This window comes from Pseudomonas sp. NY15435 (assembly GCF_048068295.1).
In the GTDB taxonomy this organism is placed as follows: domain Bacteria; phylum Pseudomonadota; class Gammaproteobacteria; order Pseudomonadales; family Pseudomonadaceae; genus Pseudomonas.
Map to the genome: position 1 here is coordinate 397203 of NZ_JBLUQA010000005.1, position 54534 is coordinate 451736.

The 54534-nt window shown below is 65.3% G+C and carries 54 protein-coding genes (2 of these 54 running past the window's edge); 29 read left to right on the forward strand and 25 right to left on the reverse strand.

Features of this window, described 5'->3' with window-relative positions; translation table 11 throughout:
• On the forward strand, window positions 1–210 hold the 3' portion of the coding sequence (locus tag ACNFH5_RS14695) for a DUF599 domain-containing protein (protein ID WP_416747031.1). Its footprint begins 552 nt before the window's first position; only the last 210 of its 762 coding nucleotides appear in the window; its start codon lies off the left edge, out of view; its stop codon occupies window positions 208–210.
• A gap of 62 nt (window positions 211–272) precedes the next feature.
• Here the strand turns inward: ACNFH5_RS14695 and ACNFH5_RS14700 are convergent, their stop codons facing one another.
• Window positions 273–494 (reverse strand): hypothetical protein, encoded by a 222-nt coding sequence (locus ACNFH5_RS14700; protein ID WP_259754410.1) that lies wholly within the window; start codon window positions 492–494, stop codon window positions 273–275.
• Window positions 495–654: 160 nt separating this feature from the next.
• Between ACNFH5_RS14700 and ACNFH5_RS14705 the strand changes: the two genes are divergently transcribed.
• The 5 genes from ACNFH5_RS14705 (at window position 655) to ACNFH5_RS14725 (ending at window position 5669) form a co-directional block, all read left to right on the forward strand.
• On the forward strand, window positions 655–1128 hold the full coding sequence (locus tag ACNFH5_RS14705; protein WP_236174652.1) for a PaaI family thioesterase: 474 nt from the start codon (window positions 655–657) through the stop codon (window positions 1126–1128).
• Entirely contained in the window at window positions 1125–1571 is a 447-nt protein-coding gene (locus ACNFH5_RS14710; protein WP_138216605.1) for a PaaI family thioesterase, read from the forward strand. The genes ACNFH5_RS14705 and ACNFH5_RS14710 overlap by 4 nt, the downstream gene beginning before the upstream one ends.
• Entirely contained in the window at window positions 1572–2816 is a 1245-nt protein-coding gene (locus tag ACNFH5_RS14715; RefSeq protein WP_416747034.1) for an MFS transporter, read from the forward strand. It begins immediately after the preceding gene.
• Between the two features lie 131 nt (window positions 2817–2947).
• On the forward strand, window positions 2948–4846 hold the full coding sequence (gene htpG, locus ACNFH5_RS14720; RefSeq protein ID WP_416747036.1) for a molecular chaperone HtpG: 1899 nt from the start codon (window positions 2948–2950) through the stop codon (window positions 4844–4846).
• 91 nt (window positions 4847–4937) lie between these two features.
• A complete protein-coding gene (locus ACNFH5_RS14725) occupies window positions 4938–5669 on the forward strand; it encodes a dienelactone hydrolase family protein (RefSeq protein ID WP_416747038.1) in 732 nt (243 codons plus the stop codon).
• Between the two features lie 162 nt (window positions 5670–5831).
• Here the strand turns inward: ACNFH5_RS14725 and ACNFH5_RS14730 are convergent, their stop codons facing one another.
• Together ACNFH5_RS14730 and ACNFH5_RS14735 are read right to left on the reverse strand one after the other, a co-directional pair.
• A complete protein-coding gene (locus ACNFH5_RS14730; protein WP_416747040.1) occupies window positions 5832–7088 on the reverse strand; it encodes a sugar MFS transporter in 1257 nt (418 codons plus the stop codon).
• A gap of 151 nt (window positions 7089–7239) precedes the next feature.
• Window positions 7240–8106, reverse strand: coding sequence for a pirin family protein (locus ACNFH5_RS14735; protein WP_416747042.1), 867 nt, complete (start codon window positions 8104–8106; stop codon window positions 7240–7242).
• A 130-nt stretch (window positions 8107–8236) separates the two neighbouring features.
• Here ACNFH5_RS14735 and ACNFH5_RS14740 point away from each other — a divergent pair, with 130 nt between their 5' ends.
• The 3 genes from ACNFH5_RS14740 (at window position 8237) to ACNFH5_RS14750 (ending at window position 12361) form a co-directional block, all read left to right on the forward strand.
• A complete protein-coding gene (locus tag ACNFH5_RS14740; protein WP_416747044.1) occupies window positions 8237–8710 on the forward strand; it encodes a DUF3859 domain-containing protein in 474 nt (157 codons plus the stop codon).
• Window positions 8711–9015: 305 nt separating this feature from the next.
• Entirely contained in the window at window positions 9016–10977 is a 1962-nt protein-coding gene (locus ACNFH5_RS14745; protein ID WP_416747046.1) for a DUF1302 domain-containing protein, read from the forward strand.
• 13 nt (window positions 10978–10990) lie between these two features.
• Window positions 10991–12361: a DUF1329 domain-containing protein gene (locus ACNFH5_RS14750; protein WP_416747047.1), complete on the forward strand. Its 1371-nt coding sequence runs from the start codon at window positions 10991–10993 to the stop codon at window positions 12359–12361.
• A gap of 161 nt (window positions 12362–12522) precedes the next feature.
• On the opposite strand, the gene ACNFH5_RS14755 is transcribed toward ACNFH5_RS14750, so the two are convergent.
• Entirely contained in the window at window positions 12523–12960 is a 438-nt protein-coding gene (locus ACNFH5_RS14755; protein ID WP_416747049.1) for an Lrp/AsnC family transcriptional regulator, read from the reverse strand.
• Window positions 12961–13090: 130 nt separating this feature from the next.
• Between ACNFH5_RS14755 and ACNFH5_RS14760 the strand changes: the two genes are divergently transcribed.
• Both ACNFH5_RS14760 and ACNFH5_RS14765 read left to right on the forward strand, forming a co-directional pair.
• Window positions 13091–13984: a DMT family transporter gene (locus ACNFH5_RS14760; protein ID WP_416747051.1), complete on the forward strand. Its 894-nt coding sequence runs from the start codon at window positions 13091–13093 to the stop codon at window positions 13982–13984.
• Window positions 13985–14137: 153 nt separating this feature from the next.
• Window positions 14138–15211, forward strand: coding sequence for a DUF1615 domain-containing protein (locus ACNFH5_RS14765; RefSeq protein WP_416747330.1), 1074 nt, complete (start codon window positions 14138–14140; stop codon window positions 15209–15211).
• Window position 15212: 1 nt separating this feature from the next.
• Here the strand turns inward: ACNFH5_RS14765 and ACNFH5_RS14770 are convergent, their stop codons facing one another.
• Together ACNFH5_RS14770 and ACNFH5_RS14775 are read right to left on the reverse strand one after the other, a co-directional pair.
• Window positions 15213–15506 carry a hypothetical protein gene (locus ACNFH5_RS14770; RefSeq protein WP_416747053.1) on the reverse strand — a complete coding sequence of 98 codons (294 nt, stop codon included), beginning with the start codon at window positions 15504–15506 and terminating at the stop codon, window positions 15213–15215.
• A 76-nt stretch (window positions 15507–15582) separates the two neighbouring features.
• Window positions 15583–16263, reverse strand: a complete 681-nt coding sequence (locus ACNFH5_RS14775; protein ID WP_416747055.1) for a TetR/AcrR family transcriptional regulator — start codon at window positions 16261–16263, stop codon at window positions 15583–15585.
• 164 nt (window positions 16264–16427) lie between these two features.
• Here ACNFH5_RS14775 and ACNFH5_RS14780 point away from each other — a divergent pair, with 164 nt between their 5' ends.
• A complete protein-coding gene (locus ACNFH5_RS14780) occupies window positions 16428–16919 on the forward strand; it encodes a DUF1543 domain-containing protein (protein WP_416747057.1) in 492 nt (163 codons plus the stop codon).
• A gap of 81 nt (window positions 16920–17000) precedes the next feature.
• Window positions 17001–17414, forward strand: a complete 414-nt coding sequence (locus ACNFH5_RS14785) for an arsenate reductase ArsC (RefSeq protein ID WP_416747059.1) — start codon at window positions 17001–17003, stop codon at window positions 17412–17414.
• Window positions 17415–17584: 170 nt separating this feature from the next.
• Here ACNFH5_RS14785 and ACNFH5_RS14790 read toward each other — a convergent pair whose 3' ends face one another.
• The gene (locus ACNFH5_RS14790) at window positions 17585–17935 is read right to left on the reverse strand and encodes a hypothetical protein (RefSeq protein WP_416747061.1); all 351 of its coding nucleotides are present in this window, start codon (window positions 17933–17935) and stop codon (window positions 17585–17587) included.
• A 157-nt stretch (window positions 17936–18092) separates the two neighbouring features.
• Between ACNFH5_RS14790 and ACNFH5_RS14795 the strand changes: the two genes are divergently transcribed.
• The gene (locus ACNFH5_RS14795; RefSeq protein WP_416747063.1) at window positions 18093–19088 is read left to right on the forward strand and encodes an LLM class flavin-dependent oxidoreductase; all 996 of its coding nucleotides are present in this window, start codon (window positions 18093–18095) and stop codon (window positions 19086–19088) included.
• 113 nt (window positions 19089–19201) lie between these two features.
• On the opposite strand, the gene ACNFH5_RS14800 is transcribed toward ACNFH5_RS14795, so the two are convergent.
• The 9 genes from ACNFH5_RS14800 to ACNFH5_RS14840 all read right to left on the reverse strand — a co-directional run bounded on the left by ACNFH5_RS14800 (window position 19202) and on the right by ACNFH5_RS14840 (window position 28558).
• Complete coding sequence (locus tag ACNFH5_RS14800) at window positions 19202–19570, reverse strand: YajD family HNH nuclease (RefSeq protein WP_416747065.1); 369 nt, start codon at window positions 19568–19570, stop codon at window positions 19202–19204.
• 58 nt (window positions 19571–19628) lie between these two features.
• Window positions 19629–19994, reverse strand: coding sequence for a YbaN family protein (locus tag ACNFH5_RS14805; protein WP_277921881.1), 366 nt, complete (start codon window positions 19992–19994; stop codon window positions 19629–19631).
• Between the two features lie 64 nt (window positions 19995–20058).
• On the reverse strand, window positions 20059–20658 hold the full coding sequence (locus ACNFH5_RS14810; RefSeq protein ID WP_416747067.1) for a biliverdin-producing heme oxygenase: 600 nt from the start codon (window positions 20656–20658) through the stop codon (window positions 20059–20061).
• A gap of 291 nt (window positions 20659–20949) precedes the next feature.
• Window positions 20950–23553: a TonB-dependent receptor gene (locus ACNFH5_RS14815; protein ID WP_416747069.1), complete on the reverse strand. Its 2604-nt coding sequence runs from the start codon at window positions 23551–23553 to the stop codon at window positions 20950–20952.
• Window positions 23554–23674: 121 nt separating this feature from the next.
• Window positions 23675–24598 (reverse strand): FecR family protein, encoded by a 924-nt coding sequence (locus ACNFH5_RS14820; RefSeq protein WP_416747332.1) that lies wholly within the window; start codon window positions 24596–24598, stop codon window positions 23675–23677.
• Between the two features lie 107 nt (window positions 24599–24705).
• Window positions 24706–25227 carry an RNA polymerase sigma factor gene (locus tag ACNFH5_RS14825; protein WP_416747071.1) on the reverse strand — a complete coding sequence of 174 codons (522 nt, stop codon included), beginning with the start codon at window positions 25225–25227 and terminating at the stop codon, window positions 24706–24708.
• Between the two features lie 165 nt (window positions 25228–25392).
• Complete coding sequence (locus tag ACNFH5_RS14830; protein ID WP_416747073.1) at window positions 25393–26781, reverse strand: FAD-dependent oxidoreductase; 1389 nt, start codon at window positions 26779–26781, stop codon at window positions 25393–25395.
• Between the two features lie 14 nt (window positions 26782–26795).
• A complete protein-coding gene (locus ACNFH5_RS14835; protein WP_416747074.1) occupies window positions 26796–27152 on the reverse strand; it encodes a RidA family protein in 357 nt (118 codons plus the stop codon).
• A gap of 47 nt (window positions 27153–27199) precedes the next feature.
• Window positions 27200–28558 carry an MFS transporter gene (locus tag ACNFH5_RS14840; RefSeq protein WP_416747076.1) on the reverse strand — a complete coding sequence of 453 codons (1359 nt, stop codon included), beginning with the start codon at window positions 28556–28558 and terminating at the stop codon, window positions 27200–27202.
• 347 nt (window positions 28559–28905) lie between these two features.
• Between ACNFH5_RS14840 and ACNFH5_RS14845 the strand changes: the two genes are divergently transcribed.
• Entirely contained in the window at window positions 28906–29781 is an 876-nt protein-coding gene (locus tag ACNFH5_RS14845) for a LysR substrate-binding domain-containing protein (protein WP_416747078.1), read from the forward strand.
• 117 nt (window positions 29782–29898) lie between these two features.
• On the opposite strand, the gene ACNFH5_RS14850 is transcribed toward ACNFH5_RS14845, so the two are convergent.
• Window positions 29899–30759, reverse strand: a complete 861-nt coding sequence (locus ACNFH5_RS14850; protein WP_416747080.1) for a LysR substrate-binding domain-containing protein — start codon at window positions 30757–30759, stop codon at window positions 29899–29901.
• Between the two features lie 148 nt (window positions 30760–30907).
• On the opposite strand from ACNFH5_RS14850, the gene ACNFH5_RS14855 reads away from it, so the two are divergent.
• Both ACNFH5_RS14855 and phnX read left to right on the forward strand, forming a co-directional pair.
• Window positions 30908–32023: a 2-aminoethylphosphonate--pyruvate transaminase gene (locus ACNFH5_RS14855; protein WP_416747082.1), complete on the forward strand. Its 1116-nt coding sequence runs from the start codon at window positions 30908–30910 to the stop codon at window positions 32021–32023.
• A 32-nt stretch (window positions 32024–32055) separates the two neighbouring features.
• Window positions 32056–32883: a phosphonoacetaldehyde hydrolase gene (gene phnX, locus ACNFH5_RS14860; RefSeq protein ID WP_416747084.1), complete on the forward strand. Its 828-nt coding sequence runs from the start codon at window positions 32056–32058 to the stop codon at window positions 32881–32883.
• 436 nt (window positions 32884–33319) lie between these two features.
• Here phnX and ACNFH5_RS14865 read toward each other — a convergent pair whose 3' ends face one another.
• On the reverse strand, window positions 33320–33922 hold the full coding sequence (locus ACNFH5_RS14865) for a helix-turn-helix domain-containing protein (protein WP_416747086.1): 603 nt from the start codon (window positions 33920–33922) through the stop codon (window positions 33320–33322).
• 52 nt (window positions 33923–33974) lie between these two features.
• Here ACNFH5_RS14865 and rhtA point away from each other — a divergent pair, with 52 nt between their 5' ends.
• Window positions 33975–34850: a threonine/homoserine exporter RhtA gene (gene rhtA, locus ACNFH5_RS14870; RefSeq protein WP_416747088.1), complete on the forward strand. Its 876-nt coding sequence runs from the start codon at window positions 33975–33977 to the stop codon at window positions 34848–34850.
• A gap of 151 nt (window positions 34851–35001) precedes the next feature.
• Here rhtA and ACNFH5_RS14875 read toward each other — a convergent pair whose 3' ends face one another.
• Window positions 35002–36405 carry an MATE family efflux transporter gene (locus ACNFH5_RS14875; RefSeq protein ID WP_416747090.1) on the reverse strand — a complete coding sequence of 468 codons (1404 nt, stop codon included), beginning with the start codon at window positions 36403–36405 and terminating at the stop codon, window positions 35002–35004.
• Window positions 36406–36825: 420 nt separating this feature from the next.
• Here ACNFH5_RS14875 and pdxB point away from each other — a divergent pair, with 420 nt between their 5' ends.
• Window positions 36826–37974, forward strand: a complete 1149-nt coding sequence (gene pdxB, locus ACNFH5_RS14880; protein WP_416747092.1) for a 4-phosphoerythronate dehydrogenase PdxB — start codon at window positions 36826–36828, stop codon at window positions 37972–37974.
• A 34-nt stretch (window positions 37975–38008) separates the two neighbouring features.
• Here pdxB and ACNFH5_RS14885 read toward each other — a convergent pair whose 3' ends face one another.
• The gene (locus ACNFH5_RS14885; RefSeq protein ID WP_416747094.1) at window positions 38009–38182 is read right to left on the reverse strand and encodes a PA1571 family protein; all 174 of its coding nucleotides are present in this window, start codon (window positions 38180–38182) and stop codon (window positions 38009–38011) included.
• Window positions 38183–38431: 249 nt separating this feature from the next.
• Between ACNFH5_RS14885 and ACNFH5_RS14890 the strand changes: the two genes are divergently transcribed.
• The 8 genes from ACNFH5_RS14890 (at window position 38432) to ubiM (ending at window position 46786) form a co-directional block, all read left to right on the forward strand.
• On the forward strand, window positions 38432–39559 hold the full coding sequence (locus tag ACNFH5_RS14890) for an ATP-NAD kinase family protein (RefSeq protein ID WP_416747096.1): 1128 nt from the start codon (window positions 38432–38434) through the stop codon (window positions 39557–39559).
• A gap of 84 nt (window positions 39560–39643) precedes the next feature.
• Window positions 39644–40045, forward strand: coding sequence for a GFA family protein (locus ACNFH5_RS14895; protein WP_416747097.1), 402 nt, complete (start codon window positions 39644–39646; stop codon window positions 40043–40045).
• 49 nt (window positions 40046–40094) lie between these two features.
• The gene (locus ACNFH5_RS14900) at window positions 40095–41210 is read left to right on the forward strand and encodes a saccharopine dehydrogenase family protein (RefSeq protein WP_416747099.1); all 1116 of its coding nucleotides are present in this window, start codon (window positions 40095–40097) and stop codon (window positions 41208–41210) included.
• A gap of 186 nt (window positions 41211–41396) precedes the next feature.
• Complete coding sequence (gene msuE / locus ACNFH5_RS14905; protein WP_138216567.1) at window positions 41397–41954, forward strand: FMN reductase; 558 nt, start codon at window positions 41397–41399, stop codon at window positions 41952–41954.
• A 10-nt stretch (window positions 41955–41964) separates the two neighbouring features.
• The gene (ssuD, locus tag ACNFH5_RS14910; protein WP_416747102.1) at window positions 41965–43110 is read left to right on the forward strand and encodes an FMNH2-dependent alkanesulfonate monooxygenase; all 1146 of its coding nucleotides are present in this window, start codon (window positions 41965–41967) and stop codon (window positions 43108–43110) included.
• Between the two features lie 83 nt (window positions 43111–43193).
• The gene (locus tag ACNFH5_RS14915) at window positions 43194–44378 is read left to right on the forward strand and encodes an acyl-CoA dehydrogenase family protein (RefSeq protein ID WP_416747104.1); all 1185 of its coding nucleotides are present in this window, start codon (window positions 43194–43196) and stop codon (window positions 44376–44378) included.
• The gene (locus tag ACNFH5_RS14920) at window positions 44375–45493 is read left to right on the forward strand and encodes a sigma-54 interaction domain-containing protein (RefSeq protein ID WP_416747106.1); all 1119 of its coding nucleotides are present in this window, start codon (window positions 44375–44377) and stop codon (window positions 45491–45493) included. Before ACNFH5_RS14915 ends, ACNFH5_RS14920 begins: the two co-directional genes overlap by 4 nt.
• Before the next feature lie 120 nt (window positions 45494–45613).
• The gene (gene ubiM / locus ACNFH5_RS14925; protein WP_416747108.1) at window positions 45614–46786 is read left to right on the forward strand and encodes a 5-demethoxyubiquinol-8 5-hydroxylase UbiM; all 1173 of its coding nucleotides are present in this window, start codon (window positions 45614–45616) and stop codon (window positions 46784–46786) included.
• 205 nt (window positions 46787–46991) lie between these two features.
• On the opposite strand, the gene sfnG is transcribed toward ubiM, so the two are convergent.
• Window positions 46992–48086, reverse strand: coding sequence for a dimethylsulfone monooxygenase SfnG (sfnG, locus tag ACNFH5_RS14930; protein ID WP_416747110.1), 1095 nt, complete (start codon window positions 48084–48086; stop codon window positions 46992–46994).
• 300 nt (window positions 48087–48386) lie between these two features.
• On the opposite strand from sfnG, the gene ACNFH5_RS14935 reads away from it, so the two are divergent.
• Complete coding sequence (locus tag ACNFH5_RS14935; protein ID WP_416747111.1) at window positions 48387–48707, forward strand: DUF2025 family protein; 321 nt, start codon at window positions 48387–48389, stop codon at window positions 48705–48707.
• A gap of 150 nt (window positions 48708–48857) precedes the next feature.
• On the opposite strand, the gene ACNFH5_RS14940 is transcribed toward ACNFH5_RS14935, so the two are convergent.
• The 4 genes from ACNFH5_RS14940 to ACNFH5_RS14955 form a co-directional block, all read right to left on the reverse strand.
• Window positions 48858–50084 carry a c-type cytochrome gene (locus ACNFH5_RS14940; protein ID WP_416747113.1) on the reverse strand — a complete coding sequence of 409 codons (1227 nt, stop codon included), beginning with the start codon at window positions 50082–50084 and terminating at the stop codon, window positions 48858–48860.
• Window positions 50081–51844, reverse strand: coding sequence for a GMC family oxidoreductase (locus tag ACNFH5_RS14945; RefSeq protein ID WP_416747115.1), 1764 nt, complete (start codon window positions 51842–51844; stop codon window positions 50081–50083). Before ACNFH5_RS14945 ends, ACNFH5_RS14940 begins: the two co-directional genes overlap by 4 nt.
• 7 nt (window positions 51845–51851) lie before the next feature.
• Entirely contained in the window at window positions 51852–52598 is a 747-nt protein-coding gene (locus ACNFH5_RS14950; protein WP_416747117.1) for a gluconate 2-dehydrogenase subunit 3 family protein, read from the reverse strand.
• Window positions 52599–53007: 409 nt separating this feature from the next.
• Window positions 53008–53766: an SDR family NAD(P)-dependent oxidoreductase gene (locus ACNFH5_RS14955; protein ID WP_416747119.1), complete on the reverse strand. Its 759-nt coding sequence runs from the start codon at window positions 53764–53766 to the stop codon at window positions 53008–53010.
• Between the two features lie 141 nt (window positions 53767–53907).
• Here ACNFH5_RS14955 and ACNFH5_RS14960 point away from each other — a divergent pair, with 141 nt between their 5' ends.
• Window positions 53908–54534, forward strand: the 5' portion of a protein-coding gene (locus tag ACNFH5_RS14960) for a LysR family transcriptional regulator (protein WP_416747121.1). It continues 297 nt past the right edge of the window; 627 of the gene's 924 nt are visible here — the first part of the coding sequence; it begins with the start codon at window positions 53908–53910; its stop codon lies beyond the right edge, outside the window.

Here is a 54534-nt window from a genome sequence, read left to right on the forward strand (position 1 = left end):
CAGTTCAACCAGGGCCTGCGCACCTACTATTTCGGTCTGGCCATGCTGGCCTGGTTCATCAACCCGTGGATATTCATGCTGGTGACGGCGGGAGTCGTGGGCGTGCTGTACCAGCGCGAATTCCATTCCAGCGTGCTCCACGTGATGGTCTACACGCCGACGCCCCAGGGCGACGCGCCGCGGGACAACGATATTCCCCCCAGCGGCTGATATGAACGGCAGAAACGACAAGGCCCGCGAATGCGGGCCTTGTACTGTGCGGCGGAAGCGCGTTACTGCTTCTGCTCGCCGCCGGCGGGCTCCTGGGGCGCGGTGGCCGGAGCAGCCGGAGTAGCCGGGGAGGCTTCAGGTGCCGGCGGGGTGGTCGGCGCCGGAGTAGCCGGCTGCTCGGTCGCAGCGGGCGCAGCCGGTGCTTTCGGCTCTTCTTTCTTGTCGCAGGCGGCAAGGCCGAGACCGGCAACGATCAGCAGAGCGAAGGGAAGGGTTTTTTTCATGCGGAGCCTCCATGTGCGGCTTTCCTGGTGTTAGCCCTTTGAGCAAAGGTTGTGTGAATTAGTTCAATGAATATTCCTGCGCCCCCGTATTCCATCACTGCAGCGCTGGCAACGGCCGGGTATGATGCGGTCCCGTGCAGTCAATCGGTCGACCCCTTCCATGTCCGAAAACCCACTCCTGGAGCGCGCCCAACGCTTCCTTTCAGCGCTGCGCCACTGCCAGTTGCTGGGCATCAGCGCGCACGCGGCCGACGCTTCCGGCCTGACCCTGCGGCTTCCCTACAGCGAAGCCATTGTCGGCAACCCGGAAACCGGCGTGATCCATGGCGGCGCCATCACCACCCTGATGGACACCACCTGCGGCATCTCTACCGTCTGCGTTTTGCCGCAATTCGAGATATGCCCGACCCTGGACCTGCGCATCGACTACATGCACCCGGCGCAGCCGCACAAGGACGTCTACGGGTTCGCCGAGTGCTACCGGGTCACCCCGAACATCATTTTCACTCGTGGCTACGCCTATCAGGACGACCCTTCGGAGCCCATCGCCCACGTGGTCGGCACCTTCATGCGCATGGGCAAGGCGGTTTCCGCCGGCACTGTTAAGCGTGATGTTGATGGAGGCCAGGGATGAGCACGGTGAATATCGAGGCCATGGTGCGCGCCGCGCACGAGAGCAAGAACTACGATCCGCTGCTGGACATGATCCCCTACGCCCGCCTGCTCGGCATCCGCTGCCTGCGCCTGGGCGACGACGCGATCTTCCACTTGCCGGCAAACCCCGACAACATCGGCAACCCCACGCTGCCGGCGCTGCATGGCGGTGTGATCGCCGGCTTCATGGAGCAATCGGCGCTGCTGCACCTGCTGATGTTCATGGGCATACCGCACATGCCCAAGATCATCGACTTCTCCATCGACTACCTGCGTGCCGGACACTTCCGCGATACCTACGCGCAGTGCCAGGTCTGGCGCCAGGGCCGGCGCGTGGCGAACGTCGCCATCACCGCCTGGCAGACTACCCGTACCGAACCCATCGCCACTGCCCGTGCGCACTTCAAGGTCGACGGCGCCTGAATGGACACGCTGCTGATCCTGCTCGGCCTGCTGCTGATCCTCGCCGGGTACGTCTGGCTGGTCGCCCGCGCCTTCGAGCGCAGCCTGTTCTGGGGGCTCGCCAGCCTGTTGCCGCCACTGGCGCTGCTGTTCGTGCTGGTCCACTGGCGGCCCGCCCGCAGCGCGGTCGCGCTCGGTGGCCTGGGATGCATTCCGCTGGTGGTGGGCCTGACGATGCTGGCCAGCCAGGACAGCGCGCGTCTGGAGGCCATTCTGCGCCTGGAATGGCTCACACCCGAGCCGGTTGCCAAGCCCGAACTGGCCATTGCCCTGCGCGGTGAACTGAACGGCAAGCCGTTCGTCCCGGAGCAGGCTGAATTCATCGACGGCGTGCTCAGCCTGCGTGAAGGCCAGGATTTCTACGCTCACCGTGAAGTTCAGGTACGCCTGGCGACGCCTGTCAGCGGCCCGATCAGGCTCGACGTGCTGCCTGACGACAAGGGTCGCCTGCCGGAAATCGAAGTCAGTTGGCTCGCGCCGGGGCAGGAACTGCCCGAAGCGGTGCGGCTGCAGCGCGGCTACAGCCTGCACCTGGACTTGACGCCCAAGGCGCCCAACCGCATGGAGGGCGCTTTCCACCTGGTGCTGCCGGCAGAGATGCAGACCACGCTGTCGGGCACCATTGAGGTTTTCACTGATCGTTTGCGCTATCGCGACGGGGAGGTCGATACCCGTTTCGACTCGCGCGATACCCTGCGCTACGTGTTGCAGGATTACCTGCAGCGCCGCTTCGCCCGCCGCGATGTCGCCATCGCCAGCATGCCGGTCCTGGATGCCCAGCGTGCTTCCCAGGAAGTGCCGTTGACCATCGAGGCTGGCGGCGAGAGGCAGGATCTTCAGGTGACCCTGGAGAAGAGCCCGACCCGCGGCTGGGGCGTGCGCGACGACCGCTACCCGAGGCTGAAGGCAGTCAGCGCCGCACCGGCACCGGTCACGGCACCCGTTGTCGCGAAAGCGAGCGCTCCGCTACAGCAGGCGCCGGAAAGCGGCAGACTCTCTCTGGAGCGCCTGCTGGCCGCTCCCCACCGTTACGTCAACCGCAGCATGCGCGTTACCACTGAGCGCGGACGCATCGCCGAAGGTGTGTTCGTCGGGCTGAACCCCGATGGTCGCATCGTGATTCGACAGGTCATCGAGGGGCCGGGGGAGGCCAGCTACACCCTGCGCCCCAGTGAAATCACCGACATCGAGCTGCCCGCGCTCTAGCCCACAGCCTGCGTACGTCCGCTCAGCGCGCCGGCAAATTTTCCCCAACCCCTTGAATTGGCTCGGGAAGCCCCCATCTCGCTGACATCGGCCGCACAACGCGGCATTTGTCATCCTCGGAGCGAGAAACAATGAGCGCGGAGACTCAAAAAGAAACACTGGGCTTCCAGACCGAAGTGAAGCAGCTGCTTCACCTGATGATTCATTCCCTGTATTCGAACAAGGAAATCTTCCTTCGCGAACTGATTTCCAACGCCTCCGACGCCGCCGATAAGCTGCGTTTCGAAGCCCTGGCCAAGCCGGAGCTGCTTGAAGGCGGCGCCGAGCTGAAAATCCGTGTGAGCTTCGACAAGGACGCCAAGACCGTCACCCTCGAAGACAACGGCATCGGCATGAGCCGCGAAGAGGTCATCGCGCACCTGGGCACCATCGCCAAGTCCGGCACCGCCGACTTCCTGAAGAACCTCTCGGGTGACCAGAAGAAGGATTCCCACCTGATCGGCCAGTTCGGCGTGGGCTTCTACAGCGCCTTCATCGTCGCCGACAAGGTGGACGTGTTCACCCGCCGCGCCGGTGCTCCGGCCAGCGAGGGCGTGCATTGGTCGTCGAAAGGCGAGGGCGAGTTCGATGTGTCGAGCATCGACAAGGCTGAACGCGGCACCCGCATCGTCCTGCACCTGAAGGACGGCGAGGACGAGTTCGCCGACGGCTGGCGCCTGCGCAACATCGTCAAGAAGTACTCCGACCACATCGCGCTGCCCATCGAGCTGCCGAAGGAGTCGGCAGGCGAAGAAGCTCCGGCCGAAACCGAGTGGGAAGTGGTCAACCGAGCCAGCGCCCTGTGGACTCGTCCGCGCACCGAGGTGAAGGACGAGGAATACCAGGAGTTCTACAAGCACATCGCCCATGACTTCGAGAACCCGCTGACCTGGAGCCACAACAAGGTCGAGGGCAAGCTCGAGTACACCTCGCTGCTCTACGTGCCGGCCCGCGCGCCGTTCGACCTGTACCACCGCGAGGCCCCGCGCGGCCTGAAGCTCTACGTGCAGCGCGTGTTCATCATGGACCAGGCCGACCAGTTCCTGCCGCTGTACCTGCGCTTCATCAAGGGCGTGGTGGACTCCAACGACCTGTCGCTGAACGTCTCCCGCGAGATCCTGCAGTCCGGCCCCATCGTCGACTCGATGAAGTCCGCGCTGACCAAGCGCTCCCTGGACATGCTGGAGAAGCTGGCGAGCAACGACGCCGAGGCCTACAAGGGCTTCTGGAAGAATTTCGGCCAGGTGCTGAAGGAAGGCCCGGCCGAAGACTTCGCCAACAAGGACAAGATCGCCGGCCTGCTGCGTTTCTCCTCCACCAGCGACGAAAGCGGCGAGCAGAGCGTTTCCCTGGCGGACTACATCGGTCGCCTGAAGGAAGGCCAGGACAAGATCTACTACCTCACCGGCGAAAGCTTCGCCCAGGTGAAGAACAGCCCGCACCTGGAAGTCTTCCGCAAGAAAGGCATCGAAGTGCTGCTGCTCACCGACCGTATCGACGAGTGGCTGATGAGCTACCTGCCGGAGTTCGACGGCAAGCAGCTGGTCGACGTCGCCCGCGGCGACCTGGACCTGGGCAGCCTGGATTCCGAAGAGGACAAGAAGGCCCAGGAAGAGATCGCCAAGGCGAAGGAAGGCCTGGCCGAGCGCCTGAAAGCCGCGCTGGGCGATGAAGTCGCCGAGGTGCGCGTGTCCCACCGCCTGACCGACTCGCCGGCGATCCTCGCCATCGGCGAGCAGGACCTGGGCCTGCAGATGCGCCAGATCCTCGAGGCCAGCGGGCAGAAGGTGCCCGAAGCCAAGCCGATCTTCGAGTTCAACCCGGCCCACCCGCTGATCGAGAAGCTCGATGCGGAAGCCGACGAAGACCGCTTCGGTGAGCTGACCCATATCCTCTTCGACCAGGCCGCCCTGGCTGCGGGGGACAGCCTGAAGGACCCGGCTGCCTATGTGCGCCGCCTGAACAAGCTGCTGGTGGAACTTTCCGCCTAAGCTCGAAGCAGAAGCAAAGCCCGCCTCGGCGGGCTTTGTGTTTTTCCACTACCCGATGCAGTAAACCGACAAGCGAAAGGGGAATACCCGAATGAGCCAGATCAGCGTGCAACCTGTCGCCTACAGCCTCGATGGCGTGTCCTTCGAAGGGCAACTGGTATTCGATGCCGCCAGCAATGCGCCCCGTCCGGGCCTGCTGATGGCGCCGAACTGGATGGGTGTAAGCCCGGGCGCCGTGGACATTGCCCGCAAGGTCGCCGAGCGCGGCTATGTGGTACTGGTGGCCGATCTCTATGGCAGGGACGTGCGGCCCAATGGCCCGGAACAGGCCGGCGCCGCCATGATGCCGCTGAAGAACGACCGCGCGGTGCTGCGCAAGCGCATGCAGCTCTCGCTCAAGACCCTGCTGGAGCAGGCCGACAAAGCGCCCCTGGATACGACGAAACTGGCCACCTTCGGCTTCTGTTTTGGTGGTTGCTGTTCCCTGGAGCTGGCCCGTGACGGCGCTCCGCTGGCGGCCGCCGTGTCGTTCCACGGCACCCTGGATACGCCGAACCCGGCAGATGCAAGGAACATCAAGGGATCGGTACTGGTCCTCGACGGCGCCATCGACCCCTTCGTGCCGCGCGAGCAACTGACGGAGTTCGCCAAGGAAATGATCGACGCCAAGGTGGATTGGGCGCTCACCAGCTACGGCGGCGCCGCGCATTCCTTCACCGATCCGCACGCGCAGATCCCCGGCAAGATGCAGTACGACGCCAAGGTGGCGCGTCGCGCCTTCGCGGCGATGTTCGACTTGCTGGACGAGCGCTTCGGCGCCTGAAATCCCCCGGTGAACGAAAACGCCGCGCCTCCATTGGAGGCGCGGCGTTTTTATTGGCTCTTTGTAGGAGCGAGCTTGCTCGCGAACCTTGCCTCGCAGCGGAGATTGTTCGCGAGCAAGCTCGCTCCTACAACAATCCTGTTGTTCCGCAGCGGTCCCTGATCAGGGAGCGTTGGCTGGTCGCTGCGTGGCGCGCTCGTCGGCGCGGTAACCCTTGGCGCCAAACCAGACGATGTACAGGTAGCACACCAGCGGGATGGCGAAGGACGGCAGCAGGCCGATGCGGTCGGCGAAGAAGGCCTGCACCAGTGGCATCACGGCGCCGCCGACGATGGCCATGCAGAGCAGGCCCGAGCCCTTGCTGGTGAGGTTGCCCAGGCCTTCCAGCGCGAGGGAGAAGATGGTTGGGAACATGATCGAGTTGAACAGGCCGATCAGGATCAGCGCCCACATCGCGACGTGCCCGCCTGCGGTCAGCGCGATGCCGATCAGCGCCGCGATGGCAACCGCATTGAAGGCCAACAGGCGATTCGGTGCGATGGCGCGCATCAGTGCGCTGCCAATGAAGCGCCCAACCATGGCCCCGCCCCAGTAGAACGACAGGTACTTGCCGGCCTGGTCCGCCGGTAGCCCGGCGATGTCCGGCTGGCCCATCAGGCTCACCAGGTAACTGCCGATGGAGACCTCGGCGCCGACATAGCAGAAGATCGCGATGACCCCGAACACCAGGTGGCGATGGGCGAAGATCGACTTCTGCCCGGCAGCGCCGTCCGTGGGCTCGCCGTGGTGGATCTTCGGCAGGCGGAACAGGGCGATCAGCACGGCGATGGCGAACAGCAGCCCGGCCAGCACCAGGTACGGCGTCTTCACCGAATCCGCTTCGCTGGCGGCGGAGCTGCCGATTTGCGAGGCGGCGCCGGCGCCAATGGCGAGGATGGTCACCGAGCCCACCAGCGGCCCGACGGTGGTGCCCAGGGCGTTGAAGGCCTGGGTGAGGTTCAGCCGGCTGGCAGCGGTGCTGGCTGGGCCGAGGATGTTCACATAGGGGTTGGCCGCGACCTGCAGCAGGGTAATGCCCGAGGCGAGGATGAACAGCGCGGCGAGGAAGAACGGGTAGGACTGCGCGCCGGCCGCCGGGTAGAACAGCAGGCAGCCGATCCCTGCGGTGGCCAGGCCGACGATGATGCCGCTCTTGTAGCCGAGCTTTTCTACCAGCCGCCCGGAGGGGAAGGACATGATGAAGTAGGCGCCGAAGAAGCAGAACTGGACCAGCGAGGCCTGCACGTAGGACAGGGTGAAGACCGCCTTGAGGTGCGGCACGAGGATGTCGTTCAGCGAGGTGATCAGGCCCCACATGAAGAACAGCAGGGTCAGCACGGTCAGGGCGCTGGTGTGGCGGTTGGCGTTGGACTGGTCCATCACGGACTCCTTGGGCCAGGAACGGGGAGCCCTGCCGACGGCAGGCGTTAGAGGGCGGCGATGCTGCCGTAAAACGGCGTCGGAATCTTTATTCGACGCGTCATTTCCTTCCTTGCACGGGCAGTTCTTGATTGATTATTCAATTCGACGGCTAGCGCGGCAGTTCGATGCGTTCCTGCTCACCCGGTACTGTCGGCCAGTCGCGCGCGGCCCAGCGGGCGCGGGCGCTGTCGATCAGGGCGGGGTCGCTGGCGACGAAGTTCCAGTTCATCCGCCGCGGCCCGTCCAGCGGGTCTCCACCGATGATCACCGCGAGGCAGTCGCCGCAGGCGGAGAGGGTGAACGTCTCGCCTTCGGGCAGTACCACCAGTGCGTGCAGCGGCAGCGGTTCATCGTCCAGCAGCGCTTCGCCTTCGATCAGGTATAGCGCGCGCTCGGGATGTTCGTCGGGGATCGCCAGGGTCGCGCCAGCGGCCAATTGCAGGTGCGCATAGAGTGTCTTCGATTGCACCGGTACCGGCGACTCCAGGCAGAAGCCGGCACCGGCGATCATGCGGATGCGCACGCCCAGGCTGTCGCTTTCCGGCAGGCTGGCGCTGGCGTGGTGGCTGTAGCTGGGTTCGCAGCCTTCCAACTCCCGCGGCAGGGCCAGCCAGACCTGCAGGCCATGCAGGCGCGAGCCGCTGTGCAGCAGGTCGGCCGGGGTGCGCTCCACATGGGCGACGCCGCGCCCTGCGGTCATCCAGCTGACATCGCCGGGTAGCACTCGCTGGTCCGAGCCGAGGCTGTCCTTGTGCTGCACCTGGCCCTCGAACAGGTAGGTGAGGGTGGACAGGCCGATGTGCGGGTGCTGGCGGATGTCCATTCCGTGTTCCGGGGCAAAGCTGCTTTCGAGCATGTGGTCGAAGAACACGAAGGGGCCGATGCTGCGGCGCTGGGCCGAAGGCAGGGGGCGGAGAATGGGCACGCCCTCGACGTCTTCGGCGCGGGGGCGGATGGTCAGCAGGCTGTCGCTCATGATGGTGTCCAGTGATCCGATCCACGCATGATAGACGCTTGGCACGGCGCCGACCCGCACGGCGTCAAGCTGTCATCAGGCTGTCACGGCGATGTCATAGCCTCGCGCGGACCCCAACAAGGAGCGCGACATGTCCATTTCCCGCCTGCCAGCAGTCCTGGCTCTCTCCCTGGCTTCCGCTTTCGCTTCTTCGGCTTTTGCCGAGGTGCGCGTCAACGGCCCGGTCGAGTACGGCGTTTTCGTCAGCAGCTACAAGGATTATCAGCCGGGCGAGCGCGTGCTCACCCGTAGCGAGCAAGAGATCGAATCCACCACCCGCGTGCCGGCCAAGCTGGGTACCAAGTTCGGCATGCGCTACCAGCTCAGTGGCAAGCAGGAGGGCGACACGCCCTTGACCCTGCTGTATTTCACCCCCGGCGTGGTGACCCCGGATGGTCAGCGCCATGACAAGTTCGAGGTGGTACAGAAGCGGGTGGTGGGTGCCCCCACCGACGTGATGGCTTACCAGTTCACCGAAAACCACGAAGTGGTGCAGGGCCAGTGGCGCTTCATGGTGTTCCAGGGTGATCGCCTGCTGGCGGAAAAGACCTTCACTGTCGAGTAAGTCACGCACTATGAAAAAGCCCGGCCTTGTGTCGGGCTTTTCATTTCAGGAAGAAAGACACGGATTACATCCTTTCCATTGGCAGGCGGGAAACAGTTTGTTACTTTGCCTGCACGATAGTCCCAACTTCCGGCGTGCAAGCAAAAGAGGAGAGGGGGCCAAAGCGCCCGCAAGCGCTCTGGCAGGAGTGTTACTGCACGGTGGCCCGGCTTGTCCGAGGCGGCCGGCAGCCGAGAGACGAATAAGAACAGCGCCGGCCGCAATGACCGGGGCGATAAATCTTGGCCATGGAGGTAATGCTGTCTATGAACAGTCGATTGGGTGCGCGCTCGTCCATTTTCTGGGCGCCGCGGCGGGCGGGGGCGGTGATGGGACTCTTGCCGCTGCTGATAGCGGGGTCGGCGCAGGCCCTGGAGTTCAAGCTGGCCGAGAACGAGATCACCGGCTCGCTGGACAGCACGCTGTCCTACGGCGCCATGTGGCGCGTGCAGGGCCGCGAGAAGAGCAATATCAGTGACATCAACGCCGACGACGGCAACCGCAACTTTGATACCGGCCTGGTTTCCCAGGTCTTCAAGCTCACTTCCGATCTTTCGGCCAAGTACCAGAACTACGGCCTGTTCATGCGTGGCACCGCCTATTACGACACGCAGATCATGGACAAGCGCAACGACTACTACAGCACCACCGACGGCGTGGTGCGCCCCAGCCAGTCGTACCCGCAGGACGACCACTTCACCGACGACACCCGCCACATCGCGGGTCGCAAGGCCGAGTTGCTGGATGCCTACCTGTCCGGTAGCTGGGACGTCGACGAGCATCCGCTGACCGGCCGTGTCGGCCGCCAGGTGCTGAACTGGGGCGAGGGTGTGTTCTACCGCGGTGGCGTCAACACCATCAACCCGGTCGACGCCGCGCGCTTCCACCTGCCGGGCTCGGAACTCAAGGAAGTGCTGGTGCCGGTGGAGGCGCTGAGCTTCAACCTCGGCCTGACCGATGACCTGTCCATGGAAGCCTTCTACCAGTGGAAGTGGAAGGAGACCCGCCTGGACTCGGTGGGCACCTACTTCTCCGATACCGACCTGTTCAGCGATGGCGGCGAGACGGCGTACACCACCGAGACCGACCCGCTGATCAAGGAACTGCTGGCCGGCTACCCGACGGTCGCTTCCCTGGGGCTGCTCGGCAACGGGCCGCATGGCCCGAACGCCTTCCTTGATCCGAACACCGGCACCTTCAAGGTGGCCAACATCGGCAAGGACATCGAGGCTCGCGACGACGGCCAGTTCGGCGTGGCCTTCCGCTACATTGCGGAGGAGCTCAACTCCACCGAGTTCGGCTTCTACTTCGTCAACTACCACGCCAAGGAGCCGCAGGTCGCCGTTGATCTGCGCAACTATCAGGGCGTGGATGTCGATGCGTTGAACAACCTGCTCGGCCCACTGGGCCTGGGCGAAGCGGTGCCGGGACTGGCCACGCTGGACATGGCGAGCAACGCCGAAGCCCGCCGTGACTACGTCGAAGACATCCGCATGTACGGCTTCAGCTTCAACACCACACTGGGCGATGCTTCGGTGTCCGGCGAGATCGCCTACCGGCCGAACATGCCGATCAGCATCTCTGCCACCGACGACCTGCTCGGTGACCTGCTCACCCAGGGCGTGCTGGGCCAGACCAATCTCTATGACGGCAGCGTGGCCGCCGGCCAGGCCTGCGCCGAAGTGGCCGGCAAGCAATTGTGCCGTGGCAGCCTGTTCGAGAACTATGAACGCGCCGAGACCTACAACATCTCGCTGTCGACCATCTACAACTTCGGCCCGCACCTGAGCTTCGACTCCATGACCGGCGTGGCAGAACTGGCATCCGAGCACATCCGTGGCAGCAGCCTGAAGTACACCGCCTGGGATGGCAGCGAACGCAAATTCGTTGGCGCCCAGGACAAGGCCTACGTCGGTGGGAACGACGACGATGTGCAGATCAGCCGCGACAGCTACGGCTACACGCTGTTGCTCACCGGCAGCTGGAACGACGTCTACGCTGGGGTGAAGCTTTCACCCTATGCCGTCTACCAGGAGGACTTCAGCGGCAACTCCGACCGCACCGGCAACTTCATCGAAGGCCGCAAGGCCTACACCCTCGGTATCGACGCCAGCTACCTGAACACCTTCGAGGTCGGCACCCAGTACACCAACTACTACGGCGCCGGCTCGAGCAACTCCATGCGCGACCGCGACAACGTCTCGATCACCGCGAAATACTCGTTCTGATCCGGAGAGGACCATGTACAAGAAGAGTTCCCTGATCGTCCTTGCCACGCTGACGGCTCTGGCCGTCACCGATGCGCGTGCGGCCGTCTCGGCCGACCAGGCTGCCCAACTGAAAAGCACTCTGACGCCCATGGGCGCGGAGAAGGCCGGCAACGCCGCCGGCAGCATCCCGGCCTGGACCGGTGGCCTGACCTCGGCGCCTGCCGGGTACAAGGGGCCAGGTGCGCACCACGTCGACCCGTTCGCCGGCGAGAAGCCCAAGTTCGTCATCACCAAGGCCAACCTCGACCAATACAAGGCCAACCTGACGGCGGGGCAGATTGCCCTGTTCAACGCCTACCCGGACAGCTACCAGATGCCGGTCTACGAGACCCACCGCACGGGCTCCGCGCCGCAGTGGATCTACGACAACATCTTCAAGAACGCCACCAGCGCCAAGCTCGTCGAAGGCGGTAACGGCTTCTCCGATGCCTACGGTGGTGTGCCGTTCCCGATTCCGCAGAGCGGCGTTGAGGCGGTGTGGAACCACATTGCCCGCTACCGTGGCACCTACATCGTGCGGCGCTCGTCGCAGGCTGGCGTGCAGCGCAATGGCGCCTACTCGCTGGTGACTTCCCAGGACGAGGCGCTGTTCCGCTTCTACGACCCCAAAGGCAGCTACGACAAGCTGGGCAACACGCTGTTCTACTACATGACCTTCACCACCGCCCCGGCCCGCCTGGCCGGTAACGGCGCGCTCGTGCAGGAGACCCTCGACCAGGTCAAGGAACCGCGTCAGGCCTGGGGCTACAACCCCGGCCAGCGCCGCGTGCGCCGCGCCCCGACCCTGGCCTACGACACCCCCATCGAAGACTCCGATGGCCTGCGCACCGCCGACGACACCGACATGTACAACGGCGCGCCGGACCGCTACGACTGGACCCTGGTGGGCAAGAAGGAAATCTACATTCCGTACAACAACTACCAGATCACCAGCCCGGAAGTTAAGTACAAGGACCTGCTCACCCCCGGCCACGTCAATCCCAAGTACACCCGCTACGAACTGCATCGCGTCTGGGTGGTGGACGGCAAGCTGAAACCGGGCTCGCGGCACATCTACTCGCGTCGCACCCTGTATCTCGACGAGGACAGCTGGGGCGCTGCCGTGGTGGACCAGTACGATGGCCGCGGCGAGTTGTGGCGCGTGTCGCAGGCCTACCTGAAGAGCTTCTACGAGCAACCGATGGTATGGACCGCGCTGGATACCTTCCACGACCTCCAGGCGCACCGCTACAGCATCCAGTGGCTGGACAACGAAGAACCCGGCACTGCCGACTTCAGCCAGCCAGCACCGGACGACTCCAACTTCAGCCCCTCGGCGCTGCGCCGCAAGGCATCGCGCTAAGCACCTGAACGACGAAGGCCCCGCAAGGGGCCTTTTCTTTTTTATGTCCTGGATTCGCGAGCAAGCTCGCTCCTACAGGTATGCCACTGCGCTTTTCGTAGGACCGAGGGGGACGCCTAGTCCTTGCTCGCGAACCGCCGCCTGGCCGCAAAAAAGCCGTTTCAAGCCATCGGCGGCAAGCGCCGCTTCACCGGGCTCTTCTTGACGATGGCGGTGTTGGTCTCGGCGAAGCCATTGAGGTGGTCGAGAATTTCATCCAGCTGCTCCATCGAGCGCACGCACATTCGCGCGTAGAAGCAGTCCTCGCCGGTGACCTTGTCGCACTCGGTGAACTCGGGGATCGCCAGGATCTGTTTCTCTACTTCCTGCAGTTTTCCCGGCAGCGGGCGAACCCGGACGATGGCCTGCAACTGGTAGCCAAAGGCGCGTGGATCGACATTTACCGTGTAGCCGGTAATCACCTGACGCTCTTCCAGCTTGCGCAGCCGCTCGGCAACGCTGGGCGAGCTCAGGCCGCTGACCTGGGCCAGGGCCTTGAGGGAAAGGCGGGAGTCTTCCATCAGTGCCGCGATCAGCAACTGGTCGATTTCATCGGTCATCTTGGTCTCGAAAGGTAAAGTCGGGTAATTGCCTTGATAGTAAAGGTGATGGCCGAGATTTGCCTGCGCCAGGCGATGGAGTGCGCGAATCCGCCTGTTCATACTGGTCGCCAATCCCTGGAGGTGAACCATGAACGAGCAAATCAGACGCGGCACCCTGGAAATGATCAGCGCCATGCTGATCTGCGGCACCATCGGTTGGCTGGTGGTGGTCTCCGGCCAGCCGGTGCTGGATGTGGTGTTCTGGCGCTGCATGTTCGGCGCCGCGACGCTCCTGGTGGTCTGCGCGGCCATGGGCTTCCTGCGCCCTGGCATCCTCACCCGCGCCACCTTCGGTCTGGCGCTGCTCAGCGGCGCGGCCATCGTCGGTAACTGGGTGCTGCTGTTCGGCTCCTATTCGCGGGCGTCCATCGCCATCGGCACAGCGGTCTACAACGTCCAGCCGTTCCTGCTGGTGTTGCTGGGCGCACTGTTCCTCGGCGAAAAGGTGACCGCGCAAAAACTCGCCTGGCTCGGTGTTTCCTTCGTCGGCATGCTGGCGATCGTCAGCGCGCACGGCGAGGCGGGGCAGGTGGGTAGCGACTATCTGGGCGGCATTGCCCTGGCTCTCGGCGCGGCGGCCCTGTATGCGGTGGCGGCGCTGATCATCAAGCGCCTGACCGGCGTGCCGCCGCACCTGATAGCGCTGATCCAGGCGGTGACCGGCGTACTGCTGTTGGCACCCTGGGCCAACCTGTCGCCGCTGCCGCAGGCCAGTACGGCCTGGGCCAGCCTGGCGACTCTGGGCATCGTGCACACCGGCATCATGTACGTGCTGCTCTATGGCGCGATCCAGAAACTGCCGACGGCCCTGACCGGTGCGCTGTCATTCATCTATCCGATTGCGGCGATCTTCGTCGACTGGTTCGCCTTCGGCCATCGACTGACTCCGCTGCAATGGCTGGGCGTGGTCGCCATCCTGCTGGCCGCCGCCGGCATGCAGCGCGGCTGGAGCCTGAACCTGCGGCGCCTGGCCTGGCGCTGATATCCGTGCTTGTCTGAGAATGCGCAGGGAACCTGCGCAGCTCAGCGAAGGTCCTGTAGGCGGACTTCAAGCAAGGATAGAACTATGACTGCGGCTGCCCTGACGGCAGGTTCATTCAGCCTGAAAAGGCTTTCACCACGACTCATTCATCTACTGGGCGCGGTTGCGCTGCTGGCGCTGGCCGGCTGCGGCACGCGCGCGCCGAGCGTGCCAGAGCCGACACCAGCCGAGGTACGCGGCAAGCTGGTCACGCTGATACCCGCCGGTGCGTCCGACCGCCAGGGCTGGGCGGCGGATATCCAGGTCGCTTTCACCACCCAGCGTATTCCGGCCACTACCGAAAACCTCTGCTCGGTGGTGGCGATCACCGAGCAGGAGTCCAACTTCAAGGCTGATCCGCCCGTGCCGGGGCTGGGCAAGATCGCTCGCGCCGAGATCGATCGGCGTGCGAGCAAGGTGCATGTGCCGGGCTTTCTCATCGATACCGCGCTGGCGCTGAAATCGCCGACCGGCCGCACCTACAGCCAACGCCTGGCGAGCGCGAAGACCGAAAGGGAATTGAGCGCGATCTTCGATGACTTCATCGGTGGCGTGCCGCTCGGCCAGCAGCTGTTCGGTCGTTTCAACCCGGTTCACACCGGCGGGCCGATGCAGGTCAGCATCGAATTCGCCCAGGCCCATGCCGAAGGCTATCCGTACCCGGTTGACGGTAGCATCCGCCGCGAGGTGTTCAGCCGCCGTGGCGGCATGTATTTCGGCATCGCCCATCTGCTCGGCTACCCGGTGAACTACCCGCGGCAGTTGTATCGCTTCGCCGACTTCAACGCCGGCTGGTACGCCAGCCGCAATGCCGCGTTCCAGCGCGCAGTGGCCGAGCTCACCGGCATCACCCTGGCGCTGGATGGCGACCTGATCCTCTACGGCAGTTACGACGCCGGCAGTACCGAAAAGGCGGTGCGCACCCTGGCGCCGAAACTGGGCATGAGCGAGCGGGAAATCCGCCGTGATCTGGAACTGGGTGACAAGCCGGACTTCACCCGGTCGGAGCTCTATACCAAAGTCTTCGCCCTGGCCGAGCGCTCCGCCGGTAAGTCACTGCCGCGAGCGATGCTGCCGGGCATCACGCTGCACAGCCCGAAGATCACCCGCCAGCTCACCACCGCCTGGTTCGCCCAGCGCGTGGACGAGCGCTATCAGCGTTGCCTCACGCGCGCGCCAAAGAACTGAATCAGTCGCCCTCGGCTGGTTGGCAGATGCCGTTGGCGCCTTTGGGTCCGGTGTAGGAAACGGTGGCGCTGCCGTCGTCATTGAGGCTGATGGAGATGGTCACGCCTTCTCCCTTGGCCTCGATGTACTTGTCGTTCTTCTGCTTGACCTTGGCTTCCTTGCCGTTGATGTACACCGGTCCGCCCTCGTCGGTGTGGACCTGGATGTCATCGGGGCAGTCGTAGTTGAGCATGGGGATGGCGGCAAAGGCGGGCTGCACGGCGATCAGCGATACGGCGATCAGTAGCGATTTCATGGCGTCTCCCAGACGAATGCAGGCACGGCGCCTGGCCGTGCGGACATCCTCAGCTTAGTGCAGACGCCGCCGGACGCTACAGCGGCAGGGGGCGCAGACGTGCGGCCGGCTCAGGCTCGGTGCCGCGCAGGACGAGGCGGGTGATGGTTGCCGCTGCCGCTTCGAAATCATCTGCGGCGGGTTGCGCCTTGCCGGTGATCATCGCGATCTGCCAGTCGAAATCGACGTAGGTACGGGTGGCGGCGGAAATGCTCAGCAGCAGATGCTGCGGGTCCACTGCAGCGAGCAGCCCGCGGTCGATCCAGGCGGCGATGCACTCGACGCCGCGGCGCGATTCCGCGCGCAGGCGCTGCAGCCATTCCGGCGGCAGGTGTGGTGCGCCATGGAGCATCTCGCTGGCGAGCACCTTGTAAGCGTGTGGCCACTGGCGGGCGATGTGAAGGCGCGCGCGGATGTGCGCCGGCAGTGCCCAGGTCGGGTCGTCGCACTCGCGCAGCAGGGCGGAGGCCTCCAGCACGGCGTCCACCACGTTCTCCAGCAGACGCAGGTAGAGGTTCTCCTTGCTCTGAAAGTAGTAGTAGACGTTGGACTTGGGCAGCTCGGCGCGGCTGGCGATGTCCTGGGTCTTGGCGGCAGTGAAGCCCTTCTCGGCGAACTCTTCGCCGGCTGCCAGCAGAATGCGCTGGCGGTTACGGTCACGAATGCTGAGGGCGGGGCGCTGGCGGCGGCGCGTCGGGGTAGGGGCGGTCTGGGGCATGGGAAAACATCGGGGCAGTGAAACGAAGATTCAGAATATAGCTTTCTATATAGCGCTTGCCATCCACTGGGTTGACTGGCGGATGGCCATTTATCCGCCAGTAGATTGAACCTGCTGTATGACGGATCTGTCAGACCCATTCAGAAACCTGGGAAGGGGCTGAAATGCTGTTCGTAGTCATGTTGGGCGGGCGCCATCCGCGCGCGCGGATCGAGGTCCATGACGTCGCTTTTGTCATTGGCGAAAACCTGAAATCCACCTATCCGCAATTGCGCGATGCCTGGTTCGGCAGCCCGGAAGGCCTGCATATCGACTCCTGGCTGGAAGTGGACGGGGTCGAGGCCTACCGCGTCGAATTCACTGAGGCGATGCCGGCGCCGGGCGAACAGCGGCTGTTCTTCGTCAACCTGGGCGGCTACGAGCTGGGCAGTTTCGGCGAAGCGCACCAGTACGTGCTGGTGGCTGCGCGCGATGCCGCCGATGCCAAGGTTCGCGCCAAGCGCCGCATGCCGCGCAGTTGGGACAAGGCGCATACCGATGCAGTGATCGATGTCGACGATTGCATCGCCATCGACCAGATCGGCGGGCGCTACGTGCATCTTGTAGAAGGCGAGAGTCGCGGCATCGTGCAGCGCAGCGACTACATCGTGCTGTGAGCCTTCATGGTGCTGACACGGCTCTGTCATAAAACCTGACGTATAAGGGGCGCAAAGCCGATCCCCCGCGCCGAGGTAAAGATGACCGAGAAACGCCGAGTCCTGTTCGTCTGCGTCGCCAATGACGCCCGCTCGCCGATGGCCGAAGCCTTGCTGCGGCACACCGATGGCGAGCACTTCGAAGCCTTCAGCGCGGGTATCCACCCGACTGCCATCGACCCGCGTGCGCGCAGCGTGCTGGAGCACGCCGGGATTTCCGCCGAAGGCCTGCGCAGTAAATCCATCGATGAATTCCGCGGCCAGCATTTCGATTACCTGATCGACCTGTGCGACAAGTCCACCGACGAGGGCGACGAGTTGCCGACCTCCAGCGAAGTGATCGTGTGGAACTTCGTCGATCCAGCCAACAGCGAACAGCACGACCCGTTTCGCCATACCCTGCAGGAAATCAGCGATCGCCTGAAACTCTTCGAAATGGTGAAGAACCGCGACTGAAGCTTCCGGCGATGACAAAGCAAAAAGCCCGCACGGATGCGGGCTTTTTGCTTCGTAGGCCACAGGATTCGCCGTTGCCTGGGGAGGATCGGCGGCGGATGCCTGTGTAGATGGGGCGCTGGTCCTTCAGCACGAGGGCGATTATGCGCGGGGGATGTGACAGGGACGTGTCACTTCGCCAGCAGTTCGGCTGCTTGAGGAGGGCTCCGGTAGCGATCGACCCGCTCGAGCAGTTGGCTCCCCTGTTCGTTCAGGGCGATGCCCGTGCTTTGCTGCAGCTTTTTCAACCTGATGATTTCCAGGCTTTGCGCGATCAACAGGGCGCGTCGTCCATCGCGGTTCTTTGTGTCACGGTCGGCGGCTTCCCGGGTAGTCTGCAGCACGTCGATCGCATGCAACATACCGTTGAGTCGCAGGTAGCTCTGCCTGTGCTCATGCAGATAGTCGATATAGAGCCACTGCACCGCGATAGTGAGCACGAGCAGGATAAAGAGCGCTGTCAGCAGAACCTTGCGAACCATGGGACTTCCTTGTGGCATGGGCTGTATTACTGGCGCTCATGAATACTATCGATCCCGACGAGTGGCCAGGCCTGGCGCGCATGGATAGAGTCACGCTCAAAGTCATGTCCGCTACGCCGCGTCAGGCGGCGCCAGTGTGACCCGAATTGGAGTGCCTATGAAGTCCCTGTCTGAAACTGCCTTCTCCATGCTCGACCTGGTGCCCGTGCGCGACCAGGGCACTGCTGCCGAGGCGCTGAACAACGCCGTCGCGGTTGCCCGGCATGTCGAGCGGCTGGGCTTTACCCGCTACTGGCTGGCGGAACACCACAACATGGATGGCATCGCCAGCTCGGCCACTGCCGTGCTGATCGGCCACATTGCCGGCAAGACCGAGCGCATCCGCGTCGGCTCCGGCGGCGTGATGCTGCCCAACCATCCGCCGCTGGTGGTGGCGGAAAACTTCGGCACCCTGGAAACGCTGTATCCGGGCCGCATCGACCTCGGCCTGGGCCGTGCACCGGGCGCCGACCAGGCGACCATGCGCGCGCTGCGTCGCGATCGCCTGGGCGACGGCGCCGACTTCCCCGAGCAGGTTGCCGAGCTGGAAATGCTCCTCGGCCCGCGCCGCTCCCAGCAGTCGCTGCTGGCGATTCCGGGGGAGGGCACCAACGTGCCGATCTGGCTGTTGGGTTCAAGTCTGTTCAGCGCGCACCTGGCGGCGCAGAAGGGCCTGCCGTATGCCTTCGCCTCGCACTTCGCACCGCGCTACCTGCACGATGCGCTGCGCATCTATCGCGAGAACTTCCAGCCTTCGGCGGTGCTCGACAAGCCCTACGCCATGATTGGGGTGCCGCTGGTGGCCGCGCCAACCGACGAGGAAGCCGAATACCTCGCAACCACGGCGTTCCAGCGTGTTCTGGCGCTGATCCGTGGCGACAGCCTGAAGCAGAAGCCGCCGGTGAAGAGCATGGCTGGCCTGTGGCTGCCCCACGAGCAGGATGCCGTGGGTAATTTCTTCGGCCTGGCGGTCATCGGTGGTCCGGAAAAGGTGCGCAGCCGCCTGGAGATCCTGCTGGAGCAGACCGGCGTGGACGAGATCATCTTCACCAGCGATATCTACGATCACGAGCTGCGCCTGCGCTCACTGGAGATCGTCGCCGGCCTCCGCTGAAGGCCGATTTTGTAGGAGCGAGCTTGCTCGCGAACCGGCTTCGCAGCGGGGCTTGTTCGCGAGCAAGCTCGCTCCTACAGGGGTGTGGCAGAACGGAGCACGGGGCGTCGGATTCACGCCTGTCCGTCGTCCTGCTTCTTCAGGAGATCAGCCAGCCCGGCCAGCCCCTTGTGGGTGACCTTCGGGCCTTTGGCGCCCGCATCGTTGCTGTTCTGGTAGTGCAGATCGACCTGCCGCTGATGCTCGTTATCGTGACAGAACAGGCACAACAGCTCCCAGTTGGAACCGTCCTCGGGATTGTTGTCGTGGTTGTGGTCGCGGTGGTGGACGGTCAGTTCGCGCAGGCGCACGCCACTGAACTCGCGGGCGCAGCGACCGCAGATCCAGGGGTACATCTTCAGGGCTTTTTCGCGGTAGCTGGTTTCGCGGCGGCGCTGGGCTTCGGCGAGGACGGCGTCGACTTTGCTGGTGGGCTGGTTCATGGCTTATGGACAGGGTGCGGGATCGGACCTCCAGCATAAGTCCGGTTCCGTTCGCTGACTACGGCCTGGGCGTATCCGGTCGCGACCAGATCCACAGATTGCCAACCGCCATGCCGAGGATCACCGCGTACAGCCAGAGGCCGTGGGGCAGGGTGATCAGCATGATCGCCAGGGCCGCGAGCATCGCCAGGCTGGCGCTGATCTTGGCGCGACGGGCAACGGCGCGGCCGTTGCGCCAGTTGTGCAGGATGGGGCCGAACAACCGGTGGTTCTCCAGCCAGGCGGACAGCCGCGGCGAACTCTTCGATGCGGCCCAGGCGGCGAGCAGAACGAACTCGGTTGTCGGCAACCCCGGCACCACCAATCCCACCATGCCTACACCCAGGCTGGTGTACGCCAGCAACGCAAATGCCAGTCGAGCCAGCCGTGAGCGGGCCGGACCAAAGGGATTGGCGCGCGCCGCATCAGCCGGCGCGCGCTCCAGGGCGTCAGACGGTGGCGGGAGCACTGTCGTAGCTGTGTTGCAGCAGTTGGGAGAAGCGCTCGAAGGCGGCCACGGCGCCGGCTTCGGCTTCGCGCTCTTCGGCCTCGCTCAGCTCCAGGCCATCGAGGGTGCGGGTGAAGCGCTTCCAGCCTTCGGCGCGGCCGCCTTCGGGCTCGCCCAGGTGGCGCGCGCCGGTGTTCTCGTCCAGGCCCAGCGCGGCGACGCGCTTGATCAGGAAGGCAGCACCGAGCTTGGAGCCTTCAGAGACGAACAGCCAGCCCAGGGCATGGGCTTGGGTCGGCTTGCTGATGGCGCCGGCAACTGGGGCGGGTACTTCGGTGTCGAGGTCGGCCAGGTCCAGTCGGGCCTGTTCGGCGCGACAGCGCTGCGGCAGGTCAGGGAAGATCTTGCCCAGCTCGGCGTCCTGGTACAGGGCCTGCAGCTCGGACTGGAACAGGTACTGGGCGACCACGAAGCGGGCGAAGCGCTCGCGGCTGGAGAAGGGCTCGCGAGCCTTTACGGCGTGGTCGAGACGCTCGTGGGGGGCATGGGTCAGCGCGTTCAGGCGCTGCGAGCGCAGGGCGGGGAGTTCCAGGGTGGTCATGTCCAATTCCTTGAAATTACACGGCTTTGTAGACGAGACGAATCAGCGTTGGGAAAGCGTAAAGATTGTCGGATGTTCAATGGGTGATGACGGAGCGAAGCGGGTTCGCGAGCAAGCTCGCTCCTACAGGGTTTGACGCTCTTCGTAGGAGCAAGCTCGCTCCTACAGGGTTTGACGCTCTTCGTAGGAGCGAGCTCGTTCCTACGGGGTTTGACGCTTTGCGTAGGAGCGAGCTTGCTCGCGAACAGAGCTGGCACGGGGTTCATCAGCAATCCCGTGTCAACCAGTGCATCAGATATCCCACACCAGGTTGATCGCGAAGTTGCGGCCCGGCTGGGTCAGGCGGTCGAGGTTGGCCGGGGCCAGTACCGCCGCTTCGCCGACGCCGTCGTAGCCGCGCACGTCATCCCACAGCCAGTACTTCTTGTCGGTGAGGTTGTACAGGCCGGCGTTGAGGGTCAGGTCGTCGGTCAGCTTGTAGTAGCCGGTCAGGTCGAGAATGCCGAAGCCCGGGGTCTTGAACTGGCTGCTGGTGCCGTCGGGGGCGTTGAACTGGCTGTCGTCCACGCGGTTCTTGCGCTTGACCAGGGTCCAGTCGAGCAGCGCGCCGTAGCGGCCAGCCTGTTCGTCGTAGCCCAGGCCGAATACGCCGGTGAGCGGGTTGACGCTGTTGATCGGCTCGCCGGTGTCCTTGTTGCGGCCGTAGGCGTAGGCCACCGAGCCCTTGGTGTAGAGACCCTGCGGCGCGCCGAAGGCGCCCAGCTCCAGGCGACCCTTGAGTTCCACGCCCTTGATGATGGCGTGCTTGATGTTGTTGCTGGTGAAGGTCGGCTCGTCGTAGCCGGGGGTAATGGCGTCTTCGTTGATGAAGTCGCGGTACTTGTTATAGAAGACCGCCACGTCGAACGAGCCTTCCTCGAAGTTGCCGCGCAGGCCGGTTTCGTAGCTCTGGCTGCGTTCCGGGTCCAGGTCCGGGTTGGGCTCCACGCGGTAGCCGCTGGTGGGATTGTCGAAGCGGCCGTAGAGCGCCTTGGCGGTCGGGGTGCGGAAGCCCTGGGCGTACTGGCCGTACCACAGGTAGTTGTCGTTGAACGCGTAGGTCACGCCGAGCTTGGGCGAGAGCTGGTGCCAGGTCTTGCTTTCGCTGCTCACTTCGCCATCGCCGCTCTGGTCGACGGTGTTGAGGAACTCGTCGGTCAGGTGCGGCTTCAGGCGGGTATGGTCGTAGCGCAGGCCGGGCAGGAAGGTCCAGTCGTTCCAGCGGATCTCGTCCTGGGCGAAGAGGGCGTAGGTGTCGATGGTCGGATCGGGAAAGTCGCTGCTGCGTGCCAGTTGGTCGCTGGCCACGGTGCTTGGGCCGCCGATGGTGGGGCAGGTGCGGCTGACGGCCAGGCAGGTGGCACCGCCTTCGCGGTAGCCGGTGACTTTCTGCCGCTTGAGGGTGGTGCCGTAGGTCAGCAGGTGGTCGGTATCGCCCAGGGCGAAGGCCTTGTCCATCTGCAGGTCGAGCACCCACTGGCGCTCCTTGTACTGGGTCTCGCGGGTACGCAGGACCTGGCGGGTGATCGGGTAGTAGAACTCGTCGGTGCTCTGGTCGGTCTTGGCGATCTGGTAGTTGAAGGTCCACTTCAGGTGATCGGCCACCACGCTGTCCAGCAGCATCTGGTGTTCCAGGCCGTAGCGCTCGCGAGTGATGGTGTCGTTGCCGGTGCGCCATTGGTACATGCCGCCGGGCAGCACGGAGTCGGGGATGGTCGGTGCGCCATTGAAGTACGGGCCGCCGTAGGCGCTCTTCTGGTCGGTATCGACGTCGTCCTTGTACTTCTCGTAGACCAGGCCGAAGCGGCTGCCCTCGGCGTAGTTCCAGCCCAGCTTGGCCAGCACGTTGGTGGTGCGCACATCTTCCGGGTTGGCTTCGGTGCGCGACAGGCCGGTGCCGCCGGTGCTGCCGTAAGACTCGGTTTCGTGGCCGTTGCGTTGGCTCAGGTGCAGCAGGCCGTCGAAGGTGTCGAGGCGGCCGGCGACGGTGGCGGAGGTCAGCCAGCTGTCATCGGCGGAGCTGTAGCCGGTCTTCAGGCGCGCGCCGACATCCTGGCCGTCCTTGATGATGTCGTCCGGGTCGAGGGTGAAGTAGCTCACCGCGCCCCCGATGGCGTTGCTGCCGTACAGGGCCGAAGCTGGCCCGCGGAGGATTTCCACGCGCTTGACGATTTCCGGGTCGACGTAGTTGCGTTCGGTCTGCGCGTACGGGCCATTGAAGAAACTGTTGGGAATCTCGACTCCATCGACCTGCGTCAGCACGCGGTCGCCGTCGATGCCGCGGATGTTGTAGCCGGTGATGCCGGCACGGTTGCCGGTGCCGCCGACGGAGACGCCGGGCATGTCGCGCACCAGTTCCTTGATGGTGTTGACGTTCTTGCGGTCCAGCTCTTCGCGGCCGACGACGTTCACCGTGGACGGTACCGAGGTTACGCTCTGCGCCTGGCGGGTGGCGGTGACGGTGAGCGGCTGCATCTCGGCGACGGAGGAGAGGTTGCGCTCCAGCACCACGTTGCGCGGGCCGAGCTGGCGCGCGGTCAGGCCGGTGCCGCCGAGCAGCGTCTTCAATGCGCGCTCCGCCGGCAGGCGGCCGGTGACGCCCGGGGATTCCACGCCGTCAGCCAGGTCGTCGGCCACGCCCACCTGCCAGCCGGTCACCGCGCTGAACGCGTTCAGTGCCTGGGGCAGCGGCTGGCGGGCGATGTCGAAGCTGTAGCCGGCCTGGGTCTGGCTGGCTTCGGCAGCCAGGGCGGAGGTGGCCGGCAGGCTGGCGAGGCCGATGGACAGGGCGAGCAGCGAGATGCTTGCCGGCGCGGACAGCCGGCGCAGAGGGGCACGCGAAGAAGCAATGGTCATCGAAGGGCTCTCTTAGTCAGTCTTTGTTCGCATTCGTAAATGCGAATCTATTGCATTGGCTTCTGACTAAACGAACGAGCCTTTCGGATCGCGTAAAAATACTTTTATCGGGTGCGGGCTATCAGTTGAGAATCAGCAGTTTCGGGTATTCGTGCAGCTCGGCGGAGGTGATCTGGGCCAGCGAGCGCGCCACGCCCAGTGGGTCGTCCAGGCGCCAGTTGCCGGTGACGCTGACGTTATCCAGGCGCTCGTTGGTGTTCACGATCCAGCCCGGATAGTAGCGGCGCAGCTCGGCCAGCACCTGGCTCATCGGGCAGTTTTCGAACACCATGCGGCCTTTCACCCAGGCCAGTTGGGATTCGGCTTCCGCGCCGTGCTGGCGCTCGCCAAAGCCCTGCGGGCCGACGCGGATGCTGTCGCCGGCACCGAGGCTTACGCGGGCGTCATCCAGACGCGTGCGCAGGTCCACTTCGCCGCGCTGCACGCTCACCTCCGCCTCGTTGCCCAGGTAGCGCACGGCAAACGCGGTGCCGCGTACGGTGACCTGCACCGGCCCGGCCTCCACCTCGAAGGGGCGGCTGCGGTCATGGGCGACGTCGAAGAAGACTTCGCCGCGGTAGAGGCGGGCGACGCGCTGCTGGTCATCGACCTTGCTGGAGAACGCGGTGTCGGTGTTGAGCAGTACGTTGGAGCCGTCGGCCAGCTGGACCTTCTGGCGTTCGCCGACCGCGGTGAGATGGTCCGCGCGCAGGCGCGTCAGCAGGTCGCCCTGCACCACGACACCGATGGCGAGCACCAGCGCCGCAGCCGTGGCGACGGGTTTCCAGAAGCGGCGTGGGCGAGTCGGCGGTCGGGCCTTTTCCTGCGCCAGTGTGCGTTCCAGGCGCGCAGCGGCGACGGGCAGCAGCGGCGACTGCCACGCGTCGCGCACGCGCTGGTAAGCACGCGCGTTGTCTTCGCTGGCGGCGAGCCAGGCGTCGAAGCGCGCACGGGTGGTGGCGTCCATGTCGTCCTCGAGGATCAGCCAGTCGAGGGCTTCGGCCATCTGCTGGTCGTCGGGCGGCGCGGCGTGGGGCAAGGGGTGATCCTCGGGGCGGTGCTGGGGTGGTGAGCCGCGCATTGTTGTCGAATCGACCGGCGAACGGTAGTCCGTCATACCGATTCCTCGAGGCGGCTGACCAGTCCGACACAGATCGCCATGATCAGTTTCAGTTCCTTCTGCACCGTGCTGGGCGAAATATCGAGCTGCTCGGCGATCTCCGCGTAGCCGCAGCCGTGCAGGCGGCTGAGGATGAAGATGCGCTGCTGACGTTCGCTGAGCTCTTCGAGGGTGGCACCCAGGCGTTCGAGCAGCTTCTGCGCGTGCAACTGGTCCTCGGCGCTGGAACCGGGCGCGGGCACGGCCTGCACCACGTCGAAGGGCACATCCTCGAGCATGGTCCGCGACTGCATGCGAAGATGGCGCAGATGGTCCAGGGCGAGGTTGCGGCCAGTCTGGAAGAGAAAGGGTTCCAGGTGATCGATGCGGCGTTCGAGCAGGGTGCGGGCGACGCGCAGGTAGGTTTCCTGCACCAGGTCTTCGGCGATGCTCGGGTTCTTCACCATCCGTACGAGCGTGCGCAGCAAAGGCAGGCGCTGGGCCAGGAAGACCGCGTCGAGGTTGGAAGTGCTCACAAGGGTGTCCAGCAGGATTTATTTCAAATGATAATCAATATTATTCAGCCGTGACTCATGGCACAAGCCCATCCGTGGTTCCGGATGTTTAGGGGCAACGAAAAAAGGGCGAGGCGCGCGGGGCGCCTCGCCCATTCCCTCAGCCGGCAGATGAGGGGGAAATCGTCAGGCCTTGTCGGCCTTGCCTGCGGCGGCAGCGAAGCGCGCCAGGCGCACATCCAGGCGGCGCGGACGCTGGTTGCAGTCCTCGGCGCGCTCCTTGCGGCGAATGGCATTGCGCACCATCAACGAGCCGACGTAGCGGATCGGCTCGGGCGGGAAGAAGCCCAGTGGACCTTGCGTGAGCGGCGAACGGGTCCATTCGTTGTCCAGCCCCAGGACCAGTGAACTGAGAATCTGCCCGCCCATGTGGCACGGCCCGACGCCGCTACCGGAGTAGCCGAAGCCGTAGAACACGTTGCCCGCGTCGCCCAACTGGCCGAAGAACGGCAGCCCGGTCACCGAGCGGTCCGAGGGACCGTTCCAGCTCGCCGCGATGGGGACTTCGGCGAAGGCGGGGAAGAAGTCCGTCAGGCTCTCGCGCAGCAGCCCCAGGTACGGCGAGGGGCGATCGAACACCGGCAGCATGCGGCCGCCGTAGGCGAAGGTGTTGCCGCCCTTGCCGAGCATGATTCGGCCGTCCGGGGTGTTGTGGTAGTAGTGCACGAAGATGCGCGAATCCAGCACGGTGACGCCGGAGGTCAGGCCGATTTCCCGCAGCAGGTCCGGGCGGGGTTCGGTGATGATCATGTCGCTGGAAACGATCGCCACGCTGCGCTCGAACTGCGGGAAGGCGCGGGCCATCCAGGCGTTCATCGCCAGCACCACGCGGTCGGCGCTGACCGAACCGCGATCGGTGTGGACGGTGGCGGGTTGGCCGTGGTCCAGGCCGGTCATTGGCGTCCCTTCGTAGAGCCGCACGCCCAATTGCAGCGCCACCCGGCGCAGACCGCGCACCAGTTTGCCCGGCTGCACGCTGGCTGCAGCCGGGGAGAACCAGCCTTCCAGGTGCTTGCTCGAACCGGCCATGCGCTGCACGTCTTCCAGCGGGCGCTTGCTGAAGGAGTTGATGCCGTGCTTCTCCAGCGCGGCGATGACACTGTCGGTGGAGCCCACCTGCGCGACGTTGGTGGCGGTGTAGAGGGTGCCGTCCAGGCGGTAGTCGGCATCCACGCCATAGCGCTCGCAGAATTCGCCGATGGCGTGGATGCTCCGCTCCGACTCGCGCACCAGGCGGATCGCCTCGGCCAGGCCGAACAGGCGCTCCAGGGTGAAGAACTTCGCCGACCAGGACAGCGCGCAGCCGCCGTTGCGCCCACTGGCACCGGCACCGCAGAGGTCGGCCTCGACGATGACGATGTCGAGTTCCGGGTTCTGCTCCTTGAGCAGAATGGCGGTCCACAGACCGGTGTAGCCGCCACCGACGATGCAGACGTCGGCGCGGGTCTCGCCTTCGAGCGCGGACGCGCGCTCGTTATCACTTAGCAGGGCCTGTTCGAGCCAGAAGGGGCGCATGGCGTTCTCCGTGGTCATTGGTCGGGCGGGGCGGCGGTGGCGATCATCTCCACGCGCCAGGCGGGGTCGATCAGCTGCGCCAGGGTGCAGGCGCGGGTCGGGGCATGGCCGAGCGGGAAGAAGTCGTCCCACACGGCGTTCAGCCCGGCGTAGTCCGCGCGATCGGCCAGCAGGATGCGCACCGACAACAGGTGGGTGCGATCGGCGCCGAGGCTGTGCAGCAGTTGCTCGATGCCGTGGAGAATTTCCCGCGTCTGGCCCTCGATGCCGGCGGCGGTATCGCTGGCGACCTGGCCGCCGATGTAGAGCGTGTGGTCGTGCAGGACCATTTCGGCGCGGCGTTTCACCACGCCGAAGCGTTCGATGTTCATGGGGATTACCTGTAGCGGAGGTGGACGCACATCCTTGTGCGGGGACTTCAGGAGCGCGCCATGCGCACCTTCACGGAGCGGTTCGGGACGCGTGCGGCCGAGGACGCGGCGCCCTCCGGCAGGCTGTTCCAGTGCGGCAGCAGAATCGCGGCGGAGACCAGCGCGGCGATGGTGAAGCCGATGAACACGCTGTAGGTATCGAAGTAGCCGGGCAACAGGCCGCCGAGGATCGCGCCGACCGAGCCGCAACCATTGACGAAGCCGGCGGCGGTGGCGGCGGCCTTGCCGGTGCCGAAGTCGATGGCGGCTGAACCGCTGATCATCGAGTCCGGTCCGTAGAGGGTCAGGCCCATCATGAACAGCAGGGCGAATACCAGCAGGCTGCTGCCGGTCTGCATGGCCGGGACGAACAGCGCCAGGCAGGCGGTGAGGGCGATCAGGCTGATCACGCAGGCCGGCATGCGCCGTGCGCCGAAGATCTTGTCCGAGGCCAGGCCGATCAGGATCGGCCCGAGCAGGCCGGCGATCTCGAAGGAAGTCGGCAGGATCGCTGCACCCACCTTGCCCAGTCCGGGCATGCGTTCATAGACGATCACCGGGCCCCACAGCAGTATCGCGTAGCGCGCCGGCTTGAGCAGAAAGTAGGCCAGGCCCAGGGTCAGTACGGTGCGATTGCGCAGCACCAGGCGCAGGGTTTCGCTGATGCCGGGGTTCTGCCCCTCGGGCTTGAAGCCGGCGTAGCGCACGGCCTCGGGTTCGTCTTCCAGCGGTGGCAGGCCGACGTCCTGCGGGCGATTGCGCTGCAGCAGCAGGAACAGCACGGCCACGCCGCCCACCACCGCGGCGCTGGAGTAGAAGGCCGCATGCCAGGTACCGAACACCGAATACGCCCACCAGCCGGCGAAGGGCGAGGCGACCAGCCCGCCGAAGGCGTAGCAGGTGCTCCACAGGCCGAGGATGCGACCGCGTTCGTGGGTGGCGAAGAAGCTGCCGATGTTCTTGCACAGCCCCGACCAGCCGGTGGACTGCGCCAGGCCCTGGATGACCATGCAGGTGGCGAACACCGGCAGGGTCGCCCAGGTGCCCATGACGATGGCCGCAGCGGCGGAAATCACCAGGCCGCCGAGCACCACCACCCGTGGGCCGAAGCGGTCGGCGAGCACACCCCAGGTGAACTGGCCTACGGCGTAGGCCGCGAGATAGGTGGCGTCGAGATTGGCCATCATGGCCTTGTCGAGGTGGAAGCTAGGGTCCTCGCCGATGCCCAGCTTGGCCACCGAGAAAGCCTTGCGAGTGAAGTAGAAGGCCGCGTAGGCCAGCCAGGTGATGGCGAAGATCTGCCAGCGCCAGCGTTGGATCGATGCGAAGGGCGAGCGCGATGCTGCGTTGCCGTGAGGGTTGAGCATGATCTGACCTCGTTCTTGTTGTGTGTGCTGTGCCGGCAGTCGTTGAGGTAACGCCTTTCTTGTTCTTGTTGTTCTAGGAGCATGAGCACTGCGCGTCGCCGAGGCGGCGCGGGTCAGAAGCACGGAGGCTGTTCTGCGTACCGCCGAAAAACACGTGGGAAGCGGCGGTGAAGCGATAGAAACAATTCCGAATAAATAACTGAAATCGATTTATCAAATTTTAAAAATAAGTTTTCCTTTTAAGTTCGTTGCTGTGCGACCTTCGCGTCCAGGTCGTATGACCCTGTAGTCGCTTTCCGTCGATTGGCTGGAAAGCGGTCAGATCGCCGCTTGCGAGGAATGCCTGCATGTCCGTTTCACACGCTCAGCTCAAAGCCTTCCATGCCGTCGCCGTGCACGGCAGCTTCACTCGTGCCGCGGAGCGCCTGTTCCTCACCCAGCCGGCCGTATCCGACCAGGTTCGCAAGCTGGAGGAGCGGTACGGCGTGCTGCTGTTCCATCGCAACAAGCGCTCGGTACGGCTGACGGAATTGGGCGAGCGCCTGCTGGCGGTGACCCAGAGATTGTTCGTGATCGAGGCCGAGGCCCAGGAGCTGTTGCAGGAGTCCAGCGCGCTGCAGACCGGCAGCCTGGTGCTGGCGGTGGATGCGGCAGTTCACCTGCTGCCGCAGGTGGCGCTGTTCTGCCAGCGCCACCCCGGCATTCGTGTACGCATCGAGACGGGCAATACCGACGAGTCCCTGCAGGCTTTGTTCGGCTATCGCGCCGACCTGGCGCTGCTCGGGCGTGCGGTGGAGGACGAGCGCCTGGTGTCCTTTACCCTGCGCCGTGACCCCATCGTCGCCTTCGTCGCCAGCGGCCATCCCTGGGCGGGCCGCGAGTCGATCCATCTGGCTGACCTCGACGACGCGCCGTTAGTGCTGCGTGAGCACGGCTCGGTCACCCGCCAGACGCTGGAGGAGGAAATGCGCCGCGCCGGCTTGCGCATGCGCGCGGCGATCGAAGTCGAGGGCCGCGAGGCCGCCCGTGAGGCGGTCGTGGCGGGCATTGGCGTGGGCGTGGTGTCGGCGGCGGAATTCGGTTCGGACAACCGTGTCCAGGCATTGCCGATCGTCGATTGCGAACGACACATGAGCGAGACGCTGGTGTGCCTGCGTGAGCAGAGCACGCGGCGCATCGTGGCGACTTTTCTCGACCTGGTGAAGGAAGATTTGCCGGCGTAGGGCGTACAACCGTTCGCGGTTGTACGCCGATGCGCTTGGCTCATCGTGGCCCCGAGGCTCACCTGGGCAGCGGTTGAACGGCGGATAGCGCGGAGTGTTATACGCCCTACGGCGGATTCAGCCCTCCGCCAACTCCAGAAACGCACTCACCACCCGCAATCCCCGGCGGCGCTCCAGGCAACCGATGGCATGTCGATTCATCAGGCCCTCGCCGCTCAGGGGAATGGCCTTCACGCGTGGGTCGGGGCTCACCTCCATCGACGACACGATGCCCACCCCCAGTTCCGCCGCGACCGCCTCGGTCACCGCCTCACGGCTGTCCAGCTCCAGCAGCACCCGCGGCTCCACCGATTGGGCCGAGCAGGCCGCGTCAAAGGTACGCCGGGTGATGGAATCGGGCTCGCGCAGCACCATGATCTGCTGATCCAGTTCAGCCAGCGGCAGTTCGCCGACATACCCGGCCCACGCATGGCTGGCCGGCACCAGCGCGCAGATGCGCGATTCCACCAGCTCGCGCAGGAACAGCCCGGCGCGCGGCTCCACTTCGGTCAGCACAGCGATATCGACGTGTTCGTCCAGCAGCGCGGCGAGGGTTTCCTGGGCGTTGCCCAGACGCAGGTTGACGGTGATGCCGGGGTAGCTTGCACGCAGCCGGGCGAGCATTGGCATCACCAGGTGCGGGCCGTCGGCGGCCACTTCGATGCGCCCAGTCACCAGCTCGCGGCTGGCGTCGAGCATGGCCTCGGCTTCCTCCTCCAGAGCGAACAGCGTGCGACTGATGGCTGACAGGCGTACGCCATCTTCTGTCAGTTCCACGCCACGCGCAGTGCGGCGGAACAGGTTGACCTGGTAGTGCTCCTCCAGCGCCTTCACATGTCCGGTCACCGCTGGCTGGCTGATGAACAGGCGCTCGGCGGCGCGGGTGAAGCTGCGTTCGCGGGCGACGGCGTCGAAGGCGCGGAGCTGGAAGAGGTTCATAAGGTATATGTCCGGCTTATGCAGTGCATCGTGATAAACAATTTGAACGATATCTGCCCGGCCGGCAAGTTATGCCCAGGCCACGGCGAACCCGCCCGGCCCAACCGAATTCAGCCCTGACGACGTTCCCAAGAAAGAGGAATCGAGCATGAGCACTGCCGAGCGAGCCCCCATCCTGCTGACTCCCGGTCCGCTGACCACGTCCCCCCGCACCCGTCGCGCCATGATGGTCGACTGGGGGTCCTGGGACCGCGACTTCAACGACCTGACTGCCGACGTCTGCAAGCGCCTGCTGGCGATCATTCACGGCGAGGCGACCCACACCTGCGTACCCCTGCAGGGTAGCGGCACCTTCTCCGTCGAAGCTGCCATCGGCACCCTGGTGCCGCGTGATGGCAAGGTGCTGGTGCTGATCAATGGCGCCTATGGCAAGCGCCTGGCGAAGATCTGCCAGGTGATCGGCCGCGAGTTCAGCACCTTCGAAACCGAAGAGGACGTGCCGACCACCGCTGCCGACGTCGACCGCCTGCTCAGCGCGGACCCGAGCGTCACCCACGTTGCGCTGATCCACTGCGAAACCAGTACCGGCATCCTCAACCCGCTGGAGGACATCGCCAAGGTCATCGAGTCCCACGGCAAGCGTCTGATCATCGATGCCATGAGCTCCTTCGGCGCGCTGGATATCGACGCCCGCCGCATTCCGTTCGATGCGCTGATCGCCGCTTCCGGCAAATGCCTGGAAGGCGTACCGGGCATGGGCTTCGTCTTTGCCCGCAGCACCGCCCTGAACGCCAGCGCCGGCAACTGCCACTCGTTGTCCATGGACCTCCAGGACCAGCACGCCTACATGGCCAAGACCGGCCAGTGGCGCTTCACTCCGCCGACCCACGTGGTCGCCGCGCTGCACGAAGCGCTGAGCCAGTACGAGGAAGAGGGCGGCCTCGCGGCCCGTCATCAGCGTTACGCAAACAATTGCCAGACTCTGCTGGCCGAGATGGCCGGGCTGGGGTTCCGCAGCTTCCTGCCGGCCGAGATCCAGGCGCCGATCATCGTTACCTTCCATGCCCCCAGTGACGCCCGCTACAGCTTCACCGAGTTCTACAACCGGGTGCGCGAGAAGGGTTTCATCCTCTACCCGGGCAAGCTGACCCAGGTGGAAACCTTCCGCGTCGGTTGCATCGGCCAGGTCGACGCCAGCGGCATGCGCGCCGCCGTCGCGGCCATCGCCGAGACGCTGAAGGAAATGGAAGTTTTCGAAATCTGACGCCCGCCCGAATTCTCACAGGATTGAACGCCATGAATTACGAACAACCCAAGCAACTGCAAGCTGTCATCCTCGACTGGGCCGGCACCGTGGTCGACTTCGGCTCCTTCGCGCCGACGCAGATCTTCGTCGAAGCCTTCGCCGAGTTCGGCGTGCAGGTCAGCCTGGAAGAAGCCCGCGGCCCGATGGGCATGGGCAAGTGGGACCACATCCGCACGCTGTGCGACATCCCGGCCATCGCCGAGCGCTACAAGGCCAAGTTCGGCCGTGTGCCGAGCGACGATGACGTCACTGCCATCTACGAGCGTTTCATGCCGCTGCAGATCGAAAAGATCGCCGAGCATTCGGCGCTGATTCCCGGCGCGCTGGACGCCATCGCCGCCGTGCGCAAAGGTGGGCTGAAGGTCGGTTCCTGCTCCGGCTATCCGGCGGTGGTGATGGAAAAGGTCGTCGCCCTGGCGAAGACCAACGGCTACGTCGCCGACCACGTGGTCGCCACCGATGAAGTGCCCAATGGTCGGCCGCACCCGGCACAGGCGCTGGCCAATGTGATCGCCCTGGGCATCAATGACGTGGCAGCCTGCGTGAAGGTCGACGACACCTGGCCGGGCATCCTCGAAGGCCGCAGCGCCGGCATGTGGACTGTGGCGCTGACCTGCTCCGGCAACGCCCTGGGCCTGACCTATGAGCAGTACAAGGCACTGCCGGCGGAGAAGCTGGAGCAGGAGCGCCGTCGCATTGGCCAGATGTTCGAGGGCTCGCGTCCGCATTACCTGATCGACACCATCGTCGAACTGCCGGCGGTGATCGCCGATATCAATGCGCGCCTGGCGCGGGGCGAGATGCCGCAAAGCAGCTGACGCTCGACATGAACGAAAAGGCCCGCCAAGTGCGGGCCTTTTTTATGGGTTTTGGGCGTTTCTGCGACGCTCCGGCATGTGTGGATGTATTTGGTTTCGCCCCCTCGGGCGAGTCACTTTTCCAAACGCCGAAAAGTAACCAAAAGGCTTGCCCCGGACATCCGGTTTTTCGCTTAGGCGAAAAATTCCCTCGTTGAACGGGGCATTCGGGGTGCGCGGACATCTCTCTGGAAGTCCTCGAAGCCAAAGCGGCGGGTGCTTGCTGTCGTAGGAGCGGACTCTGTCCGCGATGATTCCGCCCAGCTCCCTGTTCGGACGGGTGCGGCGGTAAGTCTCTCGCGGACAGAGTCCGCTCCTACGCCGCGCAAACGCCGGAGTCGATCTGTAGGAGCGGGCATGCCCGCGATGAGCGCCGATAAGCGCGGCTGTAGTGGATTCAATTCACGACGTTGCGCACAAACCGCACCAGTACATCCCCATGGTTCTGGTAGGAAAACGGCTGGTTGCTCTTGAACACATGGAACCCACCGGCCTCGACGTCCACCGTCTCCTCGGCGAGGACAATGGTCAGCCGGCCTTCGATGACATAGGCCATGTCGTACCAGCCTTCGGCGTCGGGCTCGGCGTTGTATCGGTCGCCGGGGGCGAGCGCCCAGTGCCAGAGTTCGGCCTGGCGGGTGGCGGGGGTGCTGGCGAGGAGGGTGCCGCGGCTGTCGGCCTGCTGGCCGCCCCAGGCGACGGCGTCGACACGGGACAGGCCACCGGTGGAGGGCGGGCGAACCAGGTCGGCAAAGGTGACTTTCAGGGCGGCGGCGATGCGGTCAAGGGTGGCGAGGCTGACGTTGGTGTCGCCGCTCTCGATGCCGACCAGCATCCGCCGGCTGACGCCCGAGGCCTTGGCCAGTGCGTCCTGGCTGAAGCCGGCGCTGCGGCGGTGGGTCTTCACGTTATCGGCGACGTGCACCAGCACGCTGGGACGTTCGGAAGGAGTGGGCAGTATATTGCTCATTCTGGCCTTTTTGCGCATTATGTTGCGCATAACAGTCAACCAAGAAATCCCAACCGTTGCAACGCCTGTTCAGGTCCGCATCATGCCTCGCTCTCGCTTTCTGTCCACTGCCTTCCCCATTCTCATCCTGATCGTGTCGATGGCCTCGATCCAGACCGGCGCATCGGTCGCCAAGAGCCTGTTCCCGGTGCTCGGCGCCGAAGGCGTGACCTCCATGCGCCTGGTCTTCGCCGCCATCCTCCTGCTGGCGATCCTCCGCCCGTGGCGCACCTCGCTGCGTGGCAAGCCGCTCAAGCCGTTGTTCATCTACGGCGTGACCCTGGGCCTGATGAACCTGACTTTCTACATGGCGCTGCAGACCATTCCGCTGGGGGTGGCCGTCGCTCTGGAGTTCACCGGGCCGCTGGCGGTGGCGCTGTTCTATTCGCGCAAACCCATCGACTTCCTGTGGATCGCCATCGCGGTGGTCGGCCTCGGCCTGCTGCTGCCCATTGCGGACTTCGGCAATGGCATCGACCCCAAGGGCGCCGCGCTGGCGCTGGGGGCGGGTGTCTGCTGGGGGCTCTACATCATCTTCGGCCAGCGTGCGGGCAATGACCTGGGCGCGCAGGGCGCCGCACTGGGCATCAGTATCGCGGCGATCTGCGTGGCGCCGATCGGCATCGCCCACAGTGGCATGGCGCTGTTGGATGTCAGCCTGTTCCCGGCGTTGCTGGGCGTGGCGATCCTCTCCAGTGCCTTGCCCTATACCCTCGAGATGGTCGCCCTGACTCGTCTGCCGGCGCGCACCTTCGGCACCCTGATGAGCATCGAGCCGGCGTTTGGCGCGCTGTCCGGCCTGGTGTTCCTCGGCGAGCAACTGACGTCGCACCAGTGGATCGCCATCGGCGCCATCATCGTGGCCTCTGTTGGGACGACATTGAGCAGTCGACCGAAGCCGGCACTGGTCACTGACTGATCCGGGGATACGAAACGAAAAAGCCGCCCTCGGGCGGCTTTTTTTGCTGTTGTAGGAGCGAGCTTGCTCGCGAACGGATTTCCCGAGGGCATGGGCGTCAAGCGGTTCGCGAGCAAGCTCGCTCCTACAGATTCCTTGAAGTATTGCGCTATCAGCCAGCCACGCGCCTCTCGTTCAGGACGATCTGCCGCTTGGCGCTGCGCGACAGGCGGATGCACAGCATTATCGCCGCGCAGGTCAGGCCGACGATCAGACCTTCCCACAGGCCGCGCGGGCCGGTGGGTTCCTGCAGCCAGTGGGCGAGGCCGAGGCTGTAGCCCACCGGCAGGCCGATGCCCCAGTAGGCGAACAGGGTCATGATCATGGTCGCGCGGGTGTCCTGGTAGCCGCGCAGGGCACCGGCGGCGGTGACCTGTACGGCGTCGGAGAACTGGAACAGCGCCGAGAACACCAGCAGCGTGGCCGCCAGCGCCAGTACGTCCGGGTCCTGGGTATAGAGTCCGGCGATGTGTTCACGCATCAGCAGCATGCCGCTGGCGGAAATGCAGGCGTACGCCAATGCCGCGCCCATGCCCACGCCGGCAGCGAAGCGCGCATCGCGCGGGGCCCCGGCGCCCAGCGACTGGCCGACGCGCACCGTCACGGCCATCGCCAGCGAATAGGGGATCATGAACACCAGCGCACTGAAGTTCAGCGCCACCTGGTGCCCGGCGACGACCTTCTCGCCAAGCTCGCCGATCAGCAGGGCGATCACCGAGAAGATGCTGGACTCGGCGAAAACCGCGATGCCGATGGGCAGGCCCACCGCCACCAGGCTGCCGATCACCTTCGGTTGCGGCAGTTCCCAGTGGCGGAACAGTTCGCTGGGCTTGTAGACCTTGGCCCAGTTCACCCACACCAGCATGCCCAGCAGCATGAACCACATCACCGAGCCGGTGGCCCAGCCGCAGCCGGGGCCGCCCAGGGCCGGGAAGCCGAGGTGGCCGTATATCAGCACGTAGTTGATCGGGATGTTCAGCATCAGCCCGCAGATGCCCAGCACCATGCTCGGGCGGGTCCGGCCCAGGCCGTCGCTGTAGCAGCGCAGAACGTGGTACAGCGCTACCGCCGGCAGGCCGCAGGCGATGCCGCGCAGGTAGAAGCAACTGGGCTCGATCAGCGCTTGCTCGACCTTCATCGCCCGCAACACCGGCTCGGAGAGCAGCCATAGCGTCGCTCCCGCCAGCGGGCCGACCAGCAGCGCCAGCCACAATGCCTGACGCACCAGCGGGCCGGTGCCGGCCTGGTCGCCCGCGCCGTAGCGCTGGGCCACCTTGGCAGTAGTGGCGAGCAGGGTGCCGGTCATCAGCAGGAAGATCGGAATCCAGATCGAGTTGCCCAGCGCCACGGCAGCCAGGTCGCGCGGCCCCACGCTGCCAGCCATCACCGCATCGACGAAGCCCATGGCGGTAGTGGCCAGCTGGGCGATCATGATCGGTGCTGCGAGGGTCAGCAGTTCCTTGAGTTCGGTGGCGGTGCGCCGTCCGCGGGAGACGGGCTGGGCGAGGCTGGTCACGGCTTTCCTTGGCAAGAAGAATTGGCGGGAAGCCGGCCAGTTTAAGGGCTGACGCGCCAGTCAGGAAGTCTTGCATGAGCCGCGCAGGACCGCGCGCAGGGGGGAGGATCGATGTTGCGGTAGGAGCAACTGCGCTCACCTGTGATTCGGCCCCGAGACTCCCTCTCCCTAACCCTCTCCCTGAAGGGAGAGGGGACCGTTCGGAACAGGGTGGAACCCTAGTGTCAACTGGCACGAATAGCGCCCTCTCCCTTCGGAGCGGTGCGCGCAGCCAGGGCGGGGGGATAGGGCTGGCCCTGGCACGAGAGTCGAGGTGGCGAGCCATGGGGCGCTCCTGTCGGTTGATGGTCGACAGGTGAGAATGCCTGTACAACTCGCCACGCTGGTAAAGTAGCCGCAGCCGATTTCTGGAGTCAGCCCATGCGTATCCTTGCCGATGAAAACATTCCCCTGGTCGAAGCCTTCTTCGGCGCCCATGGTGATATCCGCCGTCTGCCGGGGCGCGGGATCGACCGTGCCGCCCTGGGCGATGCCGAAGTCCTGCTGGTGCGCTCGGTGACCGACGTCAGCCGCGAGTTGCTCGCGGGCAGCCAGGTGAAGTTCGTCGGCACCTGCACCATCGGCACCGATCACCTGGACCTCGACTACTTCGCCGGGGCCGGTATCGCCTGGTCCAGCGCGCCAGGCTGCAACGCCCGCGGCGTGGTGGATTGGGTGCTGGGCAGCCTGTTGGCGCTGGCCGAAGTACATGGCGCCAAGCTCTCTGAGCGTCGTTATGGGGTGATCGGCGCGGGGCAGGTGGGCGGACGCCTGGTGGATGTGCTGCGTGGGCTGGGTTGGGATGTCCGCGTTTGCGACCCACCGCGCGCTGCCGCCGAGGGCGGTGACTTCCGCAGCCTGGAAGAAGTGCTGCGCGAGTGCGACGTGATCAGCCTGCATACGCCGCTGACCCGTGACGGCGAAACCCCGACGCGCCACCTGATCGACGCCGCGCGCCTGAAGGCGCTGCGCCCCGGCACCTGGTTGATCAACGCCAGCCGTGGCGGCGTGGTCGATAACACGGCGCTGCGCATTCACCTGGAATCCGGCGCGGATGTCGACGTGGCGCTGGATGTCTGGGAGGGCGAGCCGGAAGTGAACGTACGCCTGGCCGAACTCTGCCGCATTGCCACTCCGCACATCGCCGGCTACAGCCTCGACGGCAAGCTGCGCGGTACGGCGCAGATCTACGAGGCGTTCTGCGCCTGGCAGCAGCGCGCGCCGGAAGTCGATCTCGACGACCTGTTGCCCGCGCAATGGCTGGCCGAGCTGAGCCTTAAGGAAGAGTGCGACCCGGACTGGGCGTTGGCGATGCTCTGCCGCGCGGTATACGACCCGCGCAGTGATGACGCCAATTTCCGCCGTAGCCTGGTAGGCGATACCCAGACCCGGCGGGCGGCCTTCGACGCGTTGCGCAAGCACTACCCACCGCGCCGCGAGATCACCGGGCTGTGGGTGGACATCCAGGGCGAATCGCCGCGCCTGGAAAGCCTGCTGACCGCGCTGGGCGCCAACCGGGTCGGGGAGTAGGGCGGACGCGCCGCCGTGTCGTCTGTACTGGACGTCAGCGGCGCGGTGGCTCGCAGGTCTTGTCCAGTTCCTGGCAGGCGCGCTGGATCATGTCTTCGGTGATCGGGACTTCACGGCCCTGGGCATCGATGATCGATCCGCCGACCGGCTGCTGCGGTTGGCGCGGGGTGGGGCGGGGAGTGGAATCACGGTGGGTTTGCAGGCTCATGGCCAATCTCCTCTACATCAGTGCATTGCAGTCTAGGCAGATCAGATGAAACCCCGGTGACAGAGGCTGCGCAGGGCAGCGCCGAAGAACCGTCACCGAAGACAGACGACCGTAATGCCCTCGCAGATTGCGTGCCAATCGCGAAGTCCCCGGTCGTTTGCTTGTCGTTATAGTGAGTGGAATGACCACTTCCCTGGTCCGACCCGGCCTTGCACCGGTGGTTCGAAGAAGTTTCCCTCGAGGATGAGTATGGACAGGATTCGCATCGGGCTGATCATCAATCCGCTGGCCGGTATCGGCGGCCCGACGGCGCTCAAGGGCAGCGACGGCGTTGCCGAACTGGCCCTGGCGCGCGGTGCTGAGCCACGGGCGGCGGAGCGCACGCGGGTCGCCCTGGAGCATCTGCTGTCGGTGCGTGAGCGCCTGGAATTCCTCACCTTTCCTGGCCCGATGGGCGCCGACCTGCTGGCCGACATGGGCTTCGCCCATCGCCAGGTGGGCGAACTGGAGCAGCAGCAGAGCAGCGCGGCGGATACCCGTCACGCCGTGCAGGCGCTGCAGCAGGCCGGCGTGGCGCTGATCCTCTTCGCCGGTGGCGACGGCACCGCGCGGGATGTCGCCGAGGTAGCCCGCGAAGGTCAGCCGGTGCTGGGCATTCCGGCCGGGGTGAAAATCCATTCCGGGGTCTATGCCATCAGCCCGCGCGCCGCCGGCGAGCTGGCGCGACGGCTGGTGGATGGCGGCCTGGTGCGCCTCACCCAGGGAGAGGTGCGCGACCTGGATGAAGCCGCCCTGCGTGAAGGCCGTGTCGCCGCGCGCTGGTACGCCGAACTGACCGTGCCCGAGGAAGGCCACTTCATGCAGCACGTGAAGCAGGCGGGTATGGAGACCGAGGAACTGGTGCTGGCCGATCTCGCCGCCTGGCTGGAAGACAGCTGGGAAGATGATGTGCGCTATGTTTTCGGCCCCGGTTCGACGTTGCACGGGCTGGCCGCCGACCTGCACCTGGACACCACGCTGCTGGGCGTCGACGTGATCGAGAACGGCGCAGTGATCGCCCGCGACGTTACCGAGGCGCAGCTGTTCGAGTTGGTGGACGGGCATCCGGCCTTCCTGCTGGTGACCGCCATCGGTGGGCAGGGACATATCCTTGGGCGCGGCAACCAGCAGATCAGTCCGCGCGTGCTGCGCGCTATCGGAATCGAGCGCCTTCGGGTGATCGCCACCAAGCGCAAGCTGGGCACCCTCGAAGGCCGGCCGCTGCTGGTGGACAGCGGCGATGTCGGGCTGGACGCGAGCTTCCCGGCGGCCGTGCGGGTGTGGGCCGGTTACAAGGAAGAACTGCTCTATCCGCTGGGTTGGGGTAGCGAAGTCTGAAGATCCACTCCTCAGTACGGTGGTGCAGGTAACCGAGCCTGATCTAGACTCCTGCGCTCCGTGAAACCGTAAGAGGGGCAGGGCATGCATTCGGGCGGTTGTCTGTGCGGCGCGGTGCGCTACGAGATCAGTGGTGAGCTGGCGCCGATCCAGGTCTGTCATTGCAGCCAGTGCCGCAAGGCGCAGGGTGGCCCGTTCGCCACCAACATTCCGGTGGAGGTCGCCCGGTTCAGGCTGCTCAGTGGGGCGGCGCAACTGGCCGAGTTCCGCGCTTCGCCGCAGAAGAAACGAGTGTTCTGTCGCACCTGCGGGTCGCCCATCTACAGTGCCCGTGACACGCTGCCGGAAATATTGCGGGTGCGTGCGGGAACCCTGGACGAACCCTTGCGGACAAACCTCGAAGCACATTACTACGTCGGGTCCAGGGCCTCCTGGTGGCCACTGGCAGACAATCTGCCCCAGTACCAGGGCAGCAAGCCGGGATGAGGGAGCTGGCGTGACCAGCAGCAGTCAGGGAGCAACAGGGTCAGTGGGAATGGAACGGAAATTTCGCGTGCTGGTGCTGGGCGGTTACGGCAACTTCGGCAGCATCATCGTCCGTCGCCTGAGCGCTATCGACGGCATCCGCGTGCTGGTGGGCGGACGTGATCAGCGTCGCGCCAACGAGCTGGCTTCCCAGGTGGGGGGCGAGGCGGTGTGCCTGGACATGAACCAGCCGACGCTGGCCGGGCGTCTCAATGAACTGAAGGTCGACCTGGTGATTTCCACTGCCGGGCCCTTCCAGGGGCAGGATTATCGTGTGGCCCGCGCCGCCATCGGTGCCCGCGCGCACTACATCGATCTGGCCGATGCGCGCCAGTTCGTCTGCGGCATCCACGAACTCGACCGTGCCGCCCGCAGCGCCGGCGTGCTGGTGTGCACTGGCGCCAGCTCCGTGCCGGCGCTGGCGGCGGCGGTCATCGACGAATTGCTGCCGCGCTTCCAGCGCCTGGACAGCATTCACCACGGCATCAGTTCTTCGGCGAAGATTCCCGGCCAGGCGACCGTCTCGGCGGTGCTGGGTTATTGCGGCAAACCCGTTCGCCAATGGCGGCAAGGTCGCTGGCAGGACGTGCACGGCTGGCAGGGGCTGAATCGCCACCGCTTTGCCGCGCCTCTCGGGTCGCGCTGGCTGGCCCATTGTGATGTGCCGGACCTGGACCTGTTCCCGCAACGCTATCCCGGCGTGCAGGACGTGCGCTTCTCCGCCGGTTTGGGCCTGCGCCTCACCCAGTTCGGCACCTGGGGCTTGTCCTGGCTGGTGCGTGCGGGACTGGTGAAGGATGCCGCGCGGCTCGGCGCCGGCCTGCACCGCCTGGCGGTCGCCATGGAGCCGCTGGGTGATGGACGCAGCGGCATGTTCGTGCAGTTGCAGGGCGTCGACGGAGACGGCAAGCCCCTGGCGCTGTGCTGGGAAATGCTCGCACAGCAGGACCATGGCCCGAACATCCCCTGCATGGCGGCGGTGGCACTGGCACGCAAGCTGGCCGCCGGAGAGCTTCGCCAGCGCGGTGCCACGCCGTGCATCGGCCTGCTGACCAGCGGCGAATACGTGGCCGAACTGGACGGCCTGGATATCTCCCATGGCCTGCGCGAGCTGGCCGTGCACTGAGTTCGGGGTGTTGCCTGGGAAACAGTCGATCAGCAGTGCTGTTGCCTGAGTGACACGAGGCGCCGGTAAAACCGGCGGAAGTGCCCTGAAATCGTACATTTCCTTGTTGTTTCGGCCCTTTCTGGGGTTGGTACGGCCCTTGCTCAAGGCCTCTGTACCTAGCGCAACAGTCAACAGGGAAAACCCATGACCAGCCCCATCAAAGTGGTCGCCGTCTCCGGCGGCACCTATCGCCCCTCGCGCACCCTGGTGCTCACCCAGGCCGTGCTCGATGCACTCGGCGAGCAGCTTCCGGTAGAAGCCCGAATCATCGAACTGGCCGACATCGCCCGCCCGCTGGGTGCCGCATTGTCCCGCCAGGAACTCTCCGCCGAGCTGGAAGCCACCCTGCGCGAGATCGAGACCGCCGACCTGCTGGTGGTTGCCTCACCGGTCTACCGTGGCTCCTATCCGGGCCTGCTCAAGCACCTGTTCGACCTGGTGGACATGAACGCCTTGATCGACACCCCGGTGCTGCTCGCCGCCACCGGCGGCAGCGAGCGCCACGCGCTGGTCCTCGACCACCAGTTGCGCCCACTGTTCAGCTTCTTCCAGTCGATCACGCTGCCCATCGGCGTGTATGCCAGCGAAGCGGACTTCGCCAACTACCAGATCACCAGCGACACCCTGCGCGCCCGCATCCAGCTGGCCGCCGAACGCGCAGCGCCGCTGTTCGCCCGCCCGCAACTGCGCAAGACTGCCTGAGGAGCCCGCGATGAACGTGTTCTGGTTCCTGCCCACTCATGGCGACGGCCACTTCCTTGGTACCAGCGAGGGTGCGCGCCCGGTATCGCTGCCGTATCTCAAGCAGATCGCCCAGGCTGCCGACTCCCTCGGCTATTACGGCGTGCTGATTCCCACCGGCCGCTCCTGCGAGGATTCGTGGGTGGTCGCCTCGGCCCTGGCACCGCTCACCGAGCGCCTGCGTTACCTGGTGGCGATCCGTCCCGGCATCGTCTCACCGACGGTGTCCGCGCGCATGGCGGCGACCCTGGATCGCCTGTCCGGCGGGCGCCTGCTGATCAACGTGGTCACCGGTGGCGACCCGGATGAAAACCGCGGCGACGGCATCCACCTGAGCCACGCCGAGCGCTACGAAGTCACCGACGAATTCCTGCGCATCTGGCGTCGCGTGCTGCAGGGCGAGTCCGTGGATTTCAACGGCAAGCACCTGCAGGTGGAGAACGCCAAGGCGCTCTATCCGCCGATCCAGAAGCCGTATCCGCCGCTGTATTTCGGCGGCTCCTCCGCCGAAGCGCACGACCTCGCCGCCGAGCAGGTGGACGTCTACCTGACCTGGGGCGAGCCGCCGCAAGCGGTTGCGCAGAAGATTGCCGATGTGCGCGAGAAAGCCGCGAAGCAGGGCCGCACCGTCAAGTTTGGCATCCGCCTGCACGTGATCGTCCGCGAGACCGCCGAGGAAGCCTGGCAGGCCGCCGACAAGCTGATCGCCAATATCTCCGACGAGACCATCGCCAACGCGCAGAAATCCTTCGCCCGCTTCGACTCCGAAGGCCAGCGGCGCATGGCTGCGCTGCACGGCGGGCGGCGTGACCAGTTGGAGATCTACCCCAATCTCTGGGCCGGTGTCGGCCTGGTGCGCGGCGGCGCCGGTACCGCGCTGGTGGGCGACCCGCAGCAGGTCGCCGAGCGCATCAAGGAATACGCGGACCTGGGGATCGACAGCTTCATCTTCTCCGGCTACCCGCACCTGGAAGAGGCGTACCGCTTCGCCGAACTGGTCTTCCCCTTGCTGCCCGAACCCTACGCGAGCCTGGCGGGTCGCGGGGTAACCAATCTCACCGGGCCGTTCGGCGAAATGATCGCCAACGACGTGCTGCCCGGACGCAAGGCGAGCTGAACCGCCATCCCTGATCTGCCGGGCAGCTTGCCCGGCAGATCCCGAATCGAATTGACCCGAATCGAACTGAAGAGGAAGCGAGCGTGAACGCCAATACGCGGCTCGACGCACAGACACCCGGGCAAATAGCCCAACGCCTGGCCGCCGGTTTCGCCGAAACCGCCGCCGAGCGCGACATCCGTGGCGGCACGCCGAAGGCCGAGCGCGACGCGCTGCGCCAGAGCGGCCTGCTGTCGCTGATCATCCCCAGCGAGTACGGCGGCCTGGGCGCCGACTGGAGCACCACGCTGGACATCGTCCGTCAGTTCGCCGTGGTCGACAGCTCCATCGCCCACGTGTTCGGCTTCCAGCACCTGATGCTGGCCACCGTGCGGCTGTTCTCGCGGCCCGAGCAATGGCAGCCGTGGTTCGAGCTGACCGCGCGCAACCAATGGTTCTGGGGCAATGCGCTGAACCCGCTGGATACCCGCACCGTGTCGCGTACCTTCTCCGGCTGGCGCGAGTTTTCCGGGCGCAAGAGCTTCTGCTCCGGCGCGCTGGATTCGCAAATGCTGATTGCCTCGGCGCTGGACGGCGAGGGCGGCAAGCTGCTGATCGCCGCCATTCCCACCGCGCGCAGCGGCATCAGTCTCGCGCACGACTGGGACAACATGGGCCAGCGCCAGACCGACAGCGGCAGCGCTACCTTTGAGCGCGTGCGCGTGGAGGAGAGCGAGCTGCTGCTCGACCCAGGCCCGCTGAGCACGCCGTTCGCCTGCCTGCGCCCGCTGATCGCCCAGCTGATCTTCACCCATGTGTTTCTTGGCATCGCCGAAGGCGCGTTCGAGGAAGCCCGCCAGTACACCCTCAAGGAAGCCCGTCCGTGGTTCCGCTCCAACGCCGCAACGGTAGGTGAAGACCCCTATGTGCTCGCGCATTACGGCGAGTTCTGGGTCGGCCTGGAAAGCACGCGCCTGCTGGTCCGTCGCGCAGCTCAACTGCTCGATGAAGCCTGGAGCAAGGGGGCGGCGCTGGATGCCGAGGAGCGCGGCCGGCTGGCCGTGGCCATCGCCACCGCGAAGGTCGCGGCCACCCGCAACGGCCTTGAGATCTGCAATCGCCTGTTCGAAGTCACCGGTGCCCGTTCCACCCATGCCGCGCTGCGCATCGACCGCTACTGGCGCAACCTGCGCACCCAGACCCTGCACGACCCGGTGGACTACAAGGTTCGCGAACTGGGCGACTGGGCGCTGAACCAGCAACTGCCGCAACCGACTTTCTACTCATGAACGCGACCACACCCGAAGGGCTGCTGACGCTGCCCAAGTCCCCCGCGCTGGCCACCTCCATCCGCGCCACCGCCCAGGTCTTCGAGGACCCCAAATCCCAGGCGCTGCTCGACCACCTGCAGCAGGTCGCGCCCAGCGAGGCCAGCGTGCTGATCATCGGCGAGACCGGTACCGGCAAGGAGCTGGTGGCGCGCCACATCCACAACCTCAGTGTTCGTCGCAGCGGGCCGTTCGTGGCGGTGAACTGCGGGGCCTTCTCCGAATCCCTGGTGGAGGCCGAGCTGTTCGGTCACGAGAAGGGCGCCTTCACCGGTGCGCTGGCGGCCAAGGCCGGCTGGTTCGAGGAGGCCGATGGCGGCACCCTGTTCCTCGACGAGATCGGCGACTTGCCGATGCCGATCCAGGTGAAACTGCTGCGCGTATTACAGGAGCGTGAGGTGGTGCGCCTGGGCTCGCGCAAGAGCATCCCGATCAACGTGCGGGTGCTGGCAGCGACCAACGTGCAGTTGGAGAAGGCGATCAACGCCGGGCACTTCCGCGAGGACCTCTACTACCGCCTCAACGTCGTCAGCCTGGAGTTGTCGCCATTGCGCGAGCGGCCTGGTGACATCCTGCCGCTGACCCGCCATTTCATCGCCGAGTACAGCCGGCGCCTGGGCTACGGCCAGAGCCAGCTGAGTGCGGAAGCCGCGCAGAAACTGCGCAGCTATTCCTGGCCGGGGAACATTCGCGAGCTGGAGAACGTCATCCACCATACGCTGCTGATCTGCCGCGACGGCGTGGTGCGCGCGGAGGACCTGCACCTGTCCAACCTGCGCATCGAGCGCAGTGAAGAGCCGCGGCTGGAAGCCCTGGGCGCCGAGCAGATTCTCCAGCAGGCCTTCCAGCGCCTGTTCGAAGAGCAGGGCGGCAACCTGCATGCGCGAGTGGAAGATGCGCTGCTGCGCGCGGCCTATCGCTTCTGCCACTGCAACCAGGTGCACACCGCCAACCTGCTGGGCCTGAGCCGCAACGTCACCCGTACGCGGTTGATCGAGATTGGCGAGCTGGTGGTGAACAAGCGCCGGGGTGCATCGGTGATCGACCCGGAGCGGGGGGTGCGGCTATCCATCTAGGTCAGCTGAGGCCTGTCCATTTGGAGGTATTCGCCGCGGCCCACTGATCCACGGCAACGAAACCGGCCAGTGGCCAGCCTAGACTCCGGGACCGCCCATCCCAAGCGAAAGGAGTCACCCATGCACGTGGACATCGCCATCGTCGGCGCCGGCCCCGCCGGGCTTTGCCTGGCCCGATCGCTGTCGGGCAACGGCCTGTCGATCCTGCTGATCGACCGCCAGCCGCTGGCCGCGGTGGCCGAGCCCGCCGAGGACGGCCGGGAGATCGCGCTGACCCACGCCTCCCGCGCCGAGCTGCAGCGCCTGGGAATGTGGTCGCGGATCGACCCGCAGGAAGTCTCGCCGCTGCGCGATGCCCAGGTGCTCAATGGCCCGTCGCTGTTCACCCTGCGCATCGAAGCCGAGCACGCTGGCGCCGAACAGCTGGGGTATTTCGTCTCCAACCAGATGATCCGTCGCGTCGCCTTCGATGCGGTGCACGAATGCGCGGATGTCTCGCTGGTGTGCGGACGCGCCTTGCGTTCGCTGCAGGTCCGGCAGGATGGCGTGGCGCTGACCCTGGACGATGACAGCCGCGTCCATGCGCGCCTGCTGGTCGCTGCCGACAGCCGCTTTTCCGAGACCCGCCGCATGCTGGGTATCGGTGCCAGCATGGAGGACTTCGGCAAGACCATGATGGTCTGCCGCATGGCCCACGAGAAACCGCACCACAACGTCGCCTGGGAGTGGTTCGGCTACGGCCAGACGCTGGCGCTGCTACCGATCAATGGCGACCGCTCCTCGGTGGTGCTGACCCTGCCGCAGCGTGAGATGGCGCCGCTGTTGGAGTTGGATGAGCAGACCTTCGCCCGCGAGATGGAGCGCCGTTTCGATCGCCGGCTGGGCGGCATGGAACTGCTCGGCCCGCGTCACAGCTACCCGCTGGTTGGCGTGTATTCGGAGCGTTTCATCGGCCCGCGCAGCGCGCTGATCGGCGATGCCGCTGTTGGCATGCACCCGGTCACCGCGCACGGCTTCAACTTCGGTTTGCAGAGCCAGCGTCGGCTGGCCAACGAAATCCTCGCGACCCATCGCCGGGGTGGCGATATCGGTGGTACCTGGCCTCTGCGTCGCTATGCCATGGCCCATCGCCTGGCGACCTGGCCGCTGTACCAGGCCACCCGGTTGATCGTCGGCATGTACACCGATCCGCGTCCGCCGGTGCGCCTGTTGCGCAACGCCGGCCTGCGCCTGGCGCAGAACCTGCCACCGCTGCGCACGGCGATTGCCAAACACCTGACTCAGGGCGCGTAAGGGCGTTCGCGAGCAAGCTCGCTCCTACAACAGCACGCCGGTGCTTCCGGTGACTGTAGGAGCGAGCTTGCTCGCGAACCCATGCCTGCTCGTGATGCTGTCTGGAAACTATCGCGGACGGAGTCCGCTCCTACGTCACCGGTGAGCCCGGCGTAGGAGCGGACTGTGTCCGCGATGGCTATGCGCGCACGCGGACGGTCGATCATCAAGCCGCTTCGGTCTGCCGCGCCTTCTTCTGCTCCAGCTCGCGAACCAGCGGCAGCACCTTCTCGCCGAAGTAGCGCACCTCTTCCTGGAAGTGCAGGAAGCCCGCCAGCACCAGGTCCACGCCCACCGCCTTGAGCGCGACGATGCGCTCGGCGATCTGCTGGGGCGTGCCGATCAGGTTGGTCTTGAAGCCGTCGTTGTACTGCACCAGGTCCTCGAAGGTGGATTTGGCCCAGTTGCCTTCGCCCTCCGGTGACGCCGCACCGGCCTGTTTTGCGGCGTGGCCGAAGGCATTCACCGCTTCCGGGTCGGCCTTGTCGATGATCTCGGCGAGCACCGCGCGGGCCTCTTGCTCGGTATCGCGGGCGATGACGAAGGCGTTCACGCCGATCTTCACCGAATGTCCGTTGGCTGCGGCTTTTTCGCGGATGTCTTCCACTTGGGCCTTGATGCCTTCCACGCTGTTGCCGTTGGTGAAGTACCAGTCGGAAACGCGCGAAGCCATGTCCCGCGCTGCCCGCGAGCTGCCGCCCTGGAATATCTCCGGGTGTGGGCGCTGGATGGGTTTGGGCTTGAGGTTGTAATCGTGGAAGCGGTAGAAATCGCCCTTGAAGGTGAAGTTGTCCTGGGTCCAGATGCCCTTCAGGGCGCGGATGAATTCCTCCGAGCGACGGTAGCGCTCGTCGTGCTCCAGCCAGGGTTCGCCGATGGCCTGGAATTCACCCTTGAACCAGCCGCTGACGATGTTTACCGCGATACGCCCGGCGGTGAGCTGGTCGATGGTGGCCAGTTGCTTGGCGGCCAGCGCGGGCGTCCAGGGGCCGGGGAGGATGGCGGCGATCACCTTGAGTTTTTCGGTGGCGCCCAGCAGTGCGTGGCTGAAGGCCACCGACTCGTGCTGGTTCTCGGCGCCGTAGCCGGCGGTGAAGCGGATCTGCGTCAGCGCGTAGTCGAATCCGGCGTTCTCGGCGATGCGCGCGAGCTCGCGGTTGTAGTCGATGTCCCAATGGGTGCGCTGTTCGATCTTGCTGACCACCAGGCCGCCACTGACATTGGGAACCCAGTAGGCAAAACGGATCGGTTGTTGGCTCACGGCTCGGCTCCTCGATGCTGCACTGCGGCGAAGGTGCCGCAGGGTGTACAGAGCGAAAGCCGTGCCACGGGAGGAATTTTCCGGCGCATCAGACACTTGGTCATTGATCGGGACAACGGCCGCTGTTCCGTCTGGCGCAATGTTGCTGGCCATCTGTTGCCCAGGCAACAGTGCCGGGTGCGACAACCCGCCCCTGAGCAGGCGCCGGCAAGGCTGTCAAAATCCGAGGTTCACCCGCTCACAGAAGCGGGAACCTCCTGCGTGCGAATCCATAACAGGAAAAATCCAGGGGGCACTACCATGGCCATCACTTCCAGCGATATCTGCAATGCCGCCGACGGGCTGTCCGGGTTCGTCGGCTTCAACCTCAAGACTGGCAAGTACATCGTGCGCTTCAGCGAGGACTCCTTCGGCATGGACGTGGCCGAGGACAGCATCCGCCCGGCCAGCGAGTTCGTCTGGGCGCCGAAGAACGGCGTGGTGATGACCCTGAGCCGCGAGTGCCTGCAGATACTCGCCGAGCAGAACATCCACGACCGCCTGAACCTCAACGAGTCGCTGCTCACGTACCTGCGTCGTACCGATCTGCCGGAGATCGCCGCCGAGCGCCGGCTGAAGTGATCACCACGTCCGGCGCCGGGCATTGAGAGGTGGCACAGGTCAACAGGTTGCGCAGGAGCGGACTCCATCCGCGATCGATGGCCGGCAACTCCGAGCCGACCAGTTCCACATCGCGGACAAAGTCCTTTCCTACGCGCGGGGATACACCCGCTAGTTGGCCAGATCCTTGCGCATCTGAGCGACGTCGCTGGCGGTGACTGGCGCCGCCGCATTCCCCCAGGTATTGCGCACGTAGGTCAGTACATCGGCAATGTTGTCGTCGCTGAGGTTCCAGGCGAACGACGGCATGGCCGGGGCCGTTGGTGCGGCGTCGGTGCTCCCGGCGCGGCTGCCGGCCAACACCACGCGGATCAGCGAGGTCGGGTCGTTGTTGTTGACCAGCGGCGCGGCCGCCAGCGCCGGGAACAGGTGCTTCACACCGGTACCATTGCTGACATGGCAGGCGGAGCAGCGGTCGGCGTAGATCGCCTTGCCTGCCACCATCGCTGCGTCGGTGGCTGCCACTGGCGCCGGTGATGCTTTGCCTGCGGCGCCATCCTTGAGGTACACCGCCACGGCCAGCAGGTCTTCCTCGCTCCAGTGCTGGGTAGAGTTCTCCACCGCTTCGGCCATGGGGCCGGAGGCGATGTCGAAACGGTTGGCGCCGGTTTTCAGGTACTGCACCAGGTCCTCGGTGCTCCACTGGCCGATGCCGCTGTGCGGGTTGGCGGTGATGTCCGGGGCGACCCAGCCCTGCAGGTTGGCGCCGGCGAGGAAGTGGCCGTTGTCGTCACCGCCAATCAGGTTCTTCGGCGTGTGGCAGGTGCCGCAATGGCCAAGGCCTTCCACCAGGTAGGCGCCCCGGTTCCATTGTGGCGACTTGTCCGCCGAGGGCACGAATTCGCCCTGGGTGAAGTTCAGCCAGTTCCAGCCGATCAGGCTGGTGCGCACGCTGAAGGGGAAGGGCAATTGGTTGGTTTCCACCGGGTTGTGCACCGGCTGCAGGGTCTGCAGGTAGGCCCAGAGCGCGAGGTTGTCCTCGCGACGCACCTTGGTATAGGCGGTGAACGGCATGGCGCCGTAGAGGCGCTTGCCGCCACGGCTATGCCCGGTGGACATCACGGCCTGGAAGTCGTCGAAGGTCCAGCGGCCCAGGCCAGTCTCGGGATCAGGGGTGATGTTGGCGCCCACCAGCTTGCCGAACGGTGTATCGATGGCCACGCCACCTGAGAAGGGCGCCTGGCCGGGCACGGTGTGGCACGCGGTGCAATCGCCGAGCACGGCCAGATAGCGGCCTTTCTCCACCAGGTTGTAGGAGTCCGCGCCCGTTCCCGCACTGGCTTGCTGCAGGTTCAGGCCCAGCAGGGCGAGGGCGCTGATGCGAAGGAGAGTCTTCATACGCTGATCATCTCCCCGGGGCGCTTGAGGTAAAGCCGGCGGATCGCATCGGCTGCCTTGAAGGCCAGTGCGCCGACGGTGCCGGTGGGGTTGTAGCCGGGGTTCTGGGGGAAGGCCGATGAGCCGACGACGAACAGGTTGGGCACGCCCCAGACCTGCAGGTGCTTGTTCACCGAACTGTTCTTCGGGTCGGCGCCCATGATGAAGCCGCCGACGATGTGCGAAGACTGGTAGGAGGTATTGGACCAGGGGCCTTTGCGCGGTGCCGGGACAATCTGCTGGGGGTTCATGCTGCGAGCGATCTCGGCCACCTTGTCGGTGCAGTACTGCGCCATCCGCAGGTCGTTTTCCGGGAAGTCGAAGGTGATGCGCAGCAACGGTCGGCCGTGAGGGTCGTTGTAGTTCGGGTCCAGCGAAAGGTAGTTGCTGCGGGTGGTGTAGCTGCTGGCTTCGCAACCGATGGACATGTTGCTCAGGTAGCTTTCTACCGTGGCCTTCTTCCACTTCGCGCCCCAGGCTGGCGTACCGGGCGGAACCGGGCGCGAGTCGATGGGCGCAGCGCCGATGGGGGTCACCCGCGTGCTGCCGCCGCCGACGAAGCCGAGCCCGGAGTGGTCGAAGTTGTCGTTGTTGAACTCGTCAATACCCATGCCGATGGCGCCGCCACCGATAAAGGGATTGAAGTTCTTGTCCTTGAAGAACAGCTTGACGCTGTTGGCCGTCTGGTAGGCGAAGTTGCGCCCGGTGGTGCCGGTGTTGGCGATCGGGTTGTAGGGCTCGCCGACGCCGGAAAGCAGCATCAGCCGCACGTTCTCGAAGATGAAGGCGGCGACCACCACGATGTCTGCCGGCTGCTCCCATTCTTCCCCGCTGGAATCGACGTAGACGATGCCGGTGGCGCGGCTGCCGGTGCTGTCCATCGTCACCTTGAGCACTTCGGAGTTGGTGCGGGCGCTGAAGTTGGGCTTGCGGATCAGCGCGGGCAGGACGTTGACGATGGCGCTCGCCTTGGAATAGTTGGCGCAGCCGTAGTTGGTGCAGAAACCGCAGAAGGTGCAGGGCCCCATGGTTACGCCGAGCTGGTTGGTGTAGCCCTGGGAGGCGAGTGCCGAGGGTACCGGGAAGGGCTTGTAGCCCAGATTGCGCGCAGCTTCGGCAAACAGCGTCGGCGCATAGGTCTGCGCGGTGGGCGGGTTGGGGTATTCGCGCGAGCGTGCGCCTTCAAAGGGATTACCACCCTCGACAATGCTGCCGTTGAGATTGCCGGCCTTGCCGGAAACGCCGGCCAGCCGCTCGAACGCATCGTAGTGCGGTTCCATTTCTTCCCAGGTGGTGCCCCAGTCCTGCAGGGTCAACTCGGCAGGCACTTCCTTGCCGTAGCGCTCCTTCAGGTGACTGGCCAGGCGGAACTCCTCGGGTTGGAAGCGGAAGGTGATGCCGGCCCAGTGGTTACCCGCGCCGCCGGTGCCGTTGCCGGGGTGGAAGGAACCCCACACACGCATCGGCAGTGCGGTTTCCGACTCCTTGTTGCGCATGGTGCAGGTGTTCTGCCGGGTGCGCAGCATCAGTTCCTGGCGGCGGTTGTAGCGCAGTTCGTCGGCGGCGGAGGCGAGGTTGAAGTCGCTGGCGGTGTCGCGCCAGGGGCCGCGTTCGAAGCCGATCACATCGAGGCCGGCGTCGGCCAGTTCGTGGGCGATGATCGAGCCCGCCCAGCCGAGCCCGACAACCACGACGTCGGTGGAAGGTAGTTTCTTGGCCATGGTGCGCTTAACCCTTCTTGGTCCAGGCGGAGCTGCCGATGATGGAGAGCGGGGTGAGATTCAGCTTCTGGTTGTGCAGCCCGATGTAGTCGCGGTAGTCGTAGCGCGCACCGGGGAAGCCGAGCATCTTCCACGACACCATGTCGCGGTTGCCGCCATAGATCGGGTCGGCGAAGAAGCCCTCCATGGTGTTGTCCAGCACCTGCTGGAAGAACGCCTTGGCGTCGATGCCCTCAAGGGTGATGGCGCCTTTTTCCAGGTCGGTGAGCACCTGGTCGCGCTGCTCGGGGGGCAGGGCGCTGAAAGGCTTCTGGAAGGTGGCCTGGCAATATTTTCCTAGCGCGGCCAGGCCGATGCGGTAGCGCTCGCGCGGCACCAGCGGCGACTGGTCGGCCTGGGCCGGCGTGCCCGGTGTGAAGGGGCCGGTCATGTACAGGCGGCCAAAGTCGCCGTAGTCGCTCATCAGCTGACGGTCGATAAACACCACGCAACCGGCGTCCTTGCCGCTGACGCTGAGGTCATCGGCGGGAATCAGCTGTTCGACGATGGCTTCCAGTTCCACGACCTCTTCGGCGGTGAAGAACTGCCAGCCGGGGCTGTCGTAATGCAGCGGGCCGTTGTGGTCGAAGGGCAGCCATTTCGGCGTGCCGATCACGGTGGCGGCCTGGCTGCTGGCGGCGGCGCCGACGGCGAGGGAGGCGGCGGACGACTTCAACAGCTGGCGCCGGGTGAAGCCCTTGGGGTGTTCGGTCATTTCGGCTCCTGCGGCAATACTCGTCCGCTCGTTGTCGAGGGGGCAGGGGACGTGTGTTGCCAGGTCAGTTCACGGTGGTCTGCACTCCCGGCGCGTGCCGGATGAGCGGAGCGAGGGTGCGAACTTGCCCACGTCGGGCGCTGGGCGAATCCGCCGGACGCTTTCCTTCGCCCAGGCGGAATCTGCGGTTCGTCTTTTCCACGCGCGTTTTTAGACTAGAGGCCGTAACAGAATGTTGCAGGAATTTTCGCGGTAAATGTTTATTGTGAAATTTGAGAGAATCCTTGAGCTAGAGCGGTTTTCCAGAGGCGAGGGGCTTGTAGGAGCGAGCTTGCTCGCGAACCGCTCACTGCGGGGATTGTTCGCGAGCAAGCTCGCTCCTACGAAACGCAGGGAGCCGCCAGGTCGGTTAGAGGAACATCCCGCCCGACGCCTCCACGCGTTGGCCGTTGATCCAGCGGCCGCCGTCGGAGAGCAGGGTGGCGATCACCGCGCCGATGTCGTCCGGCAGGCCGACGCGGCCCAGGGCGGTGTTGCTGGCGATCTGCTGGTTGAGCTGCGCGTTGTCGCGCACTACACCACCGCCGAAATCGGTCTCGATGGCGCCAGGGGCGAGGATGTTCACGGCGATGCCTCGCGCGCCCAGCTCCTTCGCCTGGTACCGGGTCAGCACTTCCATTGCGCCCTTCATCGCCGCGTAGGCGGCGTAGCCAGGCAGCGAGAAACGCGTCAGGCCGCTGGAGACATTGAGGATGCGGCCGCCATCGGCAATCAACGGCAGCAGCTTCTGGGTGAGGAAGAACGGGCCTTTGAGCTGGATGTTCATCAACTGGTCGAATTGCTCCTCGGTGGTCTCGGCGAAGCTGGCGTGGAGGCCGATGCCGGCGTTATTCACCAGGAAGTCGAAGTGCTGGCGGCCAAACGTCTCGCTCAGGGTGGCGCGGACCTGATCGGCGAAGGCACCGAAGCTGGCGCTGTCGGCCACGTCTAGCCGCAACATGATGGCGCGGCCACCGTGCTGCTCGATCTCGGCGGCGACGCTGCGGGCCTCGTCGGCCTGGCTGCGATAGGTGCCGATGATGTCGACGCCGGCAGCGGCGAGGTGCAGGGCGGCGTTGCGGCCAAGGCCACGGCTGGCGCCGGTGATGAGAGCGATCTTGCGGGTCATGGCGAAGCTCCTGTTCCTGATGGGAGAGCGGGGGGATTGAGGAAAAGCTTATTGTTCGATTGATTTGCGATAAACCGGCTAAATTCGGAAATACTGGTCGATGTAGCCGAACAGTTCCCGGCGAGTAACAGGCGAGCCCCCATGATCCGTCCCGACCTTCTGCGCACCTTCGTTCGCGTCACCGAGCTGGCCAGCTTCACCCAGGCCGGCGAGCAGCTCGGCCTGCCGCGCTCCACGGTTTCGGAACACATCCAGGCACTGGAGGAACTGCTCGGCACGCGCCTGCTGCAACGCACCACGCGCCGCGTCACCGCGACCCAGGACGGCCTGGTGCTGTACGAGCGCAGCAAGGACATGCTCGCTCAGCTCGACGAACTCCAGGGTCTGTTCCGCCAGGACGACGCAGCCCTGGGCGGCCGCCTGCGGGTGGACATGCCGACGGTGATGGCGCGCAAGCTGGTGATGCCGCGGCTGGGCGAATTCCTCGCCCGGCACCCGGCGCTGGAGCTGGAGGTGAGCTGCACCGACCGTCGTGTCGACCTGGTGCGCGAGGGTTTCGATTGTGTGGTGCGGGTCGGCGCGGTGAACGACCCGTCGGTGGTGGCGCGCACGCTCGGGCAGTTCCCGCAGGTGACTTGCGCCAGCCCGGCCTATCTCGCCGAACACGGTACGCCGCAGACCCTCGACGACCTCACCGGGCACCACCTGATCCACTACGTGACGGTGCTGGGCGCGCGGCCGCCGGGGTTCGAGTACCTGCACAACGGC

What these genes read in the sequence shown, in the direction of transcription:
- ACNFH5_RS14700 (WP_259754410.1), bottom strand. Translation starts at nt 494, where the DNA reads ATGAAAAAAACCCTTCCCTTCGCTCTGCTGATCGTTGCCGGTCTCGGC.
- ACNFH5_RS14705 (WP_236174652.1), top strand. Translation starts at nt 655, where the DNA reads ATGTCCGAAAACCCACTCCTGGAGCGCGCCCAACGCTTCCTTTCAGCG.
- ACNFH5_RS14710 (WP_138216605.1), top strand. Translation starts at nt 1,125, where the DNA reads ATGAGCACGGTGAATATCGAGGCCATGGTGCGCGCCGCGCACGAGAGC.
- ACNFH5_RS14715 (WP_416747034.1), top strand. Translation starts at nt 1,572, where the DNA reads ATGGACACGCTGCTGATCCTGCTCGGCCTGCTGCTGATCCTCGCCGGG.
- htpG (WP_416747036.1), top strand. Translation starts at nt 2,948, where the DNA reads ATGAGCGCGGAGACTCAAAAAGAAACACTGGGCTTCCAGACCGAAGTG.
- ACNFH5_RS14725 (WP_416747038.1), top strand. Translation starts at nt 4,938, where the DNA reads ATGAGCCAGATCAGCGTGCAACCTGTCGCCTACAGCCTCGATGGCGTG.
- ACNFH5_RS14730 (WP_416747040.1), bottom strand. Translation starts at nt 7,088, where the DNA reads ATGGACCAGTCCAACGCCAACCGCCACACCAGCGCCCTGACCGTGCTG.
- ACNFH5_RS14735 (WP_416747042.1), bottom strand. Translation starts at nt 8,106, where the DNA reads ATGAGCGACAGCCTGCTGACCATCCGCCCCCGCGCCGAAGACGTCGAG.
- ACNFH5_RS14740 (WP_416747044.1), top strand. Translation starts at nt 8,237, where the DNA reads ATGTCCATTTCCCGCCTGCCAGCAGTCCTGGCTCTCTCCCTGGCTTCC.
- ACNFH5_RS14745 (WP_416747046.1), top strand. Translation starts at nt 9,016, where the DNA reads ATGAACAGTCGATTGGGTGCGCGCTCGTCCATTTTCTGGGCGCCGCGG.
- ACNFH5_RS14750 (WP_416747047.1), top strand. Translation starts at nt 10,991, where the DNA reads ATGTACAAGAAGAGTTCCCTGATCGTCCTTGCCACGCTGACGGCTCTG.
- ACNFH5_RS14755 (WP_416747049.1), bottom strand. Translation starts at nt 12,960, where the DNA reads ATGACCGATGAAATCGACCAGTTGCTGATCGCGGCACTGATGGAAGAC.
- ACNFH5_RS14760 (WP_416747051.1), top strand. Translation starts at nt 13,091, where the DNA reads ATGAACGAGCAAATCAGACGCGGCACCCTGGAAATGATCAGCGCCATG.
- ACNFH5_RS14770 (WP_416747053.1), bottom strand. Translation starts at nt 15,506, where the DNA reads ATGAAATCGCTACTGATCGCCGTATCGCTGATCGCCGTGCAGCCCGCC.
- ACNFH5_RS14775 (WP_416747055.1), bottom strand. Translation starts at nt 16,263, where the DNA reads ATGCCCCAGACCGCCCCTACCCCGACGCGCCGCCGCCAGCGCCCCGCC.
- ACNFH5_RS14780 (WP_416747057.1), top strand. Translation starts at nt 16,428, where the DNA reads ATGCTGTTCGTAGTCATGTTGGGCGGGCGCCATCCGCGCGCGCGGATC.
- ACNFH5_RS14785 (WP_416747059.1), top strand. Translation starts at nt 17,001, where the DNA reads ATGACCGAGAAACGCCGAGTCCTGTTCGTCTGCGTCGCCAATGACGCC.
- ACNFH5_RS14790 (WP_416747061.1), bottom strand. Translation starts at nt 17,935, where the DNA reads ATGGTTCGCAAGGTTCTGCTGACAGCGCTCTTTATCCTGCTCGTGCTC.
- ACNFH5_RS14795 (WP_416747063.1), top strand. Translation starts at nt 18,093, where the DNA reads ATGAAGTCCCTGTCTGAAACTGCCTTCTCCATGCTCGACCTGGTGCCC.
- ACNFH5_RS14800 (WP_416747065.1), bottom strand. Translation starts at nt 19,570, where the DNA reads ATGAACCAGCCCACCAGCAAAGTCGACGCCGTCCTCGCCGAAGCCCAG.
- ACNFH5_RS14810 (WP_416747067.1), bottom strand. Translation starts at nt 20,658, where the DNA reads ATGACCACCCTGGAACTCCCCGCCCTGCGCTCGCAGCGCCTGAACGCG.
- ACNFH5_RS14815 (WP_416747069.1), bottom strand. Translation starts at nt 23,553, where the DNA reads ATGACCATTGCTTCTTCGCGTGCCCCTCTGCGCCGGCTGTCCGCGCCG.
- ACNFH5_RS14820 (WP_416747332.1), bottom strand. Translation starts at nt 24,598, where the DNA reads ATGGCCGAAGCCCTCGACTGGCTGATCCTCGAGGACGACATGGACGCC.
- ACNFH5_RS14830 (WP_416747073.1), bottom strand. Translation starts at nt 26,781, where the DNA reads ATGCGCCCCTTCTGGCTCGAACAGGCCCTGCTAAGTGATAACGAGCGC.
- ACNFH5_RS14835 (WP_416747074.1), bottom strand. Translation starts at nt 27,152, where the DNA reads ATGAACATCGAACGCTTCGGCGTGGTGAAACGCCGCGCCGAAATGGTC.
- ACNFH5_RS14840 (WP_416747076.1), bottom strand. Translation starts at nt 28,558, where the DNA reads ATGCTCAACCCTCACGGCAACGCAGCATCGCGCTCGCCCTTCGCATCG.
- ACNFH5_RS14845 (WP_416747078.1), top strand. Translation starts at nt 28,906, where the DNA reads ATGTCCGTTTCACACGCTCAGCTCAAAGCCTTCCATGCCGTCGCCGTG.
- ACNFH5_RS14850 (WP_416747080.1), bottom strand. Translation starts at nt 30,759, where the DNA reads ATGAACCTCTTCCAGCTCCGCGCCTTCGACGCCGTCGCCCGCGAACGC.
- ACNFH5_RS14855 (WP_416747082.1), top strand. Translation starts at nt 30,908, where the DNA reads ATGAGCACTGCCGAGCGAGCCCCCATCCTGCTGACTCCCGGTCCGCTG.
- phnX (WP_416747084.1), top strand. Translation starts at nt 32,056, where the DNA reads ATGAATTACGAACAACCCAAGCAACTGCAAGCTGTCATCCTCGACTGG.
- ACNFH5_RS14865 (WP_416747086.1), bottom strand. Translation starts at nt 33,922, where the DNA reads ATGCGCAACATAATGCGCAAAAAGGCCAGAATGAGCAATATACTGCCC.
- rhtA (WP_416747088.1), top strand. Translation starts at nt 33,975, where the DNA reads ATGCCTCGCTCTCGCTTTCTGTCCACTGCCTTCCCCATTCTCATCCTG.
- pdxB (WP_416747092.1), top strand. Translation starts at nt 36,826, where the DNA reads ATGCGTATCCTTGCCGATGAAAACATTCCCCTGGTCGAAGCCTTCTTC.
- ACNFH5_RS14885 (WP_416747094.1), bottom strand. Translation starts at nt 38,182, where the DNA reads ATGAGCCTGCAAACCCACCGTGATTCCACTCCCCGCCCCACCCCGCGC.
- ACNFH5_RS14890 (WP_416747096.1), top strand. Translation starts at nt 38,432, where the DNA reads ATGGACAGGATTCGCATCGGGCTGATCATCAATCCGCTGGCCGGTATC.
- ACNFH5_RS14895 (WP_416747097.1), top strand. Translation starts at nt 39,644, where the DNA reads ATGCATTCGGGCGGTTGTCTGTGCGGCGCGGTGCGCTACGAGATCAGT.
- ACNFH5_RS14900 (WP_416747099.1), top strand. Translation starts at nt 40,095, where the DNA reads ATGGAACGGAAATTTCGCGTGCTGGTGCTGGGCGGTTACGGCAACTTC.
- msuE (WP_138216567.1), top strand. Translation starts at nt 41,397, where the DNA reads ATGACCAGCCCCATCAAAGTGGTCGCCGTCTCCGGCGGCACCTATCGC.
- ssuD (WP_416747102.1), top strand. Translation starts at nt 41,965, where the DNA reads ATGAACGTGTTCTGGTTCCTGCCCACTCATGGCGACGGCCACTTCCTT.
- ACNFH5_RS14920 (WP_416747106.1), top strand. Translation starts at nt 44,375, where the DNA reads ATGAACGCGACCACACCCGAAGGGCTGCTGACGCTGCCCAAGTCCCCC.
- ubiM (WP_416747108.1), top strand. Translation starts at nt 45,614, where the DNA reads ATGCACGTGGACATCGCCATCGTCGGCGCCGGCCCCGCCGGGCTTTGC.
- ACNFH5_RS14935 (WP_416747111.1), top strand. Translation starts at nt 48,387, where the DNA reads ATGGCCATCACTTCCAGCGATATCTGCAATGCCGCCGACGGGCTGTCC.
- ACNFH5_RS14940 (WP_416747113.1), bottom strand. Translation starts at nt 50,084, where the DNA reads ATGAAGACTCTCCTTCGCATCAGCGCCCTCGCCCTGCTGGGCCTGAAC.
- ACNFH5_RS14945 (WP_416747115.1), bottom strand. Translation starts at nt 51,844, where the DNA reads ATGGCCAAGAAACTACCTTCCACCGACGTCGTGGTTGTCGGGCTCGGC.
- ACNFH5_RS14950 (WP_416747117.1), bottom strand. Translation starts at nt 52,598, where the DNA reads ATGACCGAACACCCCAAGGGCTTCACCCGGCGCCAGCTGTTGAAGTCG.
- ACNFH5_RS14955 (WP_416747119.1), bottom strand. Translation starts at nt 53,766, where the DNA reads ATGACCCGCAAGATCGCTCTCATCACCGGCGCCAGCCGTGGCCTTGGC.